Origin of the sequence: Janthinobacterium lividum, from assembly GCF_011601275.1 — a bacterium.
Taxonomy (GTDB): domain Bacteria; phylum Pseudomonadota; class Gammaproteobacteria; order Burkholderiales; family Burkholderiaceae_D; genus Janthinobacterium; species Janthinobacterium lividum_E.
This window is the reverse complement of sequence record NZ_JAAOLY010000028.1, coordinates 1-47,921: the sequence shown is the minus strand read 5'-3', so window position 1 is coordinate 47,921 and position 47,921 is coordinate 1. Positions and strand designations below refer to the sequence as shown.

General features: G+C 62.9%; 40 protein-coding genes. 18 read left to right on the top strand and 22 right to left on the bottom strand.

The genetic code is table 11. The features are described from left to right. The 3 genes from exbD to GYK42_RS27095 form a co-directional block, all read right to left on the bottom strand. On the bottom strand, nucleotides 1-423 hold a 423-nt coding region (exbD, locus tag GYK42_RS27105), incomplete at its 3' end, for a TonB system transport protein ExbD (RefSeq protein WP_205711575.1). A 3-nt stretch (nucleotides 424-426) separates the two neighbouring features. Continuing rightward, on the bottom strand, nucleotides 427-1,173 hold the full coding sequence (gene exbB / locus GYK42_RS27100) for a tonB-system energizer ExbB (RefSeq protein ID WP_166450020.1): 747 nt from the start codon (nucleotides 1,171-1,173) through the stop codon (nucleotides 427-429). A gap of 141 nt (nucleotides 1,174-1,314) precedes the next feature. Beyond that, the gene (locus tag GYK42_RS27095; RefSeq protein ID WP_240943870.1) at nucleotides 1,315-2,238 is read right to left on the bottom strand and encodes a ChaN family lipoprotein; all 924 of its coding nucleotides are present in this window, start codon (nucleotides 2,236-2,238) and stop codon (nucleotides 1,315-1,317) included. Between the two features lie 177 nt (nucleotides 2,239-2,415). Between GYK42_RS27095 and GYK42_RS27090 the strand changes: the two genes are divergently transcribed. Continuing rightward, the gene (locus GYK42_RS27090; protein WP_166450019.1) at nucleotides 2,416-3,825 is read left to right on the top strand and encodes an FAD-linked oxidase C-terminal domain-containing protein; all 1,410 of its coding nucleotides are present in this window, start codon (nucleotides 2,416-2,418) and stop codon (nucleotides 3,823-3,825) included. On the opposite strand, the gene GYK42_RS27085 is transcribed toward GYK42_RS27090, so the two are convergent. After that, nucleotides 3,826-4,305 (bottom strand): GNAT family N-acetyltransferase, encoded by a 480-nt coding sequence (locus GYK42_RS27085; protein ID WP_240943869.1) that lies wholly within the window; start codon nucleotides 4,303-4,305, stop codon nucleotides 3,826-3,828. A 39-nt stretch (nucleotides 4,306-4,344) separates the two neighbouring features. Continuing rightward, the gene (locus tag GYK42_RS27080; protein ID WP_166450018.1) at nucleotides 4,345-7,488 is read right to left on the bottom strand and encodes an error-prone DNA polymerase; all 3,144 of its coding nucleotides are present in this window, start codon (nucleotides 7,486-7,488) and stop codon (nucleotides 4,345-4,347) included. A 97-nt stretch (nucleotides 7,489-7,585) separates the two neighbouring features. On the opposite strand from GYK42_RS27080, the gene GYK42_RS27075 reads away from it, so the two are divergent. Both GYK42_RS27075 and GYK42_RS27070 read left to right on the top strand, forming a co-directional pair. Next, a complete protein-coding gene (locus tag GYK42_RS27075; RefSeq protein ID WP_166450017.1) occupies nucleotides 7,586-8,371 on the top strand; it encodes a PhzF family phenazine biosynthesis protein in 786 nt (261 codons plus the stop codon). A gap of 165 nt (nucleotides 8,372-8,536) precedes the next feature. Then, nucleotides 8,537-10,939: a TonB-dependent receptor domain-containing protein gene (locus tag GYK42_RS27070; protein ID WP_166450016.1), complete on the top strand. Its 2,403-nt coding sequence runs from the start codon at nucleotides 8,537-8,539 to the stop codon at nucleotides 10,937-10,939. A 73-nt stretch (nucleotides 10,940-11,012) separates the two neighbouring features. On the opposite strand, the gene GYK42_RS27065 is transcribed toward GYK42_RS27070, so the two are convergent. Further along, on the bottom strand, nucleotides 11,013-11,414 hold the full coding sequence (locus GYK42_RS27065) for a GNAT family N-acetyltransferase (RefSeq protein ID WP_240943874.1): 402 nt from the start codon (nucleotides 11,412-11,414) through the stop codon (nucleotides 11,013-11,015). 100 nt (nucleotides 11,415-11,514) lie between these two features. Then, nucleotides 11,515-12,048, bottom strand: coding sequence for a histidine phosphatase family protein (locus tag GYK42_RS27060; protein ID WP_277346712.1), 534 nt, complete (start codon nucleotides 12,046-12,048; stop codon nucleotides 11,515-11,517). Nucleotides 12,049-12,212: 164 nt separating this feature from the next. On the opposite strand from GYK42_RS27060, the gene GYK42_RS27055 reads away from it, so the two are divergent. From GYK42_RS27055 to GYK42_RS27040, 4 genes are all read left to right on the top strand, one after another. Beyond that, a complete protein-coding gene (locus GYK42_RS27055) occupies nucleotides 12,213-14,411 on the top strand; it encodes an OsmC domain/YcaO domain-containing protein (RefSeq protein WP_166450013.1) in 2,199 nt (732 codons plus the stop codon). 82 nt (nucleotides 14,412-14,493) lie between these two features. Further along, a complete protein-coding gene (locus tag GYK42_RS27050; RefSeq protein ID WP_240943866.1) occupies nucleotides 14,494-15,102 on the top strand; it encodes a 2-hydroxychromene-2-carboxylate isomerase in 609 nt (202 codons plus the stop codon). Nucleotides 15,103-15,292: 190 nt separating this feature from the next. Then, complete coding sequence (locus GYK42_RS27045) at nucleotides 15,293-16,177, top strand: hypothetical protein (RefSeq protein ID WP_166450011.1); 885 nt, start codon at nucleotides 15,293-15,295, stop codon at nucleotides 16,175-16,177. Between the two features lie 69 nt (nucleotides 16,178-16,246). After that, nucleotides 16,247-17,497 carry a hypothetical protein gene (locus GYK42_RS27040; protein ID WP_166450010.1) on the top strand — a complete coding sequence of 417 codons (1,251 nt, stop codon included), beginning with the start codon at nucleotides 16,247-16,249 and terminating at the stop codon, nucleotides 17,495-17,497. A 32-nt stretch (nucleotides 17,498-17,529) separates the two neighbouring features. On the opposite strand, the gene coaD is transcribed toward GYK42_RS27040, so the two are convergent. From coaD to GYK42_RS27015, 5 genes are all read right to left on the bottom strand, one after another. Beyond that, entirely contained in the window at nucleotides 17,530-18,678 is a 1,149-nt protein-coding gene (coaD, locus tag GYK42_RS27035) for a pantetheine-phosphate adenylyltransferase (protein WP_166450009.1), read from the bottom strand. 94 nt (nucleotides 18,679-18,772) lie between these two features. Continuing rightward, nucleotides 18,773-20,107 (bottom strand): ATP-binding protein, encoded by a 1,335-nt coding sequence (locus GYK42_RS27030; RefSeq protein WP_046685864.1) that lies wholly within the window; start codon nucleotides 20,105-20,107, stop codon nucleotides 18,773-18,775. Between the two features lie 2 nt (nucleotides 20,108-20,109). Beyond that, a complete protein-coding gene (locus GYK42_RS27025) occupies nucleotides 20,110-20,769 on the bottom strand; it encodes a response regulator (protein ID WP_034750756.1) in 660 nt (219 codons plus the stop codon). Between the two features lie 31 nt (nucleotides 20,770-20,800). Then, nucleotides 20,801-22,312, bottom strand: coding sequence for a Do family serine endopeptidase (locus GYK42_RS27020; protein ID WP_166450008.1), 1,512 nt, complete (start codon nucleotides 22,310-22,312; stop codon nucleotides 20,801-20,803). A gap of 267 nt (nucleotides 22,313-22,579) precedes the next feature. Next, a complete protein-coding gene (locus tag GYK42_RS27015; protein WP_166450007.1) occupies nucleotides 22,580-23,041 on the bottom strand; it encodes an Hsp20 family protein in 462 nt (153 codons plus the stop codon). 222 nt (nucleotides 23,042-23,263) lie between these two features. Here GYK42_RS27015 and GYK42_RS27010 point away from each other — a divergent pair, with 222 nt between their 5' ends. Then, entirely contained in the window at nucleotides 23,264-23,614 is a 351-nt protein-coding gene (locus GYK42_RS27010; protein WP_034783462.1) for a hypothetical protein, read from the top strand. A 73-nt stretch (nucleotides 23,615-23,687) separates the two neighbouring features. Here the strand turns inward: GYK42_RS27010 and GYK42_RS27005 are convergent, their stop codons facing one another. The 4 genes from GYK42_RS27005 to imuA all read right to left on the bottom strand — a co-directional run bounded on the left by GYK42_RS27005 (nucleotide 23,688) and on the right by imuA (nucleotide 27,430). Beyond that, nucleotides 23,688-24,446 carry an alpha/beta hydrolase family protein gene (locus GYK42_RS27005; RefSeq protein WP_166450006.1) on the bottom strand — a complete coding sequence of 253 codons (759 nt, stop codon included), beginning with the start codon at nucleotides 24,444-24,446 and terminating at the stop codon, nucleotides 23,688-23,690. A 70-nt stretch (nucleotides 24,447-24,516) separates the two neighbouring features. Further along, entirely contained in the window at nucleotides 24,517-25,221 is a 705-nt protein-coding gene (locus tag GYK42_RS27000; RefSeq protein WP_166450005.1) for a glutathione S-transferase N-terminal domain-containing protein, read from the bottom strand. Between the two features lie 81 nt (nucleotides 25,222-25,302). After that, the gene (locus GYK42_RS26995; protein WP_166450004.1) at nucleotides 25,303-26,790 is read right to left on the bottom strand and encodes a Y-family DNA polymerase; all 1,488 of its coding nucleotides are present in this window, start codon (nucleotides 26,788-26,790) and stop codon (nucleotides 25,303-25,305) included. Continuing rightward, the gene (gene imuA / locus GYK42_RS26990; RefSeq protein WP_166450021.1) at nucleotides 26,720-27,430 is read right to left on the bottom strand and encodes a translesion DNA synthesis-associated protein ImuA; all 711 of its coding nucleotides are present in this window, start codon (nucleotides 27,428-27,430) and stop codon (nucleotides 26,720-26,722) included. Before imuA ends, GYK42_RS26995 begins: the two co-directional genes overlap by 71 nt. 206 nt (nucleotides 27,431-27,636) lie before the next feature. Here imuA and GYK42_RS26985 point away from each other — a divergent pair, with 206 nt between their 5' ends. Beyond that, nucleotides 27,637-28,902 carry a putative Na+/H+ antiporter gene (locus GYK42_RS26985; RefSeq protein ID WP_166450003.1) on the top strand — a complete coding sequence of 422 codons (1,266 nt, stop codon included), beginning with the start codon at nucleotides 27,637-27,639 and terminating at the stop codon, nucleotides 28,900-28,902. A gap of 51 nt (nucleotides 28,903-28,953) precedes the next feature. Here the strand turns inward: GYK42_RS26985 and GYK42_RS26980 are convergent, their stop codons facing one another. The 3 genes from GYK42_RS26980 to GYK42_RS26970 all read right to left on the bottom strand — a co-directional run bounded on the left by GYK42_RS26980 (nucleotide 28,954) and on the right by GYK42_RS26970 (nucleotide 33,804). Then, entirely contained in the window at nucleotides 28,954-30,987 is a 2,034-nt protein-coding gene (locus GYK42_RS26980) for a GNAT family N-acetyltransferase (RefSeq protein ID WP_166450002.1), read from the bottom strand. Between the two features lie 83 nt (nucleotides 30,988-31,070). Further along, nucleotides 31,071-32,285, bottom strand: a complete 1,215-nt coding sequence (locus GYK42_RS26975; protein ID WP_166450001.1) for an MFS transporter — start codon at nucleotides 32,283-32,285, stop codon at nucleotides 31,071-31,073. Between the two features lie 307 nt (nucleotides 32,286-32,592). After that, the gene (locus GYK42_RS26970; RefSeq protein ID WP_166450000.1) at nucleotides 32,593-33,804 is read right to left on the bottom strand and encodes an extracellular catalytic domain type 1 short-chain-length polyhydroxyalkanoate depolymerase; all 1,212 of its coding nucleotides are present in this window, start codon (nucleotides 33,802-33,804) and stop codon (nucleotides 32,593-32,595) included. Nucleotides 33,805-34,042: 238 nt separating this feature from the next. On the opposite strand from GYK42_RS26970, the gene GYK42_RS26965 reads away from it, so the two are divergent. Beyond that, nucleotides 34,043-34,639 (top strand): PRC-barrel domain-containing protein, encoded by a 597-nt coding sequence (locus tag GYK42_RS26965; protein ID WP_166449999.1) that lies wholly within the window; start codon nucleotides 34,043-34,045, stop codon nucleotides 34,637-34,639. 184 nt (nucleotides 34,640-34,823) lie between these two features. Here GYK42_RS26965 and hrpA read toward each other — a convergent pair whose 3' ends face one another. After that, nucleotides 34,824-39,053, bottom strand: coding sequence for an ATP-dependent RNA helicase HrpA (gene hrpA, locus GYK42_RS26960; RefSeq protein WP_166449998.1), 4,230 nt, complete (start codon nucleotides 39,051-39,053; stop codon nucleotides 34,824-34,826). A gap of 56 nt (nucleotides 39,054-39,109) precedes the next feature. On the opposite strand from hrpA, the gene argA reads away from it, so the two are divergent. Continuing rightward, nucleotides 39,110-40,420: an amino-acid N-acetyltransferase gene (argA, locus tag GYK42_RS26955; RefSeq protein WP_046685875.1), complete on the top strand. Its 1,311-nt coding sequence runs from the start codon at nucleotides 39,110-39,112 to the stop codon at nucleotides 40,418-40,420. Nucleotides 40,421-40,464: 44 nt separating this feature from the next. Here the strand turns inward: argA and kdsA are convergent, their stop codons facing one another. Further along, nucleotides 40,465-41,310 carry a 3-deoxy-8-phosphooctulonate synthase gene (gene kdsA, locus GYK42_RS26950; RefSeq protein ID WP_034750794.1) on the bottom strand — a complete coding sequence of 282 codons (846 nt, stop codon included), beginning with the start codon at nucleotides 41,308-41,310 and terminating at the stop codon, nucleotides 40,465-40,467. A gap of 219 nt (nucleotides 41,311-41,529) precedes the next feature. Here kdsA and GYK42_RS26945 point away from each other — a divergent pair, with 219 nt between their 5' ends. Next, nucleotides 41,530-41,802 carry an oxidative damage protection protein gene (locus GYK42_RS26945; protein ID WP_034750797.1) on the top strand — a complete coding sequence of 91 codons (273 nt, stop codon included), beginning with the start codon at nucleotides 41,530-41,532 and terminating at the stop codon, nucleotides 41,800-41,802. 166 nt (nucleotides 41,803-41,968) lie between these two features. Further along, nucleotides 41,969-42,493: a DUF6622 family protein gene (locus GYK42_RS26940; RefSeq protein WP_166449997.1), complete on the top strand. Its 525-nt coding sequence runs from the start codon at nucleotides 41,969-41,971 to the stop codon at nucleotides 42,491-42,493. 36 nt (nucleotides 42,494-42,529) lie between these two features. Here the strand turns inward: GYK42_RS26940 and rpiA are convergent, their stop codons facing one another. Then, the gene (gene rpiA / locus GYK42_RS26935; RefSeq protein WP_166449996.1) at nucleotides 42,530-43,207 is read right to left on the bottom strand and encodes a ribose-5-phosphate isomerase RpiA; all 678 of its coding nucleotides are present in this window, start codon (nucleotides 43,205-43,207) and stop codon (nucleotides 42,530-42,532) included. A 207-nt stretch (nucleotides 43,208-43,414) separates the two neighbouring features. Here rpiA and GYK42_RS26930 point away from each other — a divergent pair, with 207 nt between their 5' ends. The 5 genes from GYK42_RS26930 (at nucleotide 43,415) to GYK42_RS26910 (ending at nucleotide 47,893) form a co-directional block, all read left to right on the top strand. Beyond that, complete coding sequence (locus tag GYK42_RS26930; RefSeq protein WP_166449995.1) at nucleotides 43,415-43,783, top strand: response regulator; 369 nt, start codon at nucleotides 43,415-43,417, stop codon at nucleotides 43,781-43,783. 2 nt (nucleotides 43,784-43,785) lie between these two features. Beyond that, on the top strand, nucleotides 43,786-44,412 hold the full coding sequence (locus GYK42_RS26925) for a chemotaxis protein CheC (RefSeq protein ID WP_166449994.1): 627 nt from the start codon (nucleotides 43,786-43,788) through the stop codon (nucleotides 44,410-44,412). A 5-nt stretch (nucleotides 44,413-44,417) separates the two neighbouring features. Continuing rightward, nucleotides 44,418-45,377: a sensor domain-containing diguanylate cyclase gene (locus GYK42_RS26920; RefSeq protein ID WP_166449993.1), complete on the top strand. Its 960-nt coding sequence runs from the start codon at nucleotides 44,418-44,420 to the stop codon at nucleotides 45,375-45,377. A 150-nt stretch (nucleotides 45,378-45,527) separates the two neighbouring features. Further along, the gene (locus tag GYK42_RS29690; RefSeq protein WP_166449992.1) at nucleotides 45,528-47,195 is read left to right on the top strand and encodes a histidine kinase; all 1,668 of its coding nucleotides are present in this window, start codon (nucleotides 45,528-45,530) and stop codon (nucleotides 47,193-47,195) included. Further along, nucleotides 47,192-47,893 carry a response regulator gene (locus GYK42_RS26910; RefSeq protein ID WP_235433016.1) on the top strand — a complete coding sequence of 234 codons (702 nt, stop codon included), beginning with the start codon at nucleotides 47,192-47,194 and terminating at the stop codon, nucleotides 47,891-47,893. Before GYK42_RS29690 ends, GYK42_RS26910 begins: the two co-directional genes overlap by 4 nt. Nucleotides 47,894-47,921: the final 28 nt, after the last annotated feature.

The window sequence follows — 47,921 nt, the reverse complement described above, 5'->3', positions numbered from 1 at the left end:
TATAAGAGACAGACCCACCAGGCCCACTTTCAGATAGCCGGCCTGGCGCAAGGCATCCATCACGCCCAGCACGTCTTCATAGGCCGCTTGCTTGTCGGCCTGGAAAAACAGGGTGCGCTGGCGGTCGCCGCCCGTCTGCGCGTCGAGCAGGCTGCCCAGCTGCTCGCGCGCCACGGGCGCTTCGCCCAGGTACAGGCTGTGGTCGGCTTTCAGGGAAACGAACAATGGTTTCTCGGGACGCGGTTCAGGCTTGGCCGTGGCGGCCGGCAAGTCGATTTTCAGGTCGACGGTGGCCAGCGGCGAGACCACCATGAAGATGATCAGGAGCACCAGCATCACGTCGATGAAGGGCGTGACATTGATCTCGCTCAATTCCGGCATGTCGGCAGTGTCGTCGTCAGACGAAGGAAACAGGGACGCCATGGCTCAGGCCTGCTTGCACGTGTCGAGGTCGCGGCTCAGCATCAGCAGCACTTGCGCGGAAGCGGCGAGCAGCTGCGCCTTGTACTGGTTGATGCCTCGGCTCAGGACGTTATAGATGACGACGGCGGGAATCGCCGCCACCAGGCCCAGGGCGGTGGCCAGCAAGGCTTCCGCGATGCCGGGCGCGACGGTCGCCAGATTCGTGCTCTGGCTGACGGCGATGCCGATAAAGCTGTTCATGATGCCCCACACGGTGCCGAACAGGCCGACGAACGGCGCCACGGCGCCGATGCTGGCCAGCAAGCCAATGCCTTGCGTCATGCCACGCACCTGCTGCACGATCAATTGTTCCTGGCGAAAACCGGCCCGCTCCTTCAGGGCCGCTGCCGACGCGCTGGCATGCGACAGAGTCAATTCCTGCTGTACATCGTCGAGCAGCTGTTGCGCCAGCACGGACGCCACGCTCTTTGCCGCCGCGTCCGGCAAGGAAGTCGCCGTCTTCAGCACGGCGACGGCTTGGGCTGCCGCGCGCCGGGCTTGCAGCAAGCTGGCGCCCTTCACCAGCAAGACCACCCAGGTGGCCAGCGCGGCGACGAGCAAGCCGATGAGTACGCTTTTGACGACCTGGTCGGCAGCGAAAAACATGCCCAGCGGCGACATGTCGTGCGGCAAGGCGGACGCTTGCGCCGTGGCATGCAACAGGGAAAGAATGACGCCGCAGGTAGCGGTTTTGAGACAGAAGATACGCATGGAAGCTTCAACAGGTAACAGACATGGCTGCGCCAACGGCGCGCACGCGCATGCAAAAAAATCGGACGGACTACCTGGCTGCTGCGAAGAAGCTTGCTGGGGGAGAATGCCGGGCTGAACGCCCGGCGGAGGTAAAACGGCTTACTTGGCGCTGGCGACGGCGGGCGCTACAACGGGCGTGAACCAGACGAAATCGGCCTGCTGCGCCAGCACCGTCGCGCCCTGCTGCGCCAGGACCAGCACCAGCGGCGCGGGGCCGCCCGTCAAGTCCTGCACGTGCAGCGGCACGCCCAGGTCCTTGTGCGCATGGTAGGCGCCGGCGATCAGCACGGCAGGCGCGGGCGCGGCCAGCAAACGCTCAGCCATGCGGCGGTCGCGCTGCTGCTGTACCGACAGCATGGCGGCCAGGCGCGGCTCATCGATCTGGTTGTCGTGCATGACGCGGATGATGTCTTTCAATTTGTCATGCACCTTGCCATCGTTGGCCAGGTTCGAATGCTTGCCCTGCACGGCCGGCTTGTCGATGAACATTTGCTTGATCTCGCTGCGGTCCAGGTTGGCGGACCAGACGGGATACGGCGCGCGCATCGCGGTCATCACGAGGTCGCCATATTGCGCCCATTTCCAGTTCGGCTGCCAGGCCACCAGCTCGGCCACGTGTTCGGGGCGCACGACGGGGTCCGTCTGCAGCCATGGCTTGACCTTGTCCACCTTGGCTTGCTGGTCCGGGTTCAGCATTTCCAGCAGCACGCTGCCTTGCGGACGCTGACCCTGCAATTGCAGCAGCAGCCATTGCTCGATCTGGTGATGGCTGAGCTGGTCATGCTGCTCGCCCACGATGACCCGGGGCGCGGCGGCCAGCTGGGCCAGCAATTGCTCGGCAGTCAAGCGCTGGCCGCTGCGCAGGTCGACGATCTGGCCCAGCTGGCGCACGTCTTGCGCCGCGGCAGGCGCAACGGCGGTGGCGCCGGCACCGTTGACGGATGCGACGCTGCCGCAGGCGCTCAGGGCCAGCACGCAGGCGGGCAGGACGGCGGCGAGGGACAGGGGGAATCTCATGGGCATGGCCTTTCGGATTGAAGCACGCATTGCAAAATAACTACTGGCGGGCATTTTAATAGAAATGATTCTCATTTACAACCACTGCGCGGCGCATCATGCGGAATTTTTTACAACTGGCAAAAATGGTGCTTCGGTGAAATCTCCAGGTGCGGGGTAGAATAAAAAAAACGGAGGACTTGCGTGAATCAAACTGACCAGTTGGCGGTACTGAAAAAACCGCTGCCAGACTCTCTTGCTGCCGTACTTTCCCTGATCTTTGCCAACCGTTTTTCCATGACGCAAGCCATGCGCGAACACCATGGACGCGACGAGTCGAGCTATCCCCCCATGCTGCCGGACGCCGTCATCTTCGCCCATTCCACCGAGGAAGTAGCGGCCGCCGTCAAGCTGTGCAGCGCGCACGACGTGCCCATCATCGCCTACGGCAGCGGCACTTCGCTCGAAGGCCACGTGCTGGCCCTGCACGGCGGCGTGACGATTGATCTGTCGCAAATGAAGCAGATGGTAGCGGTGCATAGTGAAGACTTGACGACCACCGTACAGGCGGGCGTGACGCGCAAGCAGCTGAACGAGGAAATCCGCGACACGGGCCTGTTCTTCCCCATCGACCCGGGGGCCAATGCGTCACTGGGTGGCATGGCGGCCACACGCGCCTCGGGCACGAACGCCGTGCGCTACGGCACCATGCGCGAAAACGTGCTGGCCCTGACCGTGGTGACGGCCGATGGCCGCATCATCAAGACGGGGACCAGGGCGAAAAAATCGTCGGCCGGCTACGACCTGACGCGCTTGTTCGTCGGCAGCGAAGGGACGTTGGGCATCATTACGGAAGTGACGGTCAAACTGTATCCGCTGCCGGAAGCGATCTCGGCGGCCGTGTGTTCGTTCCCCGGTACGGGCGAAGCCGTCAGCGCCGTGATCCAGACCATCCAGATGGGTATTCCTGTGGCGCGGGTCGAGTTTCTCGATGAAAATGGCGTGAAAGCCATCAATGCCTACGACAAGATGGCGCTGCCGCAAAAGCCGCTGTTGCTATTTGAATTCCACGGCACGCCGGCCAGCGTGGCCGAGCAGGCGCAGCTGGTGCAAGCCATCACGGCCGAACACGGCGCCAGCGATTTCGAATGGGCCAGCCGCCCCGAAGACCGCTCGCGCCTGTGGGCCGCGCGCCACAATGCGTATTTCGCCCTGCTGCAGATGCGCCCCGGCAGCCGCGCCATTTCCACCGACTGCTGCGTGCCCATTTCGCGCCTGGCCGAATGCATCCTCGCCACCAAGGCCGATTGCGAGGCGCAGGGCCTCGTCTACGCCATCATCGGCCACGTGGGCGACGGCAATTTCCACGTGCAGATGCTGGTCGACCCCGACGACCCGGCCGACATCGCCCGCGCGGAAAAGGTCAACAGCGACATGGTCACGCGCGCCATCGGCATGGACGGCACGTGCACGGGCGAGCACGGCGTGGGCATGCACAAGATGGCTTTTCTCGTGGAAGAACATGGCGAAGGCGCCATCGACACCATGCGCGCCATCAAGCACGCGCTGGACCCGAAGAACATCATGAATCCGGGCAAGATCGTACGCTGGTAATCAGGCCGTCAATTCCATGCGCATCGGCACGAAGGCAATCCCGCCCGTCTCCACCTTCGGCCCCGTTGCGACAAAGCCCAGGCTTTGGTACAGGGGCAAGGCGTAGGCCGAGGAGTTGACGGTAAAGGCCGTCACGCCGCCCTGGGCCAGCGATGCATCGCGGGCGGCCTGCCACAAACGGCGCGCCATGCCGCGCCGGTGCAGGGCGCGCGGCACGAACATGTGGAACAGGTGCGTGTTGTCTCGCATGGCCACGACGCCGGCCAGTTCGCCGTCGATATGCGCGATCTGATAATGATAGTTCGGCAGCGACAGGTAATTTTCGATGGCCGGCTGGCGGCAGTTTTCAATAAACTTTTCCGCCCCGGCACCGTCCGGATGCAGGGTCAAAAAGGGCATCAAGTCGTCGATCAGGGCGACGATGGCGGGCGCGTCGGCGACGAGGGCGGGACGCAGTGTCGGTTCGGGTAATGTTGTCATATTCAAATAATGCCATGCCTAGGGCAAACAAGACAATTCTCAACAGAAATCGCGGCTGCTGGTGCGCAAGCGTCCCAGCAAATGCGACATGTCGATCAGGCGCTTGGCCACCAGATTGCGCACGATGCCCTCGCGCTGCCATATGCCGTACACGCCCAGCAACGGCGCGCTCAGCACTTCGCGTCGCTGGCTTTCCACCAGGTCGGGCCAGACGATAACGTTGACGGTACCCGTCTCGTCTTCCAGTGTCATGAAGATCACGCCCTTGGCCGTGCCCGGGCGCTGGCGCACGGTGACGATGCCGCAGGCGCGCGCCACTTGCCCGCTCGTGTACATCATCAGTGTAGACGCCGGCATGAAACGCTGTTCCAGCAATTGCCTGCGCAGCAGCGCCAGCGGGTGGCGGCCCAGGGTCAGTCCTTGCGCACGGTAGTCGCTGACGATGCTCTCGCCTTCCGTCGGCGCGGCCAGCACGGGCACCTCCTCCTCTTGCGTGGTGTCACGCAGCAAGTCCTTGTCGGGCACGGCACCAAACGCCTGCCACAGCGCCTCACGCCGGTGCCCGGCCAGCGCGTGCAACGCATTGCCGGCGGCCAGCACCTGCAAGTCATGACGGTCCAGGCCGCCACGCCGCGCCAGGTCGGCTACGTCGACAAAGGCGGCAATGGCGCGCGCATCCTCGATACGCTGGGCGGCCTCGGCACGCATGCCGAACAGGCTGTTCAAGCCCAGGCGCACGGCGGGCGCGGCGCCTTCCGCAGTCTCTTCCAACGTTGCTTCCCAGCCGCTGATGGCCACATCGACGGACAGCACCTGCACGCCATGCCGGCGACCATCCTGCACCAGTTGCGAGGGACTGTAAAAGCCCATGGGCTGGCTGTTGAGCAATGCGCACAGAAAGGCGGCCGGTTCATGGCATTTCAGCCAGGAACTGGCGTACGTCAGCAGGGCGAAACTGGCCGCGTGCGACTCGGGAAAGCCGTATTCGCCGAAGCCCTCGATCTGGCTGAAGATGGCCTCGGCAAATTTTTTCTCATAGCCATTGTCAACCATGGCATTGACGATGCGGTCATGGTAATTGTTCATGCCGCCCTTGCGTTTCCAGGCCGCCATGGCGCGCCGCAACTGGTCCGCTTCGCCGGGCGTGAAATCGGCGGCGATAATGGCTACCTGCATCACCTGCTCCTGAAAAATGGGAATGCCGAGAGTCCGTCCCAACGCCTTTTCCAGGCCCTTCGGATACTCGACCGGTTCTTTCTGCTGGCGGCGCTGCAGATACGGATGCACCATGCCGCCCTGGATGGGGCCGGGGCGCACCAGCGCCACTTCGATGACGAGGTCGTAGAATTCACGGGGCCGCAGCCGGGGCAGCATACTCATCTGCGCGCGCGACTCGATCTGGAACACGCCGATGGTGTCGGCCTCGCACATCATGTCGTAGGTGGCGGGGTCTTCGCGGGGAATATCCTGCAGGCGGAACTCCTCGCCGCGCCGCGCACCGACCAGTTCCAGGGCGCGGCGCAGGGCCGACAGCATGCCCAGCGCCAGCACGTCGACCTTCATCAAGCCCAGCTCCTCGAGGTCGTTCTTGTCCCACTCGATGACGCTGCGCCCGGCCATGGTGGCGTTTTCGATCGGCACCAGGCGCGACAACTTCCCGTGCGCAATGACGAAGCCGCCCGGATGCTGCGACAGATGGCGGGGAAAGCCCAGCAGCAGCTGCGCCAGGCCGGCCCACTGCTGCGACAATGCCGCCTCCGGGTCGAGCCCGCATTCGGCCAGGCGCTCCAGCAGGTCGCGCTTGCCGTCGAACCAGCGGTGCGCCTTGGCCACTTTTTCCACGATGGCCAGGTCGATCCCCAGCGCCCGGCCGCTGTCGCGCAAGGCGCTTTTCGGCCGGTAGCTGATCACCACGGCGGCCAGCGCGGCCCGCTCGCGCCCATATTTGCCGTAGATATATTGAATCACCTCTTCGCGCCGCTGGTGCTCGAAGTCGACGTCGATGTCGGGCGGCTCGTTGCGCTCGCGCGACATGAAACGCCCGACCAGTGAATTGCCGCGTGCAGGGTCCACTTCCGTGATGTGCAGGCAATAGCAGACGGCCGAATTGGCGGCCGAGCCCCTGCCCTGGCACAGGATGTTTTGCGAGCGGGCAAAGCGCACGATATCGTACACGGTCAAAAAGTACGCTTCATACGACAGCTCGGCGATCAGCTCCAGCTCCTGCTCGATCTGCTCCTGCACGTTGGCTGGAATACCCAACGGAAAGCGGAGGCGCGCGCCCGCATACGTTTCCTCGCGCAGATACGTCGCCGGCGTGTGGCCTCCCGGCACCAGTTCGTCGGGATAGTCATAGCGCAGGCTGTCGAGAGAAAACTTGCACAGCTTGGCGATGCGCAAGGTTTCCGCCAGCGCCTGCGGCGGATACACATTGGCCAGGCGCAGGCGCGCGCGCAAATGCTGCTCCGCATTTTGCGCCAGCGCATAACCGCACTCGCCCACGGGCTTGCCCACGCGGATCGCGCACAGCGTGTCGAGCAGAGGCTTGCGCGAACGCACGTGCATGCACACGTGGCCGACGGCCACCAAGGACAAGCCCAGCACTTGCGCGGCCTCCTGCAAGGCGCCGCGGTGCGCGTCATCCTGCGCCCGCTGCAGCAGGTTCAGGCCGATCCAGCTGCGCTCGCCGCCAAAGGTGGCCGTCATCCACGCGCCTTGGGCGCGCACGGTTTCCGGCTGGGCCGGGTAGCTGGGCAGCAAGATCATCAGGCAGCCGGGCAAGCCCCGCAAATGGACAAACTCCGCCGAGGGCGCGGCGAAATCGTCTGGCGTCAGCACATAGCGCCCCTTGGCCGCCCGCGTGCGCGCCATGGTGATCAGTTCCGACAAGTTGCCGTAACCGTCGATATCCCGTACCAGCGCCAGCAGGGACAGTGCCGGGCTGCCATCTGCCTGCGTCAAATGAAAATGCGCGCCGATAATCAGCGGAAAACCGGCCCGCTTGGCCGTCGCATGGGCGCGCACGACACCGGCCAGCGAGCACTCGTCCGTGATGGCCAGTGCCTTGTACCCGAGCTGGACGGCGCGCGCCACCAGCTCTTCCGCATGCGAGGCCCCATGCAGGAAGCTGAAATTGCTCAGGCAGTACAACTCAGCATACTCGGGTAAGACGGCGCCCCACATGATCCACCTCAATACTGTATATAAACACAGTACATTATACGCATCTGAAACCGGACTTATCGTTTATGCTCGTGTTTTACCTTGCACATCGCGCGCCATGATCGTCCACTTATTAAAATGTTTCGGCACCGCACCCGGCGGCGGCAATGCGGCGCTGGTCGTGGAAAACGACGACGGCAGCGAAACGGCGCGCCAGCAATTCGCCCGCGAACGCCAGGTCAGCGCCTGCGTCTTCCTCGACCGGCAAGCGGACGGCGGCATCGTGCTCGACTATTTTTATCCGCACACGCGCAGCCCCCTGTGCCTGCACGCCACCCTGGCAGCCGCGCACGTGCTGCTGACGGCGCCCGGCGCCCCGGCGGCGCTGACGGTGAGCACCGCCATGCGCGGGCAAGCCTTGCGGCTGGTGCACCGCGCGGAAGGTCTATTCATCGGCCTGGCGCAGCAGCCGGCACCGGCTGTCATGGTGGAGAAATATGTGCCGTCGGAACTCATGGGCCAGCACATGCACTTGCTGTCGCCGCCCGTGGTCGCCTCCGTCGGCAGCCCGAAGCTGCTGCTGGAAGTGGCCGACCGCACGACCCTGCGCGCGCTGCGGCCGAATCTGGAACTGATCGCCGACTGGAGCGCTTTGCATCAGGTCAACGGTTGCTATGCGTATTGCCGCACGGGCGAGCACGAGTACGAAGGACGCAACTTCAACCACCTCGATCCGGCGCTGGAAGACAGCGCCACGGGCGTGGCGGCGGGCGCGCTGGCAGCGCATTGGCAACAGTCGCTGCGCCTGCATCAGGGCCACGTGACGCAGCAGCCGTGTTTGATCGAGGTGCAATATAGTCCGCAGGCAATCTGGGTGGGCGGCATGGTGCAACGCAGCACCTGAACGGGGCATGCCGCACCAGTACAAGGCAAGCCGGGCAGTGGCGAAAAGATAATCAACCAGGAAACAACAGTTACTACAAATTTGTAATAACAAAACAAAGTATCGCTGGTGAATGCTGAAATGATGGCACTAAAATCAAGTCACAATACCACTTGGAGATACTGCGTGCCGACCCTCACCACCTTGCGTAAAGCAGTCCTCATCAGCCTGTACGGCAGCGCCGCCCTGGCCGCCTTCAGTCCCGCCGCCATGGCGCAGAGCAACGACCCTGCGGCCACAGAAGGCCCCGTACAAACGGTCAGCGTGGTCGGCTCGCGCCGGGTCGCCAGTTCTTCTACCGATACGATGGTGCCGGTCGATATCATTCCCATTTCCAAGGTGGCCGAGCAAGGCGGCCAGTTCGACCTGGCGCAATCGCTGCAATACATCTCGCCCTCGTTCAACTCCACGCGCCAGACAGGCGCCGACGGCGCCGACCTGATCGATTCGGCCGCCCTGCGCGGCCTCGGCTCCGACCAGACCCTCGTGCTGGTCAACGGCAAGCGGCGCCACACGACGGCCCTGGTCAACCTGTTCGGCGCCCGCAACCGTGGCAACACGGGCACGGACATGAATGCGATTCCTTTGCTGGCCATCAAGAACGTGCAAGTGCTGCGCGACGGCGCCGCCGCCCAGTACGGCTCGGACGCCATTGCCGGCGTGATCGACATCGAATTGAAAAAAAGCCTGGGCTGCGAAGCGGTGGCCGGCTACAGCCAGTATTCGGAAGGCGACGGCAAGAATTACATGACCTCGGCCTACTGCGGCATCGCGCTGGGCGACAAGGGCACCCTGGCCATCACGGGCGAATACCTGGACCGGGGCCGCTCGAACCGCGCCGATTCCGACAGCATGCGCATCATCGGCGACACCAAATCCAAGAACAAAACCCTGTACATCAATGGCGACTACGCCACCAGCGGCACGGGCAAGCTGTACTTCACGGCCGGCGCGCAGACGCGCGACGCCTCGAGCGCCGCGTTTGGCCGGGGCGGCATCGGCAGCGACGATATTCCATCACGTAATTCGGCCGCCATGTACCCGGACGGTTTCGTGCCCTTCATTAACGGCAAGATCGACGACCAGTACGCCACCATCGGCCACCGCAGCCAGATCGGCGAATGGCATGCGGACTTTTCGCAGACCTATGGCTACAACAAGATGCGCTACGACATCAGCAATACGCTGAACGCATCGATCGCCAACCTTGACCTGATGAACGGCGGCAAGGGTGTCAGCGCCAGCAACTACGACGCGGGCGGCTTCTCGTTCCAGCAACTGACCAGCAACGCCGATTTCAGCCGTTACTACGACACGGTGATGCGCGGCATGAACGTGGCCTTCGGCGCCGAGTACCGCAGCGAAGAATACAAGATCATGGCCGGTGAACAGGCCTCCTACATCGACGCGGACGGCGTGGGCGTGGGCGGCAATGCGGGCAGCCAGGGCTTTCCCGGCTTCCAGCCCGGCGACGCCACCAAGGCCAAGCGCCACAGCATCGCCGCGTATGGCGACGTGGAACTGGAATGGACGGAACGCCTGAAAACCCAGGCCGCCCTGCGCTATGAAAAATTCAGCGATTTCGGCTCCACCGTCACAGGCAAACTGGCCGGCAGCTACAAGCTGGCGCCGAACGTGCTGCTGCGCGGTTCGGCCAGCACGGGTTTCCGCGCGCCATCATTGCAGCAAGTGTATTTCTCGTCCACCTTCACCGACTTCATCGGCGGCGTGCCCACCGACGTGGTGCTGGCGCCGAACGGCGGCACCGTCGCCAACGCGGCCGGTATTCCCAAGTTGAAAGAGGAAAAATCCACCAGTTTTACACTGGGCACCACCTGGACGCCCACGCAAGCCATCTCCGTCACGGCCGACCTGTACAACATCAAGATCAAGGACCGCATCGTGCTGTCGGGCCGCTTCAATGCCGACAACTACCCGGACCTGGCCGCGCGCCTGGCCCTGCTGGGCGTGGGCGAGGCGCAATTCTTCGTCAACTCCATCGACACGCGCACGCGCGGCCTGGACCTGACCGCCTCGCACAAGGGCGAGCTGGCCGGCAACCGCCTGAACACCTTCCTGGCCTTGAACTTGAGCAAAACGGAAGTGACGAAAGTCAAGACGCCCGCCTCGCTGACGGGCTTCGAGGATGTCTTGCTGTCCGAGCGTGAGCGCCTGTTCATCGAACAGGGCGGCCCGCGCGCGAAAGCCACCCTGGGCTTCGACTACATCACGGGCAAGCTGGAATCGGACTTGCGCATCATCTATTTTGGCCCGCAAACCCTGGGCACCTTCAGCGGCACGGCTGAAGGCGTACCGAACGCCCGCTACAAGGCCAAGACTTCGGCCGACCTGAGCTTCACCTACAGTATCAACAAAAATACCAAGCTGACCTTTGGCGGCAACAACATCTTCAACGTCAAGCCCACCACGCAAAACGCGGATGAGACGGATAACGGCTTCAAATACGACAGCGTGCAATTCGGCCTGAACGGCGCCTCGTATTTCGGACGGCTGTGGGTGAAGTTCTGATCACCTTGCCTGCGTAAGAAAACAGCGGCTGCGCCAGCATGGGCAGCCGCTGTTTTTATGTCGGCATCATCATTCAATGCTCATCGCCCGCATAGATCCACATGGGCTCTGTTTTCCCTGCGCGCACGAAACCCACGGATTCGTAGAACGCGATGGCCTTGCCGTCCGCCGTCAGCATTTGCTGGTGAAACCCCGCGTATTTTTCCAGCATGGCCGCCATCATCTTTCTGCCGACACCCTGGCCTTGCGCCATGGGATCGACGAGCATGTGCGGGAAATAGACAACCAGATAGCCATCGGAAATGGCATTGCCGATGCCAATCAATTTGCCATCGGCACGGGCCGTCACCAGGCTGTGGGAATTGCGCAGCGCAGCCATCAGCTCCCTGGGTTTTTCCGCGGACGACCAGTGGTTGGCCTTGTAGAGGGCTATCACTTCTTGCTCGGTGATCACATCATTCATGGAAATTTGCATCGGCACGGCCTTTTTATGGATGACGCTGACCTTCGCAACGGGAAAGCTTGAGCGTTTCGATAACATTACCATCTATTGTATCGATCCACACCCACCAGTTTCACAACTCATACACGCCCATGCTCCAGTAGCGGCTGCCTTGCCTGTTGCGGGCAAGCCAACCCAATGCCTGCAGTTCCTTGCCGATCAAACGATTCATGATGCCATGTCCGACCAGCAGCACAGGCCCCTTGGCGGCAAGCGCAACAAGCCGCTCGGCGGCGGCCCTGGCACGCTGCCGGGTGAGCGTCAGCGAGTCCGACCCGCGCGCATAACCGCAAAGCCAGAGTATCCGAAAAATCGCCGCCCAAGCTTGAGGCGGCAAGCAGGGCGCTTTCCAGAGCGCAAAGGGAAGCTCCGCTTCAGTGAAAATCGCCTCTTGCTTGAATGGCAAATCGCCCAGTGCCCTGGCCGTCGAGCATGCCCTGGGCGCCGTGCTGGCCACGATGGTCGACGCGGCAAGTGCTGCCACGGGGCACTCCGCAGGGATGCCCCCCTCCTTGATCAGCGATTGATTGTAGAGATCAATCCACTTTCCCATTTGCATGGGCGCTATCCAGCGCCCCTTGGCGAGTTGCGGCTCGCCGTGACGCATCAATGTTATTCGCATGTTCAGTTACGTCGCCTCGCTCATTTATCAGCCCGCCGCATTGCCCCGGCGGCGCCACAGGCAGCACGGCCGCAGTGAACAATCTTTGCCCTGCGGCGGAAAGCACGGATAATAGCGCCTAACTTACTTATGCATATATTGGATTCCCCATGGAAATTAAGGTCAACTTTCTCGACAAGCTGCGTCTCGAAGCCAAGTTCGACGATTTTACGGTCATCGCCGACCAGCCCATCCGCTACAAGGGCGATGGTTCGGCGCCTGGCCCGTTCGATTACTTCTTGGCATCATCGGCACTGTGCGCGGCCTACTTCGTGAAGTTGTATTGCGATACGCGCAATATTTCCACCGAAAACATCCGCCTGTCGCAAAACAATATTGTTGATCCGGAAAACCGCTACCAGCAGATTTTCAAGATCCAGGTCGAGCTGCCGGCCGATATCTCGGCCAAGGACCGCCAGGGCATTCTGCGTTCGATCGACCGTTGCACGGTGAAAAAAGTGGTGCAGGCCGGGCCCGAGTTCGTCATTGAAGAAGTCGAGAACCTGGACGCCGATGCCCAGGCCTTGCTGACCTTGAATCCGGCCCCTGGGGCAAGCACCTATATCGCGGGCAAGGACTTGCCGCTGGAACAAACCATCGCCAATATGTCCGCGCTGCTGGCCGGCCTGGGCATCAAGATTGAAATCGCCTCGTGGCGCAACATCATTCCGAACGTGTGGTCGCTGCATATCCGCGACGCGCATTCGCCCATGTGCTTTACCAACGGCAAGGGCGCGACCAAGGAAAGCGCGCTGGCGTCGGCCCTGGGCGAGTATATCGAGCGCCTCAGCAACAACCATTTCTACGCCGGGTCGTTCTGGGGCGAGGACATCGCCAACGCGCCCTTCGTGCATTACCCGAACGAGCGCTGGTTCAAGGCTGGCCGCAAGGATGCGCTGCCGAAGGAGATCCTCGATGAGTATTGCCTGGACATCTACAACCCCGATGGCGAACTGCGCGGCTCGCACCTGATCGATACCAACTCCGGCAATGCCGAGCGCGGCATCTGCTCGCTGCCGTATGTGCGCCATTCGGATGGCAAGGTCGTGTATTTCCCGTCGAACCTGATCGAAAACCTGTATGTCAGCAATGGCATGAGCGCCGGCAATACCCTGGTCGAGGCGCAGGTACAATGTCTGTCGGAAATTTTTGAGCGGGCCGTCAAGCGCGAAATCCTCGAAGGCGAAATCGCCCTGCCCGACGTGCCGCAGGAAGTGCTGGCGAAATACCCGGGCATTCTGGCCGGCATCCAAGGACTGGAAGAACAGGGTTTCCCCGTGCTGGTCAAAGATGCGTCGCTGGGCGGCGTGTACCCGGTGATGTGCGTCACCCTGATGAACCCGCGCACGGGCGGCGTATTCGCCTCTTTCGGCGCGCACCCGAGCCTGGAAGTGGCGCTCGAGCGCAGCCTGACGGAATTGCTGCAGGGCCGCAGCTTTGAAGGTCTCAACGACTTGCCGCAACCGACGTTTGCCAGTGAAGCCGTCACCGAGCCGAACAACTTCGTCGAACACTTCATCGATTCGAGCGGCATCGTCTCGTGGCGCTTCTTCAGCGCGAAGGCCGATTACGATTTCGTCGAGTGGGATTTTTCCGGCCACGGCGAAAACTCGAATGCCGAGGAAGCGGCCACCCTGTTCGGCATCCTGGCCGGCATGGGCAAGGAAGTGTACACGGCCGAGTATGACCAGCTGGGCGCCACGGCCTGCCGCATCCTCGTGCCCGGTTATTCCGAGGTGTATCCGGTCGAAGATCTGATCTGGGACAACACCAACAAGGCGCTGCTGTTCCGCGCCGACATCCTGAACCTGCATAGTCTGGACGATGCCTGCCTGGAAGACTTGCTCGACCGCCTGGAAAACAGCGAGCTCGACGAGTACGGCGACATCGCCACCCTGATCGGCATCGAATTTGACGAAAACACGGTGTGGGGCCAGCTGACGACCCTGGAATTGAAGCTGCTGATTCATCTCGCCTTGCAGCAGTTCGAAGAGGCGAAAGAGCTGGTGGAAACCTTCCTGCAGTACAACGACAACACGCTCGAGCGCAAACTGTTTTACCAGGCCATGAACGTGGTGCTGGAAGTGGAACTCGACGACGAACTGGAGCTGGACGATTACGTCGTCAATTTCCGCCGCATGTTTGGCAACGAACGGATGGATGCGGTGCTGGGCTCGGTGGAAGGCAGCGTACGCTTCTTCGGCCTGACCCCGACCAGCATGCAACTGGAAGGCCTCGACAGGCACCAGCGCCTGATCGACAGCTTCAAGAAACTGCATGCGGCGCGCGCCAAGGCGGCGGCCCGCTAGCCCGCCAGCATCATGCGCCAGGGCCGGCGCTGCGCTCATGCAGTCGCCCTCCTGGCGCCCACCATCACCTGGAAGCGATGCCATGGCCACACTGGAATTCTGGTTCGATTTCGGCAGCAACTACAGCTACCTGAGCGCCATGCGCATCGAAGCACTGGCGCGTGAAAAGAAGGTGCACGTGATATGGAAACCCTTCCTGCTGGGCGTCGTCTTCAAGGCGCTGGGCTGGGAGACGTCGCCCTTCATCTTGCAAAAACTCAAGGGAGACTACACGTGGCGCGACATGGCGCGCCAGTGCGAAAAGTACGCGCTGCCATGGCAGCAGCCGAGTTCCTTTCCCCCCACGGCCCTGTTGCCCATGCGTGTGGCCTTGATCGGCGCCGACCAGGGCTGGATTGCGCTCTTTGCTCGCCGCATGATGGCGATGAATTTTGCCGCGGACCGCGATATCGACAACGTCGAGGCCGTCAGCGAAGCCTTGGAGGAGCTGGGCCTCGATGCGCGCGCCGTCCTGGTGCTGGCTTTAACACAAGACAACAAGTTGCGGCTGCGCCGCCAGACCGAGCAGGCACAAGCGCTGAACCTGTTCGGCGCCCCCAGCTTCATCAGCAACGGGGAATTATTCTGGGGCAACGACCGGCTCGACGATGCGCTGGCGCATGCGGCGGGCGTACGGTCACTGTCAATGTGAAACCTGACTCCGCTTTCAGGAACGACGTGCGCAAGATGCAGCCTCAGCAATACACCAGCGCACGCGTTTCTACACCTTCCCCGCATAAAAATAACGTAGTGGCAAAAAAAATAGTTAACTTGTAGTCGCTTTGGATTGCACGTACATTTCCCCTCGACAATTGCATTTATGCCATGTAAGGAGGAGCGAAATGAAAGCATTTTCTGCGCTGCCATTATTGGCGCTGCTATTGGGCGGATGCGGCTTTGCTCCGCCCAACGCCTATCCGATCTTTCGCATGCCCAGCAGCGCAGAAGGCAATGCGCTGACCGAGAGCGTGGGGAAAGACACCTTGTTTGGCGCTCCCGCCACGCTTGCAGACAGCAAGATGTTATTGCTCAAGCAAAGATTCTGGTATTTGAAGCTGGCCGAGGATAGCCAGCGCGCCGTCTACAACCAGAGCGACTGGGCGTTGACGGGCGGAGCCGTGGGAACCGCGGGCGGCCTGCTCAAATCGCTGCCGACAGCGGCACTCGGCGCCGTCATCGGCGGCGGCGCCGGCCTGGTCGCTTCCCGCTACTCACTGGACCAGCAATCGACGCTGTATGCCAAAGCGGCCGACAAGGTGGCCTGCCTGAGCGTCGTCCTGTCGAGCTACGAACAACGCAAGCGCCCTGTCGAAAAGGTGATCTCCTGGCCCGACAGCATCGAACAGCAAACCACTTCTGCGCTCAATTTCGCCTGGCTTTCGGTGCTGGCAGAACTGCGGGCATCGCTGCAAGTGCTCAAGCCGCAAGAAGTCAACATCAAGCAAGTTATCGATCTGCGCGACCGCTATGTCAGCAACAGCAATTTACTCGACATTACGGGAAATAATCTCTCGGCCGCCCTGCTCCAGCAGAAACTGTCACATCAGATACAAGCCAGGGGAGTAAAACAGCAGAGCGTGGAAGCCCGGCATGCCATGGAAGCGGCGGCCAGCGAGAGGAGTGAAGCCGTTCGCATCGCTCAATTGGCCCAAATTGCGGCCTTGGGCGAACTTGCCTTGGCTGAAATCGACTCCTGCGTCCTGATCGGCAAACCCAAGGCTGAATAAATCCCTAGCGGCGAACTTTCCCCGGATTGCGATGACAAACCATATCGCGATGAGAAACGGAGCATACCCATGGACAAGCAACTGATCGACCAGATCATCGCAGCGGCCAATAGCGATGCACGGCTGCACGCAGCCCAGCAGCGCGCGGCCGTGGCGCTGGGACTGGAAAACGCGCAGCCGCCGTTGCATAACGGCTGCGCAGCAACATTGAGCGCACTGCTGATCTCCGTCGGCGTGGATATTCCCCTCACCTTGGGCGCAGGGCATCTGGCGCAACGCCTGGGCGGCAGCGGCAGCCAATCGCGCCGCTGGCAACGCATCGGCGTAGGCGAGCAGCAGGCGGGCGATGTCGGCGTCACGTACGACCTGAAGAGTCCGCCTGGCGCCGACCACATCTACCTCGTGGCGGAACGCCTCGACGCCGATGCCATGCGCGTCGCCGACAACCAGCAGGCGCAGACCCATACACGCCTTGCCTCAGGCAAAGGCAAAACGCCCACCGAGTATTTCCTGCGTCCCAGCGGTCCGGACCTCGCCACTGCCCCGCTGACGGTATCGGCCCTGCCGCTGCCAGCGCATTTGCCGGCCCAATTACCGGTCGGACTGCAAGAAACCATACTGGAAATTGCGGCCCATTCCGAACTGGCACGTTACGGCTGGCCCGGCCGCGGCGTCGCGCCGGCAGGCTATATCAAGGGCATGGCCCTGGCATTTGCCAAGGCGTACCACAACTGGCGAAAAAACGATGCCGCTACCTTGGCAATGGCGGCGGCCGCACATGGCAACGACGACAACGATGCGCTGGACTGGTATGCCGGGCAATTCGCGGCCTTGGGCATGCAGAATGACAAGGATGGCGCCGATACCCTCCGGCATCTGTATGTCCTCCTGACGGGCCTGGGCATGCGCGAAAGTTCAGGCCGCTATTGCGAAGGCCGCGACAAGGATGCCGACAATACGGCGGCAGACACGGCGGAGGCGGGACTGTTCCAATCCAGCTATAACCTGATCGGGCATTCTGCCATCATGCAGCAGCTATTCGCTTTGTATGCCGCTTCCACGGAACTACTATCGGTCTTCCAGGAAGGCGTGCATTGCAAGCCCGGCGACCTGGAAAATCATGGTTCGGAAAAGAATGGCCTGGCATTCCAGAAACTATCCAAATCCTGCCCCGCCTTCGCCGTCGAACTGGCAGCCCTGGGGCTGCGGCTCAGGCGCCGCCTATGGGGACCCATCAACGGCAAGACGGCGGAACTGCGCTTCGAGTGCGACTGGATGCTGCTGCAGGTACAGCATGCGGTGAAGCAGGCCATGCAATAGAGGCAGGCAGCGGCAAACACGCGCGCATCGGCTCAGGCACCGGCCAGCGCCGCGATCTCTTTCCGCATGTTGGCTATCGCCCGCTCGTTGTACTGGTCGGCGAAATACGCATCGCCAAACAGCTGGCCTGCCTGCGCTTTGCCGCACAAATGCTGCAGCGCCAATCCCCGCTGCTGGTTGAAACGCACGGGGTCCACGTGCGCGTATTCTCTTCCGATGGCCTGCGTGTAGGCTTGATACACCTCTTCATCCTGCCCCAGGATGGCCAGGTCGGCGCTGAGCATGGCGTCCTTCAGCGCGTGGCTGATGCCGGGTCCCTGGAAATGGTCCGTGGCGCGTATCAATTGCGCCACATCGAGGTTGTCGCCCGCATCAAGGCCGCTGGCCAGCCATAGCTGGGCGCTCGCCTCTTCGCTCGAATACAGGGCATCGTCGTCGTGGCTGTAGACGGCGTCGTGGAACCAGAACGCCTTCTTGACCAGCGCGCTGTCGCGCTTGGGCGCAAAGATATTGTCGGCCCACACGCGGATCTCGGACAGGCCATGCACCAGGTGGTCGAGGTTGTGATAGTGGCGGTCCGCGCCGCCATACGCCTGCGGCCCCGTCAGGTGGGCGAACCAGTGATCCGCCAGCGCGATGTCATCTTGCGAGGCGGTGGCGTAGTTCCACAGCGCTTCCCACTCCTTGCGCAGACAGTCGAGTATCCACGCCTGGTAGGCCGGGCCGGGGACGAATTTCTTCATGGTCCAGTTCCAGCCCACAGGGCCTTCCAGCGCCTTGACGAAGCTCGAGCTGACGGAACCGAGGTCGCGCGGCGGCATCACGAAGATGGTCTTGGCGCCCTGCAGCACGTCCACATTCGTTTGCTGGATCAGATTTTCATAGTCGAAATCGGCCGTCGTGCGGATGCCGCGGATCAGGTAGTCGCAGCCATGCTTTTTCGCCGCGCGCGCCGTGTAGTCGCCCTTGACGATGACCACCTGCACATTGTCCCAGCCGCACTCGCGCGCACTCTGCTCGATGATGCGCTTGCGGTCTTCGGCGGGAAATTGGGGACGCTTGGCGGGGTTTTGCGACAGGAACACGATCACCTCGTCGGCGAGCGAACGCGCTTCGCCGATCACCCACATGTGGCCGTTGGTGATGGGGTCGAGGGTCCCTGAAAAGCCGATCTTCTGCATGCTGCGCTCCGTTTGCTTGATTGCTTATTGCGCAGACAATATATGCCGGCGGCGCGCGCGTCAATGCAACATGCCAAAGATCATGATCAAAACGTTACTTTTTCACGGCTTGCGGGAATTCCACGCGCACGCACAGGCCGCCCAGGCGTTCGGATTTGTCCAGCACCAGGCGCGCACCGTGGCGCTCGGCGATGGCCTTGATGATGGCCAGCCCCAGGCCGCTGCCGTTGGCGTCCGTGCCTGGCACGCGGTAGAAGCGGCTGAAGACGCGCTCGCGCTCTTCGGGCGGGATGCCGGGACCGCTGTCTTCCACCGATAACGTCACGCCAACGGGGCTGGCGCGCAGGTCGATGTCGACCGTGCCGCCCTGCGGCGTGTATTTGATGGCGTTGTCGACCAGGTTGCGCAGCATGATGTTGAGCGCATCGGCCTGCCCCGCCACCTTGGCCGCGTCCATGTGATGCAGGCCCAGGTCGATCTTGCGCGCTTGCGCGATGCCGGCCATGTCGCCCAGCGCGCGCTTGACGACGTCGTTCAAGTCCACCGCCTGCAGCTGGTCGCCGCTGGCGGCACTGGCTTCCTGGCGCGCCAGCACCAGCAACTGCTCGACCAGGCGCGTGGCCCGTTCGATGCCGGCGCTCACGCGGGAGATCGCCAGGCTGCGTTTTTCTTCCGACTCGGCCCGTTCCAGGCTCAATACCTGCAGCTTCAGGGCCGCCAGCGGCGTGCGCAATTCATGCGCGGCGTCGGCAACAAAATGCTGCTGCGCGTCGAACGCCGTTTTCACGCGCCCGAAGAGCAGGTTCAATTCATGCACCAGCGGGCGCACCTCGTCGGGCAAACCCGCTTCCGAAACGGGCGACAGATCGTCCGCCTGGCGCGCCGCCACCTGCTTGCGCACGCGCGAAACGGGCGCCAGCGAACCGCTGACGACCCACCAGACGACGAGCATCAATATCGGCGCCATCAGCGCAATCGGGCCCACCGTGCGCAGCGCCAGGCTGCCGGCCATGCGCTTGCGCACGGCCATGTCCTGGGCGATCTGCACGGTCTGGGAACTGGTTTGCACGGAGAAGATGCGGTAAGTCGTGCCGTTGGCCTTCACGTTGGAAAAGCCCAGCACGGCGCGCTGCGGCAATTCCGCGCGCGTGATCGAACGGAAGACCTGCACGCCGTCCGGCGTCCATACCTGCACCACCATGTCGTTGTTGACGGGGTCGGCCGGCAAGGCTTGCGCATGGTTGGCCAGCGGCGCGCCGGAGCGCAGCGACAGGGCCATCTGCTGCATGTGATAGTCGAAAATCTGGTCGGCGTCGTACAGGGCGCTGCGGTAGGCGATCGACGCCTGCGCCAGGGCCGCCATGATGATGGCCGCCAGCAAAAACCACAGCAGGCGGCCGCGCAGCGAATGCGTCACCGTGACCTTCATCCTCATGCCTTGGGCACCATGTAGCCGAGGCCGCGCACGTTCTGGATCAAATCGCTGCCCAGCTTCTTGCGCAAGCCATGGATATACACTTCCACGGCATTGCTGTTGACTTCATCCTTCCAGCTGTACAGTTTTTCTTCCAGCTGCGCGCGCGACAGCACGATGCCGGGGCGCGCAATCAGCGCTTCCAGCACGGCCCATTCGCGCGCCGACAGGTTGACGGGATGCCCTTCGGCGATGACTTCGCGCGTCAGCGGATTGATGGAAACGCCCTGGTGTTCGAAGACCGGTTCCGGCCGCCCCGAGGCGCGCCGCAGCAGGGCGCGGATGCGCGCCAGCAGTTCGTCGAGGTCGTACGGTTTCAAGACGTAATCGTCGGCGCCCGCATCGAGGCCCGCGATGCGCTGCTCGATGGCGTCGCGCGCCGTGGCGACAAGGACCGGCGTGTCGAGCTTGCGCAAGCGCATCGAGCGCAGCACGTCGAGGCCATCCTTGCGTGGCAAGCCCAGGTCCAGCAGCACCAGGTCATAGGTCTGCGTCTGCAGGGCCGTGTCGGCCATGTCGCCATCCTTGACCCAGTCCACCGCGTAATGCTCGGCGCGCAGCAAATCGAGCACCACCTCGCCGATCATCGTGTCGTCTTCTACCAGCAATAAGCGCATGGCTTGCCTTTCTATTTCGTTACTCTTGTGTTCAACCCAGGCGTACGGGAATAAAAATCTTGTCCGGTCCCCGCTGTATCAGCAAGGCCACCGACTTGGCGGATTTTTCCACCACGTCGCGCACCTGCTCGACCGTGTTGACGGGACGGCCATTGACCGACAATAACACGTCGCCCGGCTGCACGCCGGCATTCGCGGCGGCGCCGCCGGCGTCTTCCACCAGCAGGCCGGCACTGATGCCCGCCTCGCGTTTTTCATCCGATTGTAACGGACGCAGGGCCAGGCCCAGCTTTACCTTGCCGGCGGCGCTGTCGCTCTTCGCCACTTCGGCCACCTTGTCGGCCGCATTGCCCAGGGTTGCCGTCAGGCTCACGATCTTGCCGTCACGCCAGACATCCATGCTGATCTTGTCGCCTGGCAAGGACGTGCCCACCAGCGCCGGCAAATCGGCCGAGCCGATAATGCGCTGGCCATTCACCTTGCGCACCACGTCGCCCGATTTCAGGCCCGCCTTGTCGGCCGGGCTGCCCCGCTCCACATTGGCGACCAGCGCGCCTTCCGGCGTGGCCAGCTTGAACGAGTCGGCAAAGCCCTGATTGACTTCCTGCACCGTCACGCCCAGCTTGGCATGACTGGCCTTGCCGGTGGCGACGATCTGGTCCTTGATGCGGCCGGCCAGGTCGATCGGGATGGCGAACGACAGGCCCTGGAAGCCGCCCGTCTGGCTGTAGATCTGCGAATTGATGCCGACCACTTCGCCGCGCGTATTGAACAGCGGGCCGCCCGAGTTGCCGGGGTTCACCGCCACATCCGTCTGGATGAACGGCACGTTGCTGTCATCCGGCAAGGAACGGCCCTTGGCGCTGACCACGCCGGCCGTCACCGTGCTGTCGAAGCCATAAGGAGAACCGATGGCCAGCACCCACTCGCCCACTTTCAGGTCGCTCGAATGGCCGAGCGGCACGACGGGCAGATTGTTGGCGTCGATCTTCAGCACGGCGATATCGGTCTTCGGATCCGTGCCGAGCACCTTGGCGCGGAATTCGCGGCGATCGTTGAGCTTGACGGTCACTTCGCGCGCATCGCGCACCACGTGGGCATTTGTCATGATGACGCCGTCAGGGCTGACGATGAAGCCGGAACCGAGGCCGTGCGTGGGCACGTCGCGGCCACCGCGCTGCCCGCCTTGCGGCCCCTGGAAGCGGCGGAAGAATTCGAAGAAGGGGTCGTTGCCGAAATCGTCATTGCCGGCCTGGGCCGAGGGATCGTAGGCCACCTTGGTGCTGCCCGTGACGCTGATATTGACGACGGCCGGGCTATTGCGCGCGGCGATCTGGCTAAAGTCGGGCAAGGCCACCAGCGGCGCGCTGGCGGCGGGCGCCACAGCGGCCACCACGGGGGCGGGCGAGCCAGCGGCGGCATTCGCGCCTGCATTGTTCTGATGCACCACCATGGCGCCACCGGCGCCCAGCACACCGATCGCGGCCAGCGCGGCTACGGTGCGTTTGATTTTCAGGGATGCGGTATTCGTTTGCTGTTCCATGAATTGCTCCTCATTCAATGAGATTTTGATGTATGCAATAGTGGGCCACGAGTCTTAGGCGCTGCTTAACATTTTTCTATTTGGAAACAGGCGTTTGCGCCTTTAAGCATGGCTTAATCTGGCGTGCCGCGTGGCGGTCAATGGAAGCCCGAATGGCCTCCGGACGTGACACTGGCCGGATCAACCGGCCAGTATTTTACTGCATGGGGAGACGATATTGCCTCCCGTTAATGCCAGCGCGTGGCGCCGGGATCAGATCAACTCAGCTCAAGCTGCCTGACGCTGTTCCAGGGTGCTGACGGTGGCGCCAGTGCCGGTGCCGATCTCGATCTTGCGCGGTTTCAGCGCTTCCGGCACTTCACGCACCAGGTCGATGGTCAGCATGCCGTTTTCAAACGTGGCGCCCGTGACCTTCACATGGTTGGCCAGCTGGAAACGCTGTTCGAAATCGCGGGCAGCGATGCCGCGGTGCAAGAACGTGCGCTCGACGCCATCTTTCTGCTTGCGGCCCGTGACATGCAGGGAATCGCGTTCGGTGATGATGTCGATCTCTTCACGCGAGAAACCGGCCAATGCCATCACGATGCGGTACTTGTCTTCCGACACCAGTTCGATGTTGTACGGTGGATAGCTCGGTTGCGCATCGGCGCGTTGTTCGTTGAGCAGTTGTGCCAGACGATCAAAGCCAATGGCGGAACGGTAGAGGGGAGCAAGGTCAAAAGTACGCATGATAAATATCCTTTTCAAATGAAGCGATAAGAGGGGCGGACCTCACGATGAGCATCCGCTTGTTACCGATATACGGCCTCTCCAGCCCCTTTCAAGGCCTTGAAATTGGCGAAAAGCACCCCAGACGCCGCTCAATTTGTAAGAAATTTTTACATGGCCCATCGTTGGGGATTTTGCATGGGGCCCCCTATGCTGCGCCGGCTTTTGGTGTATGCTGGCGGCATGAACAATGACACCGACATCCAGCTCAGCGGCCCCTTCAAGGCCACCGACGGCTCCGGCCGTGCCCACGACATCAAGGCCATCCGCATCTTCGACGAAGGCTACGGCATCATCGACGTCTACGTCGATTTCGCCGCCCCGCTCGAAGCGGGCGCCTACAAGGACAAGACTTTGGTCGGCCACATCCTGGCCCGCCTGCGCAGCCTCGGCTACGTGGGCCCCGACTTCGGCCACGGCGACCTGGGCTTGCAAGACAAGAAACTGATCGTTCTGGAAGCGCCGGAAGAGTTTTCGGCCTTTGCCGTGAGCAAGGGCTGGAAGGATCTCTCCGCCGAATTTGACGAAGACTAATCCGTCCCTCCCCCATCTGCGCCGCGCCAGCTTCTGCTGCCTCGGCGTTTTTCATGGGCGACCACTTAGTTACTTAGCTGATATAGCGCGCGCTCCACGCGGCGATGACGTTGGCGACGTAGGCCGCGTCATCGCGCCCCGTCAACAGATGGTCGGCGTCGTCGAGCGAAACAAAGCTTTTCGGGTGCTTGGCCGCCGTAAAGATATCCATCGCATTCGACAGGCTCACCGTCGTGTCGTTCGGCGCGTGCATCACCAGCAGGGCGCGGCGCAGGCCGGCGATGTGTTCCTTTAAACTGTGGCGGCCCGCGTCGTCGACGAATTGCTGGCGGATGCGGAATGGCCGCCCTTCCAGCTGCACCAGCGCCTCGCCTTCGGCGGCGATTTTCTCCAGGTGGTCGCTGAACATGCGCGTCACGTAGGCGGGCGTGCTCGGAGCGGCCAGGGTGGCGATGGCGGTGGCTTCCGGCACTTGCGCGGCAGCGGCCAGCACGGCCGCGCCGCCCAGGCTGTGGCCGAGCAGCAATTGCGGCGCGGCGTGTCTGGCGCGCAAAAAGTCGGCGGCGGCGACCAGGTCGGCCACGTTCGAGGTGAAATTGGTGGCGGCGAACTCGCCCTCGCTGGCGCCCAGCCCCGTGAAGTCGAAGCGCAGCACGGCGATGCCGTGTTCCGTCAAGCCTTGTGCGATGCGCCGCGCGGCCAGCACGTCCTTGCCGCAAGTAAAACAGTGGGCGAACAGCGCATAGGCGCGGATGGCGCCGTCGGGCGCATCGAGGCGCGCCGCCAGCACATGGCCATGCGCGCCGGGAAAATCTTGCCTGGTGGATTTCATTGTCTCAGATCAAAGCTGCCGCGCAGGGCGGCCGATGGCGCATTGTAGCGCCGCCCGGCCGCTGCCTGCTTTAATCCCTCTTGGGAATATTGACGCCTTTGGCAACGGCTGGCCTGGCCAGGAACGCATCCAGCACGCGCTGCACGTTCGGGAAATTGTCAAAGCCGACGAGATCGCCTGCGCCATAAAACCCCACCAGGCAGCGCACCCAGGGGAAGATGGCGATGTCGGCAATCGTGTACTGGCTACCCATGATCCAGTCGCGGCCCTGCAGGCGCTGCTCGAGCACGCCCAGCAAGCGCTTCGCTTCACCGATATAGCGCTCGATCGGACGCTTGTCCTCGTAATCCTTGCCGGCGAATTTATGGAAGAAACCCACCTGGCCAAACATGGGGCCGATACCGCCCATCTGGAACATCAGCCACTGTAGCGTTTCATAGCGCAAGCCCGCGTCCTGGGGGATGAACTTGCCCGTCTTTTCGGCCAGGTACAGCAGGATGGCGCCCGACTCGAACAGGGCCAGCGGCTTGCCATCGGGACCGTTCGGGTCGAGGATGGCGGGAATCTTGTTATTGGGATTGAGGGACAGAAACTCGGGCGATGTCTGGTCGTTTGTCTCGAAGCTGACCAGGTGCGGCTCGTACGCCAGGCCCAGCTCTTCCAGCAGGATGGAAACCTTGATGCCGTTCGGCGTGGGCAGCGAGTACAACTGCAGGCGCTCGGGATGCAGTGCGGGCCATTTTTGGGTAATGGGGAAGTCGGAAAGCTGTGTCATGGATATCCTTTGTTTCAATGAAAGATGCGGCGCCGGGAAGCCAGTATAGCCAAGCACGGCAATTTCAGCAGGACAGCCCATTCAGCCAAACAAGCCATGCAAAAACCAGCGCGGCGCGGCGTCTTCTGCGCTGCCGGCGATGCGCTCGCGGTAGACCCAGTAATGGGCGTGGTCGAGGCCTTCGGCGATGAAATAATCGCGCGCCTGCGACTGGCCCCACCAGCCCGCCTCGATGCGTTCGGCAACGGACACCATTTTCAAGGGCGAGCCATAAAACGGCCGGTGCTCGCGCATCAAGAGGGCGATGGGCTGGGCCAGCAGCCAGCCGGGACGGGGCATGCCGGGCAAGCCGGGCGGCAAGTCCGGCTGCGCGTTTTTTGCGCCGACCTTGGCCGGCAGCGGCAGCCACTGGTTGGCCGCTTCGGGACGGTAATCGGCGCGCGGCGCGGCCTGCAAGACATTGTCCGTGCCCAGGCGCGCCACCAGCAATTCCAGCAAGCGCTGGCGCTCCTGCGGCGTGCCGCCCGGCTCGGGGAACAGAGTGTCGCTGGGCGGCGCCATCGGCTGCACCTGCAGCGCTTCCAGGGTCAGGCCGATCACGGGGGCGTCCAGCGCCAGCTGCGCCAGGCGCTCCTTGAGCAGGCGCACCAGATGCTCGTCGCGCCACACGGCCTCGCCCAGCGCCAGGTCGAGGACGGTGGGCGGGCGCGCCACCCTGCCCCGCTCGTGCGCCAGCAGCAGCTGAATGCGCTCGACGGCGAATTGCCGCGCGCACAGCCAGCCCGTCATTTGCTGCAGCAGGCGACGCGCGCCGAACAGCAGCGCGTCCGCGTGTTCCACGCGGTCGAACAATTCCAGGCTGGCGCGAAACGTGGGCGGCGCTTCGAGCCACACGAACAATTCCGTGCTGTGGCCATGCGCATCGTCCAGCATGTCGAGCAAGGTTCCTCCGCAACGGCGCTGCAAGCCGGGCCGCGGCAAGTGGCGCAGCTGCCCCAGGGTGCGGCAGCCGATGCCCTCGAACCAGTCGAGCCAGGCGCGCGCAGGCGGCAGCAAGGCACACGGCAGGCCGTCGAGGCGGCGCACGAGACTGGCCATGCCCAGCACGCGGCCCCGGCGCGTACCGGCGCGCGCCAGCAGCCAGGCGCCGCGCGCCGTGGGCGCGCACGACAGCTGGGCCGTGTAGCCGAGCGCGCGCAAGCTGGCGGCGATGTGCCGGCACAGGGCGCGCACGCCGCCAAACAGCCGCAGGCTGGCGCCCGCATCGACGAGCAGGGTCGCCTCCTCGCCCTGCGTCACCAGCGGCGAGTATTGCAGCAGCGCCAGCGCCACCGCTTGCAGGGCTTGCGCTTCCAGTTCAGGAGAGCGCTCATGCAGGCGCGCCTGCGGCGCCAGCATCAGCGCGCCCGCGCGGCGCATGCCCGGCCGGATACCGGCTGCCCGCGCCAGCGGCGACACGGCCATCACTTGCTCCTGCTCCAGTACCACGCTCAGGTGGTCAGCCGACCAGCGCGGGCAAAATACTTCGAGCGGTAGCCGGGGCAGGCACAGGCCGATCCAGAGTCGCATGGCGTCGCAATAACGAAGGAGGTTGCAGGGGCAAGAACAGGGGCTCGTCACGCTGCGGTCCCCGGCGCTTGATGAAGCCGATCTCGATGCCGCCGGCGGCCGGGCGCACGGACAGGCGCAGCGGCGCCGGCGACGCATCCTGCGCGCCGTGCAGCGGGCGCAGCATGCAGAACAGGGTATTGCCGCTTTGCGCGGCCAGGTGCAGCCGGCGCAGGCTGTCGGCGCGCACGTGCGGCTGCCAGAACAGCAAGGCGCCGCACGTACCGCTGCGCAAGATGTTTTCCGCCGCCCACAAGGCATCCTTGCTGCCGGCGCTTTTGAGCCACAGCAGCTGCGACGGCGCCAGCCCCTGCGCGGCCAGGGCCAGCGCCTGCGGCGGATGGGGTGGCTGCAGCAGCACGATGGGCAAGCCCTGCAGTTGCGCCAGCGCGGGCGCCAGCAAACGCAATTCGCCGCTGCCCGGCTGCTGCACCAGCAGGTCGATCAGGCTGCCGCTGGGCCAGCCGCCACCGGGCAGCTGCGCGGACAAGGCGGCAAAGCCCGTGTCCAGGCAGCGCGTGGCGCCCTGCCCCAGCTGCGATGCACGCCATAAAGACGGGTGCAAAGCTTCCGGCGAGGCCATCAATTGAGAATGTTGCATCATTGGCTAGATAGATGAATACTGTATGCATATACAGTACTATCCGGTCGCACTTTTGGCAAGGTTTATCTGACTGCCGCCACCGCCGAGGCCGCTCCACCATGTCCGAAAAAACCCGTTTTTGGTATCGATTGCTGTACCATAAGCACTCTCCTTACCGCTCGGCAATGCACCGGGCGGCTTCCTCCGTCCATAAGGAAACGCATTTGACCACCATCCAAATCATCAGCGCCATCGTCTTCGGCCTCGCGCTCATCCACACCTTTGCCGCCAAGTCGTTTGAAACCTTGTCACGGCGCCATCCCCGCCATGCGGGCCTGTTGCACTTGCTGGGCGAAGTGGAAGTCGTGTTCGGTTTCTGGGCCTTCATTTTGATCATCATCATGGCCTTTGTCTCGGGCAGCGATGCGGCCATCGAATATGCCGAGTCGCGCCATTACACGGAGCCGCTGTTCGTCTTTGTCGTCATGGTCGTGGCCGCCTCACGCCCCGTGCTCGACGCCGTGCAGCGCCTGCTGAAAAGCGTGGCGCGCGTGATGCCGTTGCGCACGGAACTGGCCCTCGTCTGGCTGGGACTGGCGCTCGTGCCCCTGACGGGCTCATTGATCACGGAACCGGCCGCCATGACCCTGGCCGCGCTGATGCTCGCGCCGCAAATCTTCCGCCCGGGCATCCCCGAATGGCTGAAATACGGCGCGCTGGGCGTGCTCTTCGTCAACGTTTCCATCGGCGGCACCCTCACCTCGTATGCGGCGCCGCCCGTGCTGATGGTGGCTACCACGTGGAACTGGGACAGCGCCTTCATGGCCAGCCATTTCGGCTGGAAAGCCGCCATCGCCGTACTGGTCAACGCCACGGGCGTAAGCATTTTGCTGCGCAAATACCTGCACAGCAACACCTCCGACATCAAGCCGAAGGCCGGCGAAGTGGAAGCGCCAAAAGTGCCGCTGGCCGTCAGCCTCGTGCACATGATCGTGCTGGCCGGCGTCGTCACCCTGGCGCACCATCCCGTGCTGTTCATCGGCCTGTTCCTGTTCTTCCTCGGTTTCGTGCAGGCGTATGAGCGCTATCAAAGCCCGCTGATCCTGAAGGAAGGCTTGCTGGTGGGCTTCTTCCTCGGCGGCCTGGTGGTACTGGGCGGCATGCAGCAATGGTGGCTGCAACCCATCGTCTCGAGCCTGAAACCGCTGGCCCTGTTCTTCGGCGCCCTGGGCTTGACGGCGATTACCGACAATGCGGCCCTGACTTACCTCGGTTCGCTGATCGTCGGCATGACGGACGAGGCGAAATACATGCTGATGGCCGGCGCCGTGGCCGGCGGCGGCCTGACCGTCATCGCCAATGCGCCGAATCCGGCCGGCGTGGCCCTGTTGCGCCGCGGCTTCAAGGATGAATCGATCGGCGCCGTCGGCCTGCTGGCCGGCGCCCTGCTGCCGACAGCCGTGGCGGGCCTGGCCTTCCTGGCCTTGTAAGTCTTCTCGGGGCGGCCGCCGGCCGCCCCTGCTCCCTTCAGTCCCTCCCCCTCAGTTGCCTTCATACACGAGGAAATGCAGCCGGTCATAGAACAGGCTGTAGGCATAGTCGAACGTGCCCACGCTGCGAAAACCCTTGTGCAGATACACTTGCAGCGCTTCGCTTTTTTCCCACACGGTCAGGGTGATGCGCACGCAGCCCTTGCGGCTGGCCAGGTCGCGGATTTCATGGAACATTTGCCGGAACAGGCCCTGCCCCCGGTATTTCTCGTCGATGGCCAGGCTGCTGACGAAACAGTCGTCGGCGCGCGCATGCGCGAGCACGAATGCATCATATGCATCGTCGAGCGCCTTCATGTCGTCGCGGTAATATGAGACAGCGCCGCAGGCCTGAAACTCGTCCATCGTCGCAGCCGTGAAAAAGCCGATGAAACGCCCGTCCTCGTCATGCAGGCCGTGGATATGCGCCAGATACGGGTCGATGTTTTGCCGCCGCTGCAATTCGACGAACTGCAAATTCAATTTATTTCCAAACGAGCAGTATTCGAGGTAGCTGGTGGCAAACAGCAGCTTCGCCATGCGGTTCTTCGTCTCGTCGTCCAGCAGTTCGCCCGGCACCAGCGTGAGCGGCGCATGCGACAGCAAGTCCGCCTGCGCCTCGTCACCTGGCGGGGCGGCATCGCTGACGGCCGGCATGCGGCTGCCGTGGCGGCCCACGGTGGGGCGCCAGAAATTGCCGGCCGCGATATGCTGCGAACGGTGGGCCAGCAGGTAGCGGCAAAAGACGCTATTCACGCGGTCGAGCTGCGGGTCGTCCGACAGCACCGAGTAATAATGGAAATGGTCGATGTCGGCCCGCAGCTGGGCCGCATACGCCATGCGCGGCACTTCCTCGATGTCGAACACGTCGACGATATCGGGCAGGCTCAAAGGATCGTCGAGCCGCCAGTCGATATCGTCGAGCCTGGCGACGCAGCGCGCATACGCGCGCCGTTCCTCGTCGCTCAGGGGAATGTGCATGTCGGTAATGATATCGTCCAGCAAACGCATGCCGCGGATGCCGCCCACCACCGCTTCCCGCGCGCCGTCATACAGTACGCAATAGCGCTGGTAGAACTCGGCATGGCTGAGCACGGTCACGCCCAGATTCTTCTTCCATTCCGCATAGAACTGGCCAAACAGCTGCGCCTCGAATTGCGGGCAGGAACGGGGGATCTGCGCATCGATGCCCGCATAGGCAAGGTTCACATTGCGCTGGATCACGCGCAGCGCCGCATCGTTCTTTTTGGCGATCAGCATGCCCGTTTCATCGAGAAACAGATTCATCCAGCTGACGTGCCGGCGCTCTTCGCTGTCATCAGCGTTGCGCTGGAAATAATCGGGCACTTCCGGCTTCATCAGGAAAATCGTCGCCGGATTATGCGGGATCGTATCGACATCCATATACATGCCGCCGTATTCGCACATGATGAGGATGCGGAAATAATCGGACAAGGTGGCGAAGTAGCGCTGCGTATGCAGGGTATCGAGGATGCCGAAGCGGGCCGGCGCGAAATCGAGCGCCAGCGCGCGCAGCGAATTGATATGCAGGGTCGTGCCGCCGATGGCATAGCGGCCTATCGTGTAGCGCCCGGCGCCGCCCGTGGGGCTGAAGCGCTCGTCATTGCGCAGCTGCTGCGCATCCCACACCCACAGGATGGAAACGTACGGCGCGCCGCCGTTATGCCGCACCTCTTCCAGGGCCGCGCCCCACTGCTGGATCGCCTCGGCGGCGATGGCCGGCAGCGGTCCGCCCATCCAGATGCGGTGCAGATAGCGCTCGTCGTCGCCGAGCGCGCGCGTGGGGATGCAGCTGAGCGAGGAACAGCTTGCCGCATTGAAATGGTTGAAGTTCAGGGCAACGAAGCTGCGCAGGGCCGCGATGCCCGCCTGATGCTCCACGGCCAGTTGCTCCAGGTCGCTGCCGGCCGGACGGACATCGGCCAGCGTGATGTAATCGAGTTTCAGCCGGTTGATGCGGAACTCGTATTCCAGGTTGAAAATCTTTGCTTGATCGTGTTTCGAGGCCAGGTCATCTATTTTCATGGGCGCACCATTTTCCGCAGGAGAGTGTCAATAAACTTCGCAGGGGGTAAAACAAGGTCGAGAACAAGCGCATCGTTGCGCCATCAGTGCCGGGCCAGCCGCACCCCGCTTTCCCGACGCCCCGCCATGCCCCGCGTAAACAGCAGCAGGCAGGCCGTGATGACCACGATGACGGGAATATTGAGCAGCGCATACGTTTCCAGCGCATAGCCGAAGCGCTGGCACAGCACGTTGTACAGCTGCAGCCAGGCGGACAGATAAATGCAGTACAGCAAGCTCATGGCGGCCGTCGTCAACGTCATCGATTCCTTGCTGGCCGTGATCGCGCTGCGTATCAACGCGCCGTTGAACAGGCCGAAGCCGATGGAATAGACAAACATGCAGGCGGCAAACACGTCGACGTGATGGCGGCCCGCGCCGGCGCCCAGCATGCCGGCGGCCGCGATCAGCCCGCCCATACGCAGCAGGGAGACGAGGGGGAAATCCTGGCGCAGGCGCTGGATGGCGATGCTGCTGAGAACAAAACCAGACAAGATCACGCATTGCAGGGCGATATACGTGGCGTAGGACGCGCCCATTTCCTGCAGCACGAAGATGGGCGAAAAACCGATCCAGGCCGTCAGGGGCACGGTGGCCAGCCCGGCCGTGAACATGCCGAACATGAAGCGCCCGTTGCTGAAAATGGCCGCATAGCTGCGCACGATGGCGGCCAGGTCCGGGCGCGTGACCGGCGGCGCAGTGCGGGGCATGGTCTTGAACAGGCCCAGCAAGGACAGCAGCGCCAGCAGGCCCGAGAGGAAAAAGACGTAGCGCCAGTCCAGCCGGCTGATGATGGCGCTGCCGAGGATGGGGCCGGCCAGGGGCGCGAGGATGGTGGTGCTCGACAGGATGCTGCTCAGCTTGACGGCCGCCATGTCGTCGAACAGTTCATGGATCATGGCATAGCCGACAAAGATGAAACAGCAACCCATGCCCTGGATGAAACGCACGGCGAGAAATTGCTCGACCGAGGCGGTCAATGGCACGGCCAAGGTGGCCAGCAGGAACAAGGTATTGCCAGTCAACACCAGCTTGCGCTTGCCGATGGTGTCGGCCAGGGGGCCGAGGAAAATCTGCAGCGAGCTGCCGCCCAGCAGATACAGGCTCAGGGACAGGGGGACAAACTTTTTCTCCGCCTGGAACTCCTCGACGATGCCCAGCATTGCCGGCATGATCATGTCGTTCGACAGATAGATATTGAGCTCAAAGACGAGGAAAAACGCAAAAAAACATAACAATTGCTTGGACTTGATGGACATGGCGCGTTCCGTAACGTGGGTGGCTGCCGTCAGTGCGTATCAGCCGTCGGGGCATGGGACGGCGGACACGGCTTCACACTGAAAACGTGTACCAATTGTATACCAATTAGTATTTTTAGCGCCTATTTTTGTGATTTTTAAATACCGCAGCAATACCACTTGAATGAAATCCATGGTACTGCGGGATTTGGAATCTGCGCTGAAAAGGGCGCGGCCAGCGTGCCGGCGCGCTGGCCGCGGCCCTGCGGGGAAAGGGAGACGATGCGTACCAGTGCCAGCGCACCGTTGCGGCGCGCGGCACGCTGGTTTAACGGCGGCGGTGGCTGGCGAAGAACTCGAGCAGCATCTTGCTGGCGTCGGGCTTGGCCTTGTCGTTGAACGGCAGGCTGGCGTCGCCGCCACTCCATGCGTGCTCGAGGTGCTCGACCTGCGCCACGCGCAGCAGCACATCCTTGCCCACCTGATAATCGTGCAGCGCATACGCATGGGCCGGATTGCGCCCGCCCGCCGCGCCGCCAGGCAGGCGCTGCGCCGTCACGACGGTATCGAACGGCAAGCGGTTGACGCGCACGCTCTGGCGCACCAGCTGCGTCTGGTTGATGGGCCGCACCACCTTGTCGGCCAGCCCTTGCAGCAGGATGGTGGGCAGGCGGGGAAACGCAGGCTGGCGCGCCAGCACTTCATCAATGGCCGCATCGGCGCGGGCGGCGGCGCCATGCTGCATCACGCCCAGCGCACCGATCAGGTTATGCCCGGCGCCAAACACGGGCCCGGAATGCAGGCCCAGCGCCGCGAACAGATGGGGATGATTCAGGGCCACGATATGCGCCATGCCGGCGCCGGCGGAAATGCCGCAGATATAGATGCGCGCGCGGTCGATCGCATAGCGGGCCGCCACCTGCTCGATGGCGCCGACGATTAGGCGCACGTCGCCGCCGCCCTCCTGCGTCAGCTTGTCGTACCACTTCCAGCAGCGGCGCGCATGCGAGCGCAGCGACTGCTGCGGATACAGCACGGCGTAGCCCTTGCGCTCGGCCAGGCGGTTCATGCGCGTGCCGTCGGCAAACTGCGTGGCGCTCTGCTCGCAGCCGTGCAGCATCACCAGCAGCGGCCGGCCCCGGCTGCGCATGGCGGCGCTCGGCGCCTTCTCGGGCCAGTACAAAAAATACGGCAGGCGCCGGCCCGGCAACTGTCCCAGTTCCGGCAACGGCGCATAATGGGCGGCCAGCCACTTGCCCGGCGGGGGCGCCGTTCGCTTGCGCACGCGCGGTGGCGACAGGGGCGTGGCAAAGGGCGCCAGCGAGGGCAAGGCGTCGCTGGCGGGCCTGGCGCGCGGCTTGGCGATTGTTTTGGCCTTGGTCTTGGCCACGGGCTTGCCGCGGGGTTTAGGTTTAGGTTTAGGCGTGGGCTTGGCCGGCACGGGTCCGAACAGCACCTTGGCCAGCTTGGTCGCCGTGCGCTGCTGCGCCTTACCGGCGCGCAATAGCCCGCGCAGCCATTTGGTGGCGGGCTTTACCATGGCACGCGGCGGGCGTGTCGTTGTGGAGCGTACCGCAAGTTCATCCCACTGCATCGTTGCGTCATCAGCATGTGCGGCTCCTCCTTGGAACGCATAGAGTACCGCAATTGGCTGACAGCACCGTACGTTTGCACACGGATAAAAGTGCCGCTGGCACCATTGAGGCAGATCAAACGCGACATAGTGCGTATGCTTAATCTGGATGTTCGATCAGCACTTCACACGAGGAGAGAACACCATGAGCTATCTGGACCGCGATATCCTGGGCATGTACCGCAACCACGACGGCCCGGGGCCGGCCCTGATGGGGGCCGATACCCTGATCGGGGACGATGTCTACAATCACGACGACGAGGAGCTGGGCGACATCAAGGAAATCATGCTCGACATGCGCACGGGCCAGATCGCCTATGCCGTGCTGTCCTTCGGCGGCGTCCTGGGCATGGGCGACAAGCTGTTTGCCGTGCCTTGGGAGCGCCTGACCCTGGACACCGTCAACAAGCGCTTCCTGCTGAACGTCGACAAAGACTTGCTGAAAAACGCTCCCGGCTTCGACAAGGACAACTGGCCCGACATGGGCAGCGAAGCCTGGAACCAGCAGATGGAAGCGTTCTATGGCAGCGGCACGCGCTACGGCAGCATGGCAGGCAACCAGATGCCATCAAGCAGCGACCTGCGCAGCGGCGCCAGCCTGCAATCGGGCAGCGAAGGCAGCCTGACCGGCACCTCCATGAGCGGCAGCCGCGCCGGCACGGGCAGCAGCCAGGGCGACCTGGGTGATCTGGGCTCGCGCTCCTCGCTCAGTGATGATGATGATCTCAACAAGCGCACTTGAGCCGGGTAGGTCGGTAGGTCGGGTAGGTCGGGTAGGTCGGATTAGCGGCGCAGCCGTGTAATCCGACACCACCAGCGGCACGGTTAACACCGCAAAACCGTTAACCCGGCTGGCACCGCTAACACCACCGTCGCGCAAATGATATTGTCGGATTACGCGCGCCCTGCGGACGCGCTAATCCGACCTACCGCTGCATCGACTCCCATACCTTCTGCAGCCGTTTGGCAGAAACCGGCATCGGCGTGCGTAATTCCTGCGCAAACAAGGATACGCGCAACTCTTCCAGCATCCAGCGGAAATCGACCAGTTTCGGGTCCGTGTTCTTGCCGGCCTGGCGGTCCTTGGTCTGGCGCAAGTACGGTGCGGCGGCCGATTGCCATTCGGCCATGAGCTTGGTGTCGCGCGCGGGGTCGGCGCGCAGCTTTTCCAGGCGCACGTTGATCGCCTTCAGATAGCGGGGGAAATGCGCCAGCTGCGTGTACTCGTTTTCCGTCAGGAAGCGTTTATGCACGAGGCCTTGCAGCTGCGCCTGGATATCGGTGGCCGCCGCTGCGGGGATATTCTGCAGGCGCTTGGGCAAGCCGTGGAATTCCGTCAGCACTTGCGACAGCAAACGGGCGATTTCATTGACCAATAACACCAGGCGCGACTTGCCCTCCGCCTGGCGCTTGGCAAACGAGGCGGCGTCCAGCGGCAGCGGATCTTGCAGGCAGGCGATGTCGAGCGCCTTGTTGATGATTTGCTCGCGCAACTCTTCCTGCGAACCGAGGGCCATGAATTGCATACCCATCTGCTGCAAACCGGGAATGCTTTTCTCGACGTACTTGATCTGCTCCTTCATTTGCAGCGCGAACAGGCGGCGCAAACCGATCTTGTGCGTGCGGGCGGCCACGGTCGGATCATCGAACACTTCCAGGTCGCAATGCGTGCCCTTGTCGACCAGTGCAGGGAAGCCGATCAGGGTCAGCTTGCCCTGCACGATTTCCAGCAACTCCGGCAATTCGCCGAAGGTCCAGGCCGTCAAGCCCATGTGCTGCGAGACAGTGGCGTTGCTTGACGCCGGCGCGGCCGCAGCGGCTGCCCCCTTGGCCAGCGCGCCACCCTTGCCTGCTGCCGCGCTGGCACCCTGCGCTTGCGCCTGCAGCCGCGACGCCACTTGCGCGCCCGCCACCTTGGCACCGGGGGTGCCCGTACCGGAGACGCCCGACACTTCGGCCAGTTTCTGGAAACTCTGGCGCGCCTGGCCGCCGAATTCCGCCTGCAGGGTAGCCAGGTTGCGGCCCATGTCCAGTTGGCGGCCATGCTCGTCGATCACCTTGAAATTCATGAAGTGATGGGCAGGCAGGGTTTCCGGCTTGAAGTCCGTCGTCAGCACATTGATCGTGATCTGCGTGCGGATGTCGAGAATGATGGCGTCGACCAGGTCACCGCGACCAAACACGCCAGCTGCATGCACGCGCTCGCAGAATTTCGCCGCATAGTCGGGCAGCGGCACGCAGTGTCGGCGCAGCTTTTGCGGCAGGGATTTCAACAACAGATGCACTTTTTCCTTCAGCATGCCCGGCACCAGCCATTCGCAGCGCTCGCGCGGCAACTGGTTCAAGGCATACAGCGGCACGCTCAAGGTCACGCCATCGCGCACGCTGCCCGGCTCGAAGTGGTACGTCAGGCCCATTTCCAGCCCCGTCACGGACATGGTTTTCGGGAACAGGTCCGTCGTCACGCCGGCCGCCTCATGGCGCATCAGCTCTTCGCGGTTCAAATACAGCAGCTTCGGGTTCTCGCGCGTGGCTTCCTTGTGCCACTTCTCGAAACCGGCACCATTGCACACGTCGGCCGGCAGCAGCTTGTCGTAGAAGGCGGCGATCAGTTCATCGTCGACCAGCACGTCCAGGCGGCGCGACTTGTGCTCGAGGTTTTCGATGTCCTTGATCAGTTTATGGTTGTACGCAAAGAACGGTGCGCGCGTGTCGAAGTCGCCGCCGACGAGCGCGTCGCGAATGAAAATCTCGCGCGCTTCGGGCAAGTTGAAGTTGCCGTAATTGATGCGGCGCTGGCTGTACACCACCAGGCCATACAAGGTCGCCCGCTCGGACGCCGTCACTTGCGCCGAGCGTTTTTCCCAGCGTGGCTCGCCCCACGATTTTTTCAGCAAATGCTCGCCGACTTTTTCCAGCCACTCGGGCTGGATCTGCGCCACGCAACGCGCGTACAGGCGCGTCGTGTCGACCAGTTCGGCCGCCATGATCCACTTGCCCGGCTTTTTCAGCAGCGAGGAACCGGGCCAGATATGGAACTTGATGCCGCGCGCGCCCAAATACCCGGCGCCCGGCTCGTCCTCGCCCTTGAAGCCGATGTTGCCCAGCAAACCGGTCAGCAAGGCCATGTGCAGGTTATCGTAAGTGGCGGGCGCTTCGTTCAGGCGCCAGCCCTGCTCCTTGACGATGGTCAGCAACTGCGAATGCACATCGCGCCATTCGCGCAAGCGCATCTGCGACAGGAAATTCGTGCGGCAATTGTCTTGCAGCTGGCGGTTGGTTTTCTTGTGCTCGATGGCGGACTCGAACCAGCGCCAGATTTTCAGGTAGCTCAAGAATTCCGACTTTTCATCGGCAAACTTCTTGTGTGCCTCGTCGGCCGCCTGCTGGTGTTCCATCGGGCGGTCGCGCGGATCCTGCACCGACAAGGCGGAAGCGACGATCAGCACTTCCGTCAGGCAGGCGTTATCGAGCGCGGCCAGAATCATGCGGCCCACGCGCGGGTCCAGCGGCAGCTTGGCCAGCTTGTTGCCCAGCGGCGTGAGTTTATTGACTTCATCAACGGCGCCCAGTTCCTGCAGCAACTGGTAGCCGTCGGCCACCGCGCGCGCCAGCGGCGGCTCGATGAAGGGGAAAGTTTCCACGTCTGTCAGGTGCAAGGACTTCATGCGCAGGATGACGGCGGCCAGCGAGGAGCGCAGGATTTCCGGCTCCGTGAATTTCGGCCGCAGAAGATAATCCTGCTCCTCGTACAAACGGATGCAGACGCCATCGGCCACGCGGCCGCAACGCCCGGCGCGCTGGTTGGCGGCCGACTGGGCGATCGGCTCGACCTGCAATTGCTCCACTTTATTGCGGTAGCTATAGCGTTTCACGCGCGCCAGGCCCGCGTCGACCACGTAGCGGATGCCGGGCACGGTCAGCGACGTTTCCGCCACGTTGGTGGCCAGCACGATGCGGCGCGCATTGCTCGTCTTGAAGACGCGCTCCTGCTCCTCGGCCGACAGGCGGGCGAACAGCGGCAGGATTTCCACATGCGGCGGGTGGTGCTTGCGCAGCGCTTCGGCGCAGTCGCGGATTTCGCGCTCGCCCGGCAAGAACACCAGCACGTCGCCCGAACCGATGCGGCACAGTTCTTCCACGCCATCGACGACGGCATCCATCAGGTCGCGCTTTTCGCGCGCGGCAGCCGTCCTCTGGCCAGGTTTGTCAGGGTTGGCGGCACCGGGCATGGCCACCTGTTCGCGTTCCACGGGACGGTAGCGCACTTCCACCTGGTACAAACGGCCCGACACTTCGATCACGGGGGCCGGCTTTTCCGGCGTGCCGAAATGGCGCGAGAAGCGTTCCGCATCGATGGTGGCCGACGTAATGATGATTTTCAAATCGGGCCGGCGCGGCAGCAATTGCTTCAGATAGCCGAGCAGGAAATCGATGTTCAGGCTGCGTTCGTGCGCTTCATCGATGATGATGGTGTCGTAGTTTTTCAACAACGGGTCGGTCTGCGTTTCGGCCAGCAAGATACCGTCCGTCATCAGCTTGACGGACGCGCCACGGCTCAGGGTGTCGGTAAAGCGCACCTTGAAGCCCACCGTTTCGCCCAAGGGTGTGCCCAGCTCCTGCGCAATGCGCTTGGCCGTCGACGAGGCGGCGATACGGCGCGGCTGCGTGTGGCCGATCATGCCCTTCTGTCCGCGTCCCAGTTCCAGGCAAATCTTCGGCAATTGGGTCGTCTTGCCGGAACCCGTCTCGCCCGAGACGATGATGACCTGGTTTTCCGTCAAGGCCTTGGCGATTTCCGCGCGACGGCCCGAGACGGGCAAGTCTTCCGGATACGTAATCGGTGGCAGCGGATTGCGGAAAGCCTTTTCCGCCTCGCGCGCGGCGCGGGCTGCGTCACGGCTCTCGCGGCTTTCGCGCTCTTCACGGCTAGCCTGGTCATTGCGCGGCGGCTGCCCCTCACGCGGCGGGCGCGGCGCGCGCTGCTGCTGTTGCTGTTTCTGTTGTTCCGCGCGCGGCGGCTGCTGCCTTTGCTGGCTCACGGGCGGGCGTGATCGGCCCTGCACAGGTGTGGCGGCAGGCGCGGAAACATCCCCGCTGGCGGGCACATTTGCAACGTTGGAAGGAGGGGAAGACTTATTGCTGGCTGAAGACATTGTTTTTTACAGGTATTTTAAGCGCGCACATCGCGCAGCGAATTATAATGCGCTTAATGGAAAACCCTACCCAATTCGTCCAATGGCTGCGCTCCGTCGCGCCCTACATCCACGCCTTTCGCGGCAAGACCTTCGTGGTCGCCTTCCCCGGTGAACTCGTCAGCGCCGGGGCGCTGCAGGTGCTGGCCCATGATTTGTCCCTGCTGCATGCGCTGGACATCAATGTCACCGTCGTCTACGGCTCGCGGCCGCAGGTGGCGGAACAGCTGGCCCTGCGTAACGTCGAAGGCCGCTTCCACAATGGCGTGCGCATCACCGACATCGCCGCGCTGGAATGCGCGAAGGAAGCCGCCGGCGAGCTGCGCCTCGATATCGAGGCCGCGTTCAGCCAGGGCTTGCCGAACACGCCCATGTCGCATGCGGCCATCCGTATCATTTCCGGCAACTTCATCACGGCGCGCCCGCTGGGCGTGATCGATGGCGTGGACCTGGAACTGACGGGCATCACGCGCAAGGTGGACGCCGAAACCATCCACTCCATCCTCGGTTCGGACGGCCTGGTGCTGCTCTCGCCGCTGGGCTTCTCGCCCACCGGTGAAGCGTTCAACCTCACCATGGAAGACGTGGCCTGCAGCGCCGCCATCGCCCTGCACGCGGACAAACTGATTTTCATTACCGAAACGCCGATGATGGAAGACGCCACGGGCGTGGAAATCCGCGAACTGTCGTCGCACCAGGCCGAAGCCGTGCTGATGGCCGGCTTCCTGCCCGACGCCACGGCGTTTTATCTGAAACATTGCGTCAAGGCTTGCCACAACGGCGTCGAGCGCTCGCACATCGTGCCGTTCTCGATGGATGGTTCGGCCCTGCTGGAATTGTTTACCCATGATGGCGTGGGCACCATGATCAGCCATGAAAACCTGGAAAGCCTGCGCCAGGCCACCATCGAAGACGTGGGCGGCATCATCAAACTGATCGAACCGCTGGAAGCGGACGGCACGTTAGTCAAGCGGGGCCGCGAGCTGATCGAGCGCGAAATCGATTATTTCTCCGTCATCGAGCATGATGGCGTGATCTTCGGCTGCGCCGCCCTGTACCCGTTCCCCGCGCAAAAGATGGCGGAAATGGCATGCCTGACCGTCAATCCGGAAGTGCAAGCCCAGGGCGACGGCGAGCGCATCCTGAAACACATGGAAAACCGCGCCCGCGCCGCCGGCCTGAACAAACTGTTCGTACTGACCACGCGCACCTCGCACTGGTTCAAGAAACGCGGTTTCGTGCCGGCCACCGTCGACGATTTGCCGAAGGACCGCCAGCACATGTATAACTGGCAGCGCAAATCGCAGGTTCTCATCAAAACCTTGTAAAAAGAAAAAGCCCGGCTTGCCGGGCTTTTTTTACATTGGAACCGTTATTTGATATTCAGCGGCGCAAACGATTTGACCAGGTCGTCGAGCGCTTTCAGTTGCGCCAGGAATGGCTCCAGCTGGTCCAGCGGCAAGGCGCTGGGGCCATCGCAGCGGGCGTTGTCCGGGTCAGGATGGGCTTCCAGGAACAGGCCGGCGATGCCGACGGCCAGGCCGGCGCGAGCCAGGTCCGCCACTTGCTGGCGGCGGCCGCCCGATGCGGCGCCACCGGGATCGCGCTGCTGCAGCGCGTGCGTGACGTCGAAGATGATGGGCAAGTCGTCGCACGTCTTTTTCATGACGCCAAAGCCCAGCATGTCGACCACCAGGTTGTCGTAGCCGAGGCAGGTGCCGCGGTCGCACAGGATCAATTGATCGTTGCCCGCTTCCTTGAATTTCTCGACGATATTGGCCATCTGGCCAGGGCTCAAAAATTGCGGCTTCTTGATGTTGATGACTTTGCCGGTCTTCGCCAGGGCCACGACGAGGTCCGTCTGGCGCGCGAGGAAGGCTGGCAATTGCAGTACGTCGACCACTTCGGCCACCTGCTGCGCCTGCCATGGCTCATGCACGTCGGTAATCACGGGCACGCCGAACGCCGCCTTGACGTCCTGGAAGATGCGCATGCCTTCTTCCAGGCCCGGTCCCCGGTAGGAATGGATCGAGGAACGGTTGGCCTTGTCGAAGCTGGCCTTGAACACATAGGGAATGCCCAGTTTTTGCGTGACGCGCACATATTCTTCGCAGGCGCGCATGGCGAGATCGCGCGATTCGAGCACGTTGATGCCGCCAAACAGCGCGAAGCTGCCCGTATTGCTGACATCGATGCCATGGACTTTCACTGAGGTCATAGGGATTCCATATTGGTTAATTGTTACTACTTGCTTGGAAGAGGCGCAGCCAGCGGCTGGCGCGATAAGGCATCTTACTAGCTAGGGCGGCGCAGATCAAATTTGATCCAGCGCAAGGGCGCGGCAAACGGCGTGTCGCCAGGCCGCGACGGCCCCGCGAGGGCAGGCGCAAAGTGCCTTATAATCACGCTTTATCTCTACACTGATTCAGGAGCACAGATGGCCCGCACGATCCACTGCATCAAACTCAACAAGGAAGCCGAAGGACTGGATTTCCCGCCGTACCCGGGCGAACTGGGCAAGAAGATTTACGAATCCGTGTCGAAGGAAGCATGGGCTGCCTGGCTCAAGCACCAGACCATGCTGGTCAATGAAAACCGGCTGAACCTGGCCGACGCGCGCGCCCGCAAATACCTGGCCACGCAGATGGAAAAGCATTTCTTCGGCGACGGCGCCGATGCGGCCATGGGTTACGTGCCCCCTACCGAGTAAGTTTCAAGCATGCCCGTGACCACGTCACGGGCAGTTTCACCTGCGTTTCACGCCCTCCCCCGCCGTTTCGCGGCCATCCCTCCCCGTTTCGTCGCACACCGCTCGCCGCCCATGCCGCCGGCTGGCACAGTACGTCCATCGACAACCTCATTCCAAGGCGGACACCATGTTGCAGCAAATCTTCAGCCACACTCCCCTCTACGTCTGGGCCATCCTGGGCTTTCTCGTCTACCGGGGCGTACTGGCCAGCCGGGCGCGCGAAGTGACCTTGCGCAAGCTGTGCATCATTCCCCTGGTGATGCTGGCGCTGTCGCTGAGCGGCGTGCGTGGCAGTTTCGGCTTCGATGGCGTGGCGCCGTTCGCCTGGACCATCGGCGCGCTGGCCGGTGCGGCGCTGGCATGGACGCTGACCGATGCGCGCACGATCGTCGCCATTCCCGAACGGATCAGCGTGCAGCGTCCCGGCAGCTGGGTGCCGTTGATCCTGATGATGAGTATCTTCTGCATGAAATATGCTGTGGCCGTGACCCTGGCCATCGCGCCCGCTTATACCCATGCATCCGGCTTCATCGTGCCCATCTGCCTCGCCTACGGTGTCTTCAGCGGCATTTTCCTGGGTGGCTTGCTGCGCACTCTGGCCGTGTACCGCCAGGCGCAAATGACGAGCGGCCCGCAAGGGGCCGCCGTCTAAAACAGGTGTGACTGCCGGCAAACGCCGGCTATCGTCTTAGTATGCCAGGGTACGCACGCCTTCCGGCATGCCCAGCAGGCAGACATTGGCGCCGCGCACGGCGAACAGTCCGACGGCGATGACGCCGACGATCTGGTTGATCTGCTGTTCCAGCGCCACCGGGTCGGCAATTTTCAAGCCCAGCACGTCGATGATCTCGCCGCCATTGTCCGTAATGAACGCTTCCGTGCTGCCAGCCTTCAGGCGCAAGCGGGGCGTGCCGCCCAGCGCGGCCAGCTGGCGCGACACGGCGGCGCGCGCCATCGGCACCACTTCCACGGGCAGCGGGAAGGCGCCCAGGGTATCGACGAGCTTGGAGCCGTCGGCGATGCAGACGAACTGCTTCGCGACGGAGGCGACGATCTTTTCACGCGTCAATGCCGCGCCGCCGCCCTTGATCATGGCGCCGCTGGCCGTGATTTCATCGGCGCCATCGATGTAGACGGCGATCGACTCGACGTCGTTCAAGTCGAAGACGGGAATGCCATGGCCTGCCAGGCGCGCGGCCGTCGCTTCGGACGACGCGACCGTGCCCTTGATGGTGTCCTTGATCTTGGCCAGTTCATCGATGAAAAAGTTGGCGGTGGAACCGGTGCCGACACCGATGATTTCACCGGCCACCACATAGTCTATGGCGGCGCGGGCTACGGCTTGCTTCAATTCGTCTTGGGTCATGGCAAAAAAAGGCTAAAGTGGGGAATACCGCTATTTTAACGGATTGCCAGCCTGGCCAGCCGGCCATAATGACGGGCCATGCGATGGGATACAACAGCCAAGCGGAAACCTTTGCCCCAGGGCAATTTCCCAGCCAATTACTCTCTATGCCCCCTAAAATATGCGAAAATGGCACGATAGCCCGATATGACGTCCCAGGAATAGCACATGAATCACAGTAAACAGGTACTTGTTGTCGATGACAGCCGGGTTTCACGTTTGATGTCGCATCAATTCATCCTCAGCAAACATGCCGACTGGCAAGTGATTGAGGCGGCGACGGGTGAAGAAGCCCTGGAAAAAGTCAAGACGGCCACCCCTGTGCTGATACTACTGGATGTCAACATGCCCGGCATGGGCGGCGTGGCGGCGGCGGAACAATTGCGCGCGCTGTGCCCGCAAACGCACATCGTTCTCGTCACGGCGAATGTGCAAAACGCCATCCGCAACCGCGCCAGCGAGCTGGGCGTGGGCTTCATGGAAAAACCCATCACGGAAACCCGCATCCACCAGCTGATCGAGTCACTGGGACTGTGAGCATGGTCAATCTCTCCGAACTCGAAAACGATGCCCTCGTAGAGATATTCAACATCGGGGTGGGCCATGCGGCCGCCGCGATGAGCGAGATCGTCAATGAAGAAGTCACCATGTCGGTGCCGTCGATCACCTTCCTGAACCGTGCCGACGCGGCTGCCCTGCTGGGCAGCAAAAAAGATGGCGAACGCATCTGCGGCGTCAGCCAGCATTACGATGGCGCCTTCGCCACCGAAGCCATCTTGATGTTCCCCGAAGACAAAAGCCTGGAAATCGTGCGCCTGATGGTGGGCGACGCCATGCCGCTGCAGGAACTGACGGAGATGGAACAGGAGGCGATGAGCGAAATCGGCAACATCATCCTCAATTCCTGCGTCGGGACCCTGGCCAACCTGTTCGACAGCGAACTGCATGGCTCGCTGCCCCTGTACCACGTGGGCACCAGCGCGCAAATCCTCTCCTCGTTCGGCGGCGACGATGACGACGCCGTCGTGCTGATGCTGCATATCGACTTCGTGCTGTCCAAGCACCAGATCCACGGTTATGTGGCATTCGTGCTCGACCTGTCCGCCTTGCATGACCTGAAGCAGCAGGTCAGCCGCTATCTGGCCAAGGTGCTGGGACAGGCGTGACGATCATGCCGGATGCATTGCACCGACTCGCCCTGCTCGAGAGCATACTCGGTGCCGTCAACCTGGGCGCCATCGTGCTCGACGAGCAGCACCGCATCGTGCTGTGGAACCACTGGATGGCGCGCCACTCGGCATGCCGGGCCGATGCCGTGCTGGGCCAGGATTTCTTCGCCGTCTATCCGGAACTGCGCCACAAGCGCATAGCTTCGGCCATCACCCAGGCCCTGCGCGACAATTTCCAGTCGCTGCTGTCGCAAACCCTGCACAAGGCGCCGTTTCCCCTGTACACGCATGGCGCGGCCGAAGGCCGGGAGCGCATGCAGCAGGCGATCGCCGTCACGCCGATCAATTTGTCCGCTTCGCCGCGCCACTGCCTGATCCAGATCAATGATGTCACCATCGCCGTGGGCCGCGAAAAGCTGCTGCGCGAACAGACCATGGTGTTGCGTTCGCAAACCTTTGCCGACGGCTTGACGGGCATCGCCAACCGCCGCCACTTCGACGTGGCGATCGAGAAGGAAATGCGGCGCGCCATGCGCACGGGCAGCCCCCTGTCGCTGCTGATGATCGACATCGACCATTTCAAGGATTACAACGACCATTACGGCCACCAGCAAGGGGATGATTGCCTGATAAGAGTGGCGGCCGAACTGGCTGCCATGCTGCAGCGCCCCACCGACTTGCTGGCGCGCTATGGCGGCGAGGAATTTGCCGCCATCCTGCCCGACACGGACGCGGCGCAGGCGCTGCGCATGGCCGAGGCGATCCGCGCGCATGCGGCCGGGCTGCGCATTCCGCACGCCAAGACGGGCAATGACGTCAAGCACATCACGGTCAGCATCGGCATCGCCACCCCGCATCCGCAGCAGCAGCCGACCATCTCCGCCCTGATCGGCGCCGCCGACCGCGCCCTGTACCTGGCCAAGCGCGCCGGGCGCAACCGCGTGATGGTGCAGCCACTGTAAAAAAAGCAACGCCGGACAAAGGATTCCTGTAGACATCTTTACGGCGGGTGCGTAGACTCGTCATTGATTGCAGCAACAATAACAAGAATTTATCTGTGGTATCTATCCCTGCGCATGGCCGCCCCATGCGGGACATGGCCAGGAGCGCTTGTGAATCTCGATCCTCCCCTCAGATCCGGCTTGCCGGGTGCCGGCATGGATACGGCCATGGTCAACGGCATGCGCCTGCTGCTGTCGAGCGCCACCTTGCTGACCCTGTTCGTCGATCCCGAAAGCGCCGGCAAGCTCACCAAGATAACCTGGCTGATCTTTTCTGCCTACACCATGCACAGCCTGCTGCTCTACGTGCTGGCCGTGATGGGCCTCAGCCTGCCCCAGGACATCTTGCTGTACTGGCTGGACGTGGCCTGGTATGCGCTGATCGTGTTTTCCACCAGCAGCCACAACAATTTATTCTTCCTGTTTTTTTTCTTCGCCATCCTGACCTCGTCGTTCCAGCGCGGCTTCGAGGAAGGCGCGCGCGTCACCCTGGCCTCGGCCGGCCTGTTCGCCGCCACGGCCCTGTTCGGCGAAACGGATGCGGAACTGTCGCGCCTGCTGTTGCGCACCACCTTCCTGCTGGCGCTCGGCTACATGATCGCCTACTGGGGCGGTTCGGCCATCACGCAGCGCAGCCACCTGGCGCTGCTGCGCGATGTCAGCCAGCTGTCCAATCCGCGCTTCGGCGTCGACCAGACCATTACCTCGGTGCTGGAAAAAACCCGCAGTTATTTCAACGGCCGCAGTTGCCTGCTGATCATGCAGGACAAGGGCACGCGGGTCTGGTCGCTGCGCAGCGTGCTGCAAACGGCAACGGGCGTCGTGCATACCAGCTCGCTTCTCAGCGATGACGCGGCCAGTCCCCTGCTCGCTTTCCCGCACGATAAAATCGCCCTGTACAACCAGCCCGTCGGCCCCTGGCTGCCGTGGATAGGCGGCGCGCGCATGCTCGAGCCCGACAGCGGACGCTGGCTGCGGCATGACGACGCGGCGGGCGCCCGCCTGGCAGAACTGCTCGAAGCGCACGCCTTCATCAGCGCGCCGCTGCCCTTGCGCAATGGCAAAGGGCGCATCTTTATCGTCTCCGCCACCAGCATGAGCAAGACGGATGCCCTGTTCCTCAGCCATATCGGCGCGCAGGCGTTTCCCGTCATTGAAAACATCAACCTGCTCGACCGCCTGGCGTCGCAGGCGGCCTCGCGCGAGCGCGAAAAGATCGCGCGCGACCTGCATGACACGGCCGTGCAGCCGTATATCGGCTTGCGCCACGGCCTGGCCGCCCTGCGCAACGAAGCCACGCCGGGCAACCCGCTGCTGCCGGAACTGGAAAAGCTGATCATCATGTCGGGCCAGGTGATCGCCGACCTGCGCAGCTACGCGCGCACGTTCAAGAACGGGCAGGTGCAAAGCGAGCCGGAACTGCTGGTCGCGCTGCGCCGCCAGGCCACGCAGATCCGCGAATTCTATGGCATCGACATCGCCCTGCAGATCGAAGGCGACCTGCACATCAACGACCGCCTGGCGGCCGAGGTGTTCCAGATCGTCAACGAGGGCATGAGCAATATCCGCAAGCATACGTCGGCGCGCCACGGCGCCGTCAAGTTGACCTGCGTGCAGGGCGCCCTGCACATCAGCATCGACAACGAATGCGCCGCCGCGCACGTCCCCGATTTCCTGCCCGACTCGCTGGCCGAGCGCGCCGCCGCCCTCGGCGGCACGGCCCGCGTCACGCATGGCATGCTGGGCAACACCTCCGTGCAGATCGAGATCCCGATATGAATGACTTACGCCACATGCCACCGGCCAGCCATGTCATCAGCGTCATGCTGGTGGACGATCACAAGACCATGCTGTGGGGCCTGGAGCGGCTGATCGGCGGCGAGCACTCGGGCATGCGCGTGGTCGCCACGGCGTCCGACAGCAGCGAGGCGCTGGAGCAGGCGAAGGCGTTGCAGCCGGATGTGATCGTGCTGGACCTGGACCTGGGCGGCATCAGTTCGCTGGCCATCCTGCCCGCGCTGGCGCAGTGCGGCGGCACGCGCGTGCTGGTGCTGACGGCCAGCCACGACCAGGCCGTCCTCGACCAGACGGTACTCAAGGGCGCGCGCGGCATCGTCAGCAAGGATGCGCCGGCGGAGATGGTCCTGAAGGCCATCGAAAAGGTGTACCAGGGCGAGCTGTGGCTGGAACACGCGATGCTGGGACGCATGCTGACGCAGCTGACCCAGCCCGGCGGCGGCTCGGCGCAAGCGATCGCCGTCGCCAGCCTGACCCTCAAGGAACGAAAGATCATCGCCGCGCTGGTGCACGGCAGCGGCACGCCGGCCAAGCTGCTGGCGGACCAGCTGTTCATCTCCGAGCACACCTTGCGCAATCACCTGACGTCGATCTACCGCAAGCTGGGCGTGTACAACCGCCTGGAACTGTACGCCTACGCCACCAAGCACCAGCTGGGCCAATTGCCGCCCGGCGCCTGAGTCCGCCGTCCCCCGCGCGGTCACGGCC

Bases quoted from the DNA above. Each gene is read 5' to 3' on its own strand.
- GYK42_RS26930 (WP_166449995.1), top strand. From the start codon at position 43,415: ATGAATCACAGTAAACAGGTACTTGTTGTCGATGACAGCCGGGTTTCA.
- GYK42_RS26920 (WP_166449993.1), top strand. From the start codon at position 44,418: ATGCCGGATGCATTGCACCGACTCGCCCTGCTCGAGAGCATACTCGGT.
- GYK42_RS27060 (WP_277346712.1), bottom strand. From the start codon at position 12,048: ATGCGTCACGGCGAGCCGCAACTCGCCAAGGGGCGCTGGATAGCGCCC.
- coaD (WP_166450009.1), bottom strand. From the start codon at position 18,678: ATGCAGAAGATCGGCTTTTCAGGGACCCTCGACCCCATCACCAACGGC.
- GYK42_RS26975 (WP_166450001.1), bottom strand. From the start codon at position 32,285: ATGTCCATCAAGTCCAAGCAATTGTTATGTTTTTTTGCGTTTTTCCTC.
- GYK42_RS27030 (WP_046685864.1), bottom strand. From the start codon at position 20,107: ATGAAGGTCACGGTGACGCATTCGCTGCGCGGCCGCCTGCTGTGGTTT.
- GYK42_RS27025 (WP_034750756.1), bottom strand. From the start codon at position 20,769: ATGCGCTTATTGCTGGTAGAAGACGACACGATGATCGGCGAGGTGGTG.
- GYK42_RS27065 (WP_240943874.1), bottom strand. From the start codon at position 11,414: ATGCAAATTTCCATGAATGATGTGATCACCGAGCAAGAAGTGATAGCC.
- GYK42_RS27020 (WP_166450008.1), bottom strand. From the start codon at position 22,312: ATGGAACAGCAAACGAATACCGCATCCCTGAAAATCAAACGCACCGTA.
- GYK42_RS26925 (WP_166449994.1), top strand. From the start codon at position 43,786: ATGGTCAATCTCTCCGAACTCGAAAACGATGCCCTCGTAGAGATATTC.
- GYK42_RS27085 (WP_240943869.1), bottom strand. From the start codon at position 4,305: ATGACAACATTACCCGAACCGACACTGCGTCCCGCCCTCGTCGCCGAC.
- GYK42_RS27075 (WP_166450017.1), top strand. From the start codon at position 7,586: ATGATCGTCCACTTATTAAAATGTTTCGGCACCGCACCCGGCGGCGGC.
- GYK42_RS27055 (WP_166450013.1), top strand. From the start codon at position 12,213: ATGGAAATTAAGGTCAACTTTCTCGACAAGCTGCGTCTCGAAGCCAAG.
- rpiA (WP_166449996.1), bottom strand. From the start codon at position 43,207: ATGACCCAAGACGAATTGAAGCAAGCCGTAGCCCGCGCCGCCATAGAC.
- GYK42_RS27040 (WP_166450010.1), top strand. From the start codon at position 16,247: ATGGACAAGCAACTGATCGACCAGATCATCGCAGCGGCCAATAGCGAT.
- kdsA (WP_034750794.1), bottom strand. From the start codon at position 41,310: ATGACCTCAGTGAAAGTCCATGGCATCGATGTCAGCAATACGGGCAGC.
- imuA (WP_166450021.1), bottom strand. From the start codon at position 27,430: ATGCAACATTCTCAATTGATGGCCTCGCCGGAAGCTTTGCACCCGTCT.
- GYK42_RS27045 (WP_166450011.1), top strand. From the start codon at position 15,293: ATGAAAGCATTTTCTGCGCTGCCATTATTGGCGCTGCTATTGGGCGGA.
- GYK42_RS26970 (WP_166450000.1), bottom strand. From the start codon at position 33,804: ATGGTAAAGCCCGCCACCAAATGGCTGCGCGGGCTATTGCGCGCCGGT.
- exbB (WP_166450020.1), bottom strand. From the start codon at position 1,173: ATGCGTATCTTCTGTCTCAAAACCGCTACCTGCGGCGTCATTCTTTCC.
- GYK42_RS27000 (WP_166450005.1), bottom strand. From the start codon at position 25,221: ATGACACAGCTTTCCGACTTCCCCATTACCCAAAAATGGCCCGCACTG.
- GYK42_RS26945 (WP_034750797.1), top strand. From the start codon at position 41,530: ATGGCCCGCACGATCCACTGCATCAAACTCAACAAGGAAGCCGAAGGA.
- GYK42_RS27015 (WP_166450007.1), bottom strand. From the start codon at position 23,041: ATGCGTACTTTTGACCTTGCTCCCCTCTACCGTTCCGCCATTGGCTTT.
- hrpA (WP_166449998.1), bottom strand. From the start codon at position 39,053: ATGTCTTCAGCCAGCAATAAGTCTTCCCCTCCTTCCAACGTTGCAAAT.
- GYK42_RS27010 (WP_034783462.1), top strand. From the start codon at position 23,264: ATGAACAATGACACCGACATCCAGCTCAGCGGCCCCTTCAAGGCCACC.
- GYK42_RS26910 (WP_235433016.1), top strand. From the start codon at position 47,192: ATGAATGACTTACGCCACATGCCACCGGCCAGCCATGTCATCAGCGTC.
- argA (WP_046685875.1), top strand. From the start codon at position 39,110: ATGGAAAACCCTACCCAATTCGTCCAATGGCTGCGCTCCGTCGCGCCC.
- GYK42_RS27080 (WP_166450018.1), bottom strand. From the start codon at position 7,488: ATGTGGGGCGCCGTCTTACCCGAGTATGCTGAGTTGTACTGCCTGAGC.
- GYK42_RS26980 (WP_166450002.1), bottom strand. From the start codon at position 30,987: ATGAAAATAGATGACCTGGCCTCGAAACACGATCAAGCAAAGATTTTC.
- GYK42_RS26965 (WP_166449999.1), top strand. From the start codon at position 34,043: ATGAGCTATCTGGACCGCGATATCCTGGGCATGTACCGCAACCACGAC.
- GYK42_RS27005 (WP_166450006.1), bottom strand. From the start codon at position 24,446: ATGAAATCCACCAGGCAAGATTTTCCCGGCGCGCATGGCCATGTGCTG.
- GYK42_RS26940 (WP_166449997.1), top strand. From the start codon at position 41,969: ATGTTGCAGCAAATCTTCAGCCACACTCCCCTCTACGTCTGGGCCATC.
- GYK42_RS27050 (WP_240943866.1), top strand. From the start codon at position 14,494: ATGGCCACACTGGAATTCTGGTTCGATTTCGGCAGCAACTACAGCTAC.
- GYK42_RS26995 (WP_166450004.1), bottom strand. From the start codon at position 26,790: ATGCGACTCTGGATCGGCCTGTGCCTGCCCCGGCTACCGCTCGAAGTA.
- GYK42_RS27095 (WP_240943870.1), bottom strand. From the start codon at position 2,238: ATGCCCATGAGATTCCCCCTGTCCCTCGCCGCCGTCCTGCCCGCCTGC.